Annotated in this window: 49 protein-coding genes, 1 tRNA gene and 1 riboswitch (1 of these 51 cut by a window edge); of the genes, 22 read left to right on the top strand and 28 right to left on the bottom strand. The window is 61.9% G+C overall.

The genetic code is table 11. The features are described 5' to 3' along the window. Positions 1-323, top strand: the 3' portion of a protein-coding gene (locus AC1Q6C_RS27010) for an Lrp/AsnC family transcriptional regulator (RefSeq protein WP_492666905.1). Its footprint begins 739 nt before the window's first position; the window shows 323 of its 1062 coding nt (coding positions 740-1062); the start codon falls outside the window, past its left edge; its stop codon occupies positions 321-323. A gap of 58 nt (positions 324-381) precedes the next feature. Here the strand turns inward: AC1Q6C_RS27010 and pheT are convergent, their stop codons facing one another. From pheT to infC, 6 genes are all read right to left on the bottom strand, one after another. Then, the gene (pheT, locus tag AC1Q6C_RS27005) at positions 382-2868 is read right to left on the bottom strand and encodes a phenylalanine--tRNA ligase subunit beta (protein ID WP_208690565.1); all 2487 of its coding nucleotides are present in this window, start codon (positions 2866-2868) and stop codon (positions 382-384) included. A 60-nt stretch (positions 2869-2928) separates the two neighbouring features. Continuing rightward, positions 2929-3999 (bottom strand): phenylalanine--tRNA ligase subunit alpha, encoded by a 1071-nt coding sequence (gene pheS / locus AC1Q6C_RS27000; RefSeq protein ID WP_230358712.1) that lies wholly within the window; start codon positions 3997-3999, stop codon positions 2929-2931. Positions 4000-4169: 170 nt separating this feature from the next. Then, positions 4170-5000 (bottom strand): TrmH family RNA methyltransferase, encoded by an 831-nt coding sequence (locus AC1Q6C_RS26995; protein WP_007736261.1) that lies wholly within the window; start codon positions 4998-5000, stop codon positions 4170-4172. A 23-nt stretch (positions 5001-5023) separates the two neighbouring features. Then, positions 5024-5413: a 50S ribosomal protein L20 gene (gene rplT, locus AC1Q6C_RS26990; RefSeq protein ID WP_003944011.1), complete on the bottom strand. Its 390-nt coding sequence runs from the start codon at positions 5411-5413 to the stop codon at positions 5024-5026. Between the two features lie 63 nt (positions 5414-5476). Further along, complete coding sequence (rpmI, locus tag AC1Q6C_RS26985; RefSeq protein WP_003944043.1) at positions 5477-5671, bottom strand: 50S ribosomal protein L35; 195 nt, start codon at positions 5669-5671, stop codon at positions 5477-5479. 43 nt (positions 5672-5714) lie between these two features. Further along, the gene (infC, locus tag AC1Q6C_RS26980) at positions 5715-6407 is read right to left on the bottom strand and encodes a translation initiation factor IF-3 (protein WP_003944008.1); all 693 of its coding nucleotides are present in this window, start codon (positions 6405-6407) and stop codon (positions 5715-5717) included. A 369-nt stretch (positions 6408-6776) separates the two neighbouring features. Here infC and AC1Q6C_RS26975 point away from each other — a divergent pair, with 369 nt between their 5' ends. Both AC1Q6C_RS26975 and AC1Q6C_RS26970 read left to right on the top strand, forming a co-directional pair. Further along, positions 6777-7145: a DUF1844 domain-containing protein gene (locus AC1Q6C_RS26975; protein WP_007736262.1), complete on the top strand. Its 369-nt coding sequence runs from the start codon at positions 6777-6779 to the stop codon at positions 7143-7145. A 1-nt stretch (position 7146) separates the two neighbouring features. After that, positions 7147-7563: a DUF1801 domain-containing protein gene (locus tag AC1Q6C_RS26970; protein ID WP_230358714.1), complete on the top strand. Its 417-nt coding sequence runs from the start codon at positions 7147-7149 to the stop codon at positions 7561-7563. Positions 7564-7568: 5 nt separating this feature from the next. Here the strand turns inward: AC1Q6C_RS26970 and AC1Q6C_RS26965 are convergent, their stop codons facing one another. Then, complete coding sequence (locus tag AC1Q6C_RS26965; protein WP_054827277.1) at positions 7569-8279, bottom strand: helix-turn-helix transcriptional regulator; 711 nt, start codon at positions 8277-8279, stop codon at positions 7569-7571. Positions 8280-8359: 80 nt separating this feature from the next. Between AC1Q6C_RS26965 and AC1Q6C_RS26960 the strand changes: the two genes are divergently transcribed. Then, positions 8360-9067 carry an alpha/beta fold hydrolase gene (locus AC1Q6C_RS26960; RefSeq protein WP_054187409.1) on the top strand — a complete coding sequence of 236 codons (708 nt, stop codon included), beginning with the start codon at positions 8360-8362 and terminating at the stop codon, positions 9065-9067. Between the two features lie 72 nt (positions 9068-9139). Here the strand turns inward: AC1Q6C_RS26960 and uvrA are convergent, their stop codons facing one another. Then, positions 9140-12100 carry an excinuclease ABC subunit UvrA gene (gene uvrA, locus AC1Q6C_RS26955; protein WP_024487477.1) on the bottom strand — a complete coding sequence of 987 codons (2961 nt, stop codon included), beginning with the start codon at positions 12098-12100 and terminating at the stop codon, positions 9140-9142. 174 nt (positions 12101-12274) lie between these two features. On the opposite strand from uvrA, the gene AC1Q6C_RS26950 reads away from it, so the two are divergent. Further along, complete coding sequence (locus AC1Q6C_RS26950) at positions 12275-12961, top strand: MBL fold metallo-hydrolase (protein WP_161121467.1); 687 nt, start codon at positions 12275-12277, stop codon at positions 12959-12961. Between the two features lie 372 nt (positions 12962-13333). Here the strand turns inward: AC1Q6C_RS26950 and AC1Q6C_RS26945 are convergent, their stop codons facing one another. Beyond that, on the bottom strand, positions 13334-13813 hold the full coding sequence (locus AC1Q6C_RS26945; protein ID WP_204856060.1) for a hypothetical protein: 480 nt from the start codon (positions 13811-13813) through the stop codon (positions 13334-13336). Positions 13814-14229: 416 nt separating this feature from the next. On the opposite strand from AC1Q6C_RS26945, the gene AC1Q6C_RS26940 reads away from it, so the two are divergent. The 4 genes from AC1Q6C_RS26940 (at position 14230) to AC1Q6C_RS26925 (ending at position 20231) form a co-directional block, all read left to right on the top strand. After that, positions 14230-16020 carry a GmrSD restriction endonuclease domain-containing protein gene (locus AC1Q6C_RS26940; RefSeq protein WP_204856059.1) on the top strand — a complete coding sequence of 597 codons (1791 nt, stop codon included), beginning with the start codon at positions 14230-14232 and terminating at the stop codon, positions 16018-16020. 319 nt (positions 16021-16339) lie between these two features. Then, entirely contained in the window at positions 16340-17272 is a 933-nt protein-coding gene (locus AC1Q6C_RS26935) for a DoxX family protein (protein WP_003944048.1), read from the top strand. 131 nt (positions 17273-17403) lie between these two features. Then, the gene (locus AC1Q6C_RS26930) at positions 17404-19686 is read left to right on the top strand and encodes a HelD family protein (protein ID WP_054187411.1); all 2283 of its coding nucleotides are present in this window, start codon (positions 17404-17406) and stop codon (positions 19684-19686) included. Between the two features lie 83 nt (positions 19687-19769). Further along, complete coding sequence (locus AC1Q6C_RS26925; RefSeq protein ID WP_073513273.1) at positions 19770-20231, top strand: DUF732 domain-containing protein; 462 nt, start codon at positions 19770-19772, stop codon at positions 20229-20231. A 1-nt stretch (position 20232) separates the two neighbouring features. On the opposite strand, the gene AC1Q6C_RS26920 is transcribed toward AC1Q6C_RS26925, so the two are convergent. The 3 genes from AC1Q6C_RS26920 to uvrB all read right to left on the bottom strand — a co-directional run bounded on the left by AC1Q6C_RS26920 (position 20233) and on the right by uvrB (position 23957). Next, positions 20233-20685 carry a universal stress protein gene (locus AC1Q6C_RS26920; RefSeq protein ID WP_003944055.1) on the bottom strand — a complete coding sequence of 151 codons (453 nt, stop codon included), beginning with the start codon at positions 20683-20685 and terminating at the stop codon, positions 20233-20235. A gap of 188 nt (positions 20686-20873) precedes the next feature. Continuing rightward, a complete protein-coding gene (locus AC1Q6C_RS26915; protein ID WP_007728746.1) occupies positions 20874-21749 on the bottom strand; it encodes an SCO6745 family protein in 876 nt (291 codons plus the stop codon). A 45-nt stretch (positions 21750-21794) separates the two neighbouring features. Further along, the gene (uvrB, locus tag AC1Q6C_RS26910) at positions 21795-23957 is read right to left on the bottom strand and encodes an excinuclease ABC subunit UvrB (protein ID WP_007728743.1); all 2163 of its coding nucleotides are present in this window, start codon (positions 23955-23957) and stop codon (positions 21795-21797) included. Positions 23958-24043: 86 nt separating this feature from the next. Between uvrB and AC1Q6C_RS26905 the strand changes: the two genes are divergently transcribed. Further along, entirely contained in the window at positions 24044-24562 is a 519-nt protein-coding gene (locus AC1Q6C_RS26905; protein WP_003944071.1) for a ribonuclease FAU-1 family protein, read from the top strand. Between the two features lie 4 nt (positions 24563-24566). Here the strand turns inward: AC1Q6C_RS26905 and coaE are convergent, their stop codons facing one another. Continuing rightward, positions 24567-25781 (bottom strand): dephospho-CoA kinase, encoded by a 1215-nt coding sequence (coaE, locus tag AC1Q6C_RS26900; RefSeq protein WP_047272286.1) that lies wholly within the window; start codon positions 25779-25781, stop codon positions 24567-24569. 159 nt (positions 25782-25940) lie between these two features. Between coaE and AC1Q6C_RS26895 the strand changes: the two genes are divergently transcribed. Then, positions 25941-26156 carry a hypothetical protein gene (locus AC1Q6C_RS26895; RefSeq protein ID WP_003944056.1) on the top strand — a complete coding sequence of 72 codons (216 nt, stop codon included), beginning with the start codon at positions 25941-25943 and terminating at the stop codon, positions 26154-26156. 179 nt (positions 26157-26335) lie between these two features. On the opposite strand, the gene rpsA is transcribed toward AC1Q6C_RS26895, so the two are convergent. Then, positions 26336-27823 carry a 30S ribosomal protein S1 gene (gene rpsA, locus AC1Q6C_RS26890; RefSeq protein WP_003944095.1) on the bottom strand — a complete coding sequence of 496 codons (1488 nt, stop codon included), beginning with the start codon at positions 27821-27823 and terminating at the stop codon, positions 26336-26338. Positions 27824-28160: 337 nt separating this feature from the next. Here rpsA and AC1Q6C_RS26885 point away from each other — a divergent pair, with 337 nt between their 5' ends. Continuing rightward, positions 28161-29006, top strand: coding sequence for a class I SAM-dependent methyltransferase (locus tag AC1Q6C_RS26885; RefSeq protein WP_007728737.1), 846 nt, complete (start codon positions 28161-28163; stop codon positions 29004-29006). 3 nt (positions 29007-29009) lie between these two features. Here AC1Q6C_RS26885 and AC1Q6C_RS26880 read toward each other — a convergent pair whose 3' ends face one another. The 4 genes from AC1Q6C_RS26880 to AC1Q6C_RS26865 all read right to left on the bottom strand — a co-directional run bounded on the left by AC1Q6C_RS26880 (position 29010) and on the right by AC1Q6C_RS26865 (position 32900). Next, entirely contained in the window at positions 29010-29771 is a 762-nt protein-coding gene (locus AC1Q6C_RS26880) for an amino acid ABC transporter ATP-binding protein (RefSeq protein WP_019748634.1), read from the bottom strand. Next, complete coding sequence (locus tag AC1Q6C_RS26875) at positions 29768-30724, bottom strand: amino acid ABC transporter permease (RefSeq protein ID WP_019748635.1); 957 nt, start codon at positions 30722-30724, stop codon at positions 29768-29770. Before AC1Q6C_RS26875 ends, AC1Q6C_RS26880 begins: the two co-directional genes overlap by 4 nt. Beyond that, the gene (locus tag AC1Q6C_RS26870; protein ID WP_024487476.1) at positions 30724-31596 is read right to left on the bottom strand and encodes an ABC transporter substrate-binding protein; all 873 of its coding nucleotides are present in this window, start codon (positions 31594-31596) and stop codon (positions 30724-30726) included. The genes AC1Q6C_RS26875 and AC1Q6C_RS26870 overlap by 1 nt, the downstream gene beginning before the upstream one ends. 206 nt (positions 31597-31802) lie before the next feature. Continuing rightward, a complete protein-coding gene (locus AC1Q6C_RS26865) occupies positions 31803-32900 on the bottom strand; it encodes an isocitrate/isopropylmalate dehydrogenase family protein (protein ID WP_050656520.1) in 1098 nt (365 codons plus the stop codon). Between AC1Q6C_RS26865 and AC1Q6C_RS26860 the strand changes: the two genes are divergently transcribed. After that, on the top strand, positions 32866-33441 hold the full coding sequence (locus tag AC1Q6C_RS26860) for a 2'-5' RNA ligase family protein (RefSeq protein ID WP_175280088.1): 576 nt from the start codon (positions 32866-32868) through the stop codon (positions 33439-33441). The genes AC1Q6C_RS26865 and AC1Q6C_RS26860 overlap by 35 nt on opposite strands. Here the strand turns inward: AC1Q6C_RS26860 and AC1Q6C_RS26855 are convergent. After that, complete coding sequence (locus tag AC1Q6C_RS26855; protein WP_230358715.1) at positions 33386-34315, bottom strand: DMT family transporter; 930 nt, start codon at positions 34313-34315, stop codon at positions 33386-33388. The two genes, AC1Q6C_RS26860 and AC1Q6C_RS26855, sit on opposite strands and share 56 nt — an antisense overlap. A gap of 213 nt (positions 34316-34528) precedes the next feature. Here AC1Q6C_RS26855 and AC1Q6C_RS26850 point away from each other — a divergent pair, with 213 nt between their 5' ends. Continuing rightward, a complete protein-coding gene (locus AC1Q6C_RS26850; protein ID WP_007728730.1) occupies positions 34529-35524 on the top strand; it encodes a helix-turn-helix domain-containing protein in 996 nt (331 codons plus the stop codon). A 74-nt stretch (positions 35525-35598) separates the two neighbouring features. Beyond that, on the top strand, positions 35599-35970 hold the full coding sequence (gene trxA, locus AC1Q6C_RS26845) for a thioredoxin (protein WP_003944106.1): 372 nt from the start codon (positions 35599-35601) through the stop codon (positions 35968-35970). Between the two features lie 58 nt (positions 35971-36028). Here trxA and polA read toward each other — a convergent pair whose 3' ends face one another. Continuing rightward, positions 36029-38776: a DNA polymerase I gene (gene polA, locus AC1Q6C_RS26840; RefSeq protein WP_007728727.1), complete on the bottom strand. Its 2748-nt coding sequence runs from the start codon at positions 38774-38776 to the stop codon at positions 36029-36031. A gap of 303 nt (positions 38777-39079) precedes the next feature. Here polA and AC1Q6C_RS26835 point away from each other — a divergent pair, with 303 nt between their 5' ends. From AC1Q6C_RS26835 to AC1Q6C_RS26820, 4 genes are read left to right on the top strand one after another with little or no spacing between them, the layout of a single operon-like run. Beyond that, entirely contained in the window at positions 39080-40390 is a 1311-nt protein-coding gene (locus AC1Q6C_RS26835; RefSeq protein ID WP_037120375.1) for a branched-chain amino acid ABC transporter permease, read from the top strand. Positions 40391-40395: 5 nt separating this feature from the next. Next, a complete protein-coding gene (locus AC1Q6C_RS26830; RefSeq protein WP_039973006.1) occupies positions 40396-41385 on the top strand; it encodes a branched-chain amino acid ABC transporter permease in 990 nt (329 codons plus the stop codon). Next, positions 41378-42406, top strand: a complete 1029-nt coding sequence (locus tag AC1Q6C_RS26825; protein WP_007728722.1) for an ABC transporter ATP-binding protein — start codon at positions 41378-41380, stop codon at positions 42404-42406. The genes AC1Q6C_RS26830 and AC1Q6C_RS26825 overlap by 8 nt, the downstream gene beginning before the upstream one ends. Further along, on the top strand, positions 42403-43209 hold the full coding sequence (locus tag AC1Q6C_RS26820; RefSeq protein ID WP_230358720.1) for an ABC transporter ATP-binding protein: 807 nt from the start codon (positions 42403-42405) through the stop codon (positions 43207-43209). Before AC1Q6C_RS26825 ends, AC1Q6C_RS26820 begins: the two co-directional genes overlap by 4 nt. 71 nt (positions 43210-43280) lie before the next feature. Here the strand turns inward: AC1Q6C_RS26820 and AC1Q6C_RS26815 are convergent, their stop codons facing one another. Continuing rightward, on the bottom strand, positions 43281-44612 hold the full coding sequence (locus tag AC1Q6C_RS26815; protein ID WP_003944031.1) for an ABC transporter substrate-binding protein: 1332 nt from the start codon (positions 44610-44612) through the stop codon (positions 43281-43283). A 208-nt stretch (positions 44613-44820) separates the two neighbouring features. Continuing rightward, on the bottom strand, positions 44821-45438 hold the full coding sequence (locus AC1Q6C_RS26810) for an ANTAR domain-containing response regulator (protein ID WP_003944029.1): 618 nt from the start codon (positions 45436-45438) through the stop codon (positions 44821-44823). Between the two features lie 107 nt (positions 45439-45545). Between AC1Q6C_RS26810 and AC1Q6C_RS26805 the strand changes: the two genes are divergently transcribed. Beyond that, positions 45546-45622, top strand: a tRNA-Leu gene (locus AC1Q6C_RS26805). 75 nt (positions 45623-45697) lie between these two features. Next, a complete protein-coding gene (locus AC1Q6C_RS26800) occupies positions 45698-46330 on the top strand; it encodes an AMIN-like domain-containing (lipo)protein (RefSeq protein WP_007728715.1) in 633 nt (210 codons plus the stop codon). 111 nt (positions 46331-46441) lie between these two features. Here the strand turns inward: AC1Q6C_RS26800 and AC1Q6C_RS26795 are convergent, their stop codons facing one another. Next, on the bottom strand, positions 46442-47413 hold the full coding sequence (locus AC1Q6C_RS26795) for a bifunctional methylenetetrahydrofolate dehydrogenase/methenyltetrahydrofolate cyclohydrolase (RefSeq protein ID WP_007728713.1): 972 nt from the start codon (positions 47411-47413) through the stop codon (positions 46442-46444). Positions 47414-47435: 22 nt separating this feature from the next. After that, positions 47436-47516, bottom strand: a riboswitch (ZMP/ZTP riboswitch). Between the two features lie 174 nt (positions 47517-47690). Here AC1Q6C_RS26795 and AC1Q6C_RS26790 point away from each other — a divergent pair. Next, on the top strand, positions 47691-48194 hold the full coding sequence (locus tag AC1Q6C_RS26790) for an SRPBCC domain-containing protein (RefSeq protein WP_003944006.1): 504 nt from the start codon (positions 47691-47693) through the stop codon (positions 48192-48194). Positions 48195-48227: 33 nt separating this feature from the next. On the opposite strand, the gene AC1Q6C_RS26785 is transcribed toward AC1Q6C_RS26790, so the two are convergent. The 5 genes from AC1Q6C_RS26785 to AC1Q6C_RS26765 all read right to left on the bottom strand — a co-directional run bounded on the left by AC1Q6C_RS26785 (position 48228) and on the right by AC1Q6C_RS26765 (position 57566). Continuing rightward, on the bottom strand, positions 48228-49109 hold the full coding sequence (locus AC1Q6C_RS26785; RefSeq protein ID WP_007728711.1) for an acyl-CoA thioesterase: 882 nt from the start codon (positions 49107-49109) through the stop codon (positions 48228-48230). Continuing rightward, complete coding sequence (gene pyk / locus AC1Q6C_RS26780) at positions 49110-50528, bottom strand: pyruvate kinase (protein ID WP_003944038.1); 1419 nt, start codon at positions 50526-50528, stop codon at positions 49110-49112. A gap of 82 nt (positions 50529-50610) precedes the next feature. Then, positions 50611-52113, bottom strand: a complete 1503-nt coding sequence (locus AC1Q6C_RS26775) for a glutamate synthase subunit beta (protein WP_230358729.1) — start codon at positions 52111-52113, stop codon at positions 50611-50613. Continuing rightward, entirely contained in the window at positions 52106-56605 is a 4500-nt protein-coding gene (gene gltB, locus AC1Q6C_RS26770) for a glutamate synthase large subunit (protein ID WP_218680091.1), read from the bottom strand. The genes AC1Q6C_RS26775 and gltB overlap by 8 nt, the downstream gene beginning before the upstream one ends. Positions 56606-56738: 133 nt before the next feature. Beyond that, entirely contained in the window at positions 56739-57566 is an 828-nt protein-coding gene (locus tag AC1Q6C_RS26765; RefSeq protein ID WP_007728705.1) for a TM2 domain-containing protein, read from the bottom strand. Between the last annotated feature and the right edge of the window lie 105 nt (positions 57567-57671).

Raw genomic sequence — 57671 nt, 5'->3', positions numbered from 1 at the left:
CCACACTGTGGTGCCGCGTCGAACCCGAGCTTCTCGATACGGCAGGACGAGTGCTGAGTCGGGCGTCGGAAGTCCGAAACTGCTTCGCTGTAGTCGGCCCCGACAACCTGGTGGTTCAGTTGTGGCTGCATTCTCCTGCAGAACTCGATGCATTCGAAACTCGTCTGCGCAAGGAGATTCCGGGTCTTTGCGTCACGGAACGATCCATCGTGCTGTATCTGCGCAAACTGCTTCGCCACGTGCTCGACCAGCAAGGGCGACGGACGGACACCGTTGCGCCAGATGTGTGGCTTTCCGATTCACCTCAGTCGAAAAGCCGATAACACGACAGAGCCCACGACCACCAGGGATGGACGTGGGCTCTGTGATCAGTTGAGGAAATCAGCCGCGCATCTGCGCACCGACGGCCTTGGAGGCAGCCTCGACCGCTGCATCGCGCGCGGCACTGGCCTCGTCCTCGGTCAGCGTCCGGTCGACACCACGGAATCGCAATGCGAACGCGAGCGACTTGCGGCCTTCACCGACCTGCTCGCCCTCGAAGACGTCGAAGAGGCGGATGTCTTCGAGAAGCTCACCGCCGCCGGAACGCAGAGCTTCCTGCACCTTGGCTGCCGGAATGTCGCGATCGACAACAACCGCCACGTCCTGGAGCACTGCGGGGAAGGGCGAAATGCGCGGCGCCGGCAGGTTCTCGACCAACGGCAAAGCGTCGAGGTCGATCTCCAGTGCACAAGTGCGCGCAGGCAATCCCGCACGCTCGAGAACAGCCGGATGCAGTTCGCCCGCATGACCGACTACGTTGCCGTCAACGACAACCTCGGCGCAACGGCCGGGATGCCACGGCAGGTACTGCGCCGCACGCAGTTCCACCTCGACGCCTGCTGCAGCTGCAATGACCCGCACTGCTGCAAAAGTGTCCGAAGCCTCGGCCTGACGGCCGGGGCCCCAGGGGCCGCTCGGCTCACGCAAACCACTCAACACTGCAGCGATGTGCACGGGCTGAGCCGGCAACGACGCGATCAGGTTCGCGATCTGCTCGTCCGTCGGACGACGATCCACCGGCAATGCATCCACCGGCTTGGTGTCGGGGCCCGGCAGGACGACCTGCGCGATGCCGTACAGCGACAGATCACGCTGACCGCGAGAAGCGTTGCGAGCCAGGATCTCCAGCAGACCCGGGAGCAGCGTGGTCGCCAACTCCGGACGATCGGCTTCGAGCGGATTGAGGACCTTGCTGGTGTTGCGGCGCGGATCATCCGCGTCGAGGCCCCAGACGTCGAAGACGTTCGTCGGCAGGAAGACCGGAGGAAGGACCTCGACGTAACCGGCGTGAGCCACGGCCTTCGAGACCGTGCGCTTTCGCCGCTGCGACGGAGTCAACCCACGTCCGGCCGGAGCGGCGGGAAGCACAGACGGGATCTGCTCGAGACCTTCGAGGCGAAGAACTTCCTCGACGAGGTCCGCAGGCTGCACCAGGTCCGGACGCCACGACGGCGGCGTCGCGACCAACTGGCCGTGTCCTTCTTCGCTGACGCCGACCTCGACGTTGCAGCCAACCTGGGTGAGGCGGCGAGCTGCGGTGCCGTTGGGGTACGTGACTCCGGCGACACGGTCGGGCAGGTCGATATCCATGCGAATGGCAGCGCGAGGGGCAACATCGCCCACGTCGGTCAGGACCGGGTCGATCCGTCCGCCGGCAATCTCGACCAGCAGAGCGGCTGCGCGGTCGACGGCCGCGAGCGGAATTGCCGGATCGACGACGCGCTCGAAACGCTTGCTCGCCTCACTCGGCAGCTTGTGCCGGCGCGCCGTCTTGAAGACTGCGAGCGGATCCCAAGTAGCTCCTTCGAGGAGGATGTCCGTCGTTGCCGTTCCCACCTCGGTGGTTGCGCCGCCCATGACGGCAGCCAGCGAGATGACTCCGGAATCGTCGGCGATGACAACGTCTTCGGGATCGAGCGTGCGTTCGACGTCGTCGAGCGTCGTCAGCTTCTCCCCCGCCTTGGCGCGACGGACCACCAGGTCGCCCTGCACCGAGGTCGCATCGAACGCGTGCAGAGGCTGACCGAGTTCGAGCATCACGTAGTTGGTGACGTCGACGGCCGGCGAGATCGGGCGAACACCCGAGAGCAGAAGTCGACGCTGCAGCCACCACGGGCTCACTGCCTGCGGATCGATACCCGTGATCTTCCGCATCACGAAACGCGAAGCCTTGGACTCCGGTTCGAGGCGCACCGGCCAGGCTTCACCCTCAGCCGGGTGCGCGGGAACCGAAGCGGGATCGGCATATTCGAGATCGAAGCCGCACGCGAGCTCTCGCGTGAGACCGCGGACCGAGAAGCAGTAGCCACGGTCCGGGGTGATGTTCAGTTCGATGATCGTGTCACCGAGACCGAGCAACTCGTTGCCATCTGCGCCGGGTTCGGCGGTGCCGGGCTCGAGCACCAAGATGCCCGAATGGTCTTTGCCGATACCGAGTTCCGAGACGGAGCAGATCATGCCGTCGGACACCTGGCCATACGTCTTGCGAGTGGCGATTTCGAATCCGCCGGGCAGCACCGCGCCGGGCAACGCAACGACGACGAGGTCACCCTCGTTGAAATTGCGCGCACCACAGACGATGCCACGGGGCTCGGGTTCGCCGACCTCGACCTGGCAGAAGCGGATCGGCTTCTTGAACTCGGTCAGTTCGGTGATGGAGACGACCTTGCCGACGACCAACGGGCCGTCGATCGCCTCGAGTGTGTCGAGTTCCTCGACTTCGAGTCCCACCCGGACGAACCCGGCGTCCAGCTCTTCCGGGGTCACCTCCCAGTTGGGAGTTGCCCGCTGCAGGATCTCGGTCAGCCAGGATTGCGCTACTCGCACGTCTGCTCAGCTCTCTCGTTTGTCGATAAGTCTTTGTGAAGGTTCCGCAGACCGGATCGGTCAGCCTGCGACACCGAAGGGCAGCGTGAAACGCACGTCACCTTCGACGATGTCGCGCATGTCCGGGATACCGTTGCGGAACTGCAGGGTCCGCTCGAGGCCCATGCCGAATGCGAAACCCGAGTACTCGTCGGGATCGATACCGCTGGCGCGCAGAACGTTCGGGTTGACCATGCCGCAGCCGCCCCACTCGACCCAGCCTGCGCCGCCCTTCTTGTTCGCGAACCAGACGTCGACCTCGGCCGACGGTTCCGTGAACGGGAAGTAGTTGGGGCGCATACGGGTACGCGTCTCGGGGCCGAAAAGGGAGCGAGCGAACGCGTCGAGAGTCCCGCGCAGGTTGGCCATGGTCAGGCCCTTGTCGACGGCCAGGCCCTCGACCTGCGAGAAGACAGGCGTGTGCGTCGCATCGAGTTCGTCGGTGCGGAACGTGCGGCCCGGGCACACCACGTAGATCGGCACCTCACGCGAGAGCATGGTGCGGACCTGCACCGGCGAGGTGTGGGTACGCAGCACCTGGCGAGAGTTCTCGGGTGCCAGGTGGAAGGTGTCCTGCATCGTGCGCGCAGGGTGATCCGGCAAGAAGTTGAGTGCGTCGAAGTTGAAGTGCTCGGTCTCCACCTCCGGACCCTCGGCAACTTCCCAACCCATCGCGACGAATACGTCGGCGACCTGCTCGGAAATCAGGCTGATCGGGTGACGCGCCCCGACGGGGTGACGATCGGAAGGCAGAGTGACGTCGATTGCCTCGGCAACCAACACCGCGGCGTCACGCTCGGCGAGGAGGACCTCACGACGAGCGTCGTACGCGTTGTTGATCCGAGTGCGGAAGATGTTGACGCGCTTACCGGCGTCCGCCTTATCCTTGCCCGGAAGGCTGCCGAGTCCCCGGCGAGCGAGGGCGATCGGGGACTTGTCCCCCAGGTGCTCCACCTTGACGTGCGCCAGCGCATCCAGGTCAGCGGCGTCCGCCAGCGCCTTCTCGGCGTTCTCAGCCGCAGCGGTCAACGCCTCTTCGGTGAGTACACTCGCGTCGACCTCCGGCGGTGTCGCGCCCTCATTTTTGGCCACGGCTGTGACGCTCCTGTCGCTTCTCGGTTTACTTCTCGTACTGCGTGCTTCTTGTACTGCTTACTTCTTGTACTGCGAGCGAGCATTCGAACTCGCTCGAGCATTGTCTCTGCTCTTGTATTGTCTCAGGCTTCCGCAAATGGGATTCCGTGAGGTCTTCGCGTGCGTTTTCAGCCGTGATCGGTGGCGCGATTTTGCACCCGCGCGCTTGCGTACAGGCAAATTGCCGCCGCTGTCGCGAGGTTCAAGCTTTCGGCGCGGCCATGGATCGGAATCCTGACCCGATGATCAGCCTGCGCGGCGATCGCCGGATCGAGACCGTGCGCTTCGTTACCGAACAGCCAGGCCGTCGGCTTGCTCAGCAACTCGTCGGCCTCGTCGAGATCGACCTCGCCGTCAGCTGCAGTCGCGAGAATCTGAATGCCTGCTGCGCGAATCTGCTCGATCACCGACACTGTGTCTCGATCGCGGACGACTGGCAGGTGAAACAGGCTGCCCGCCGACGAACGAACGACCTTGCCGTTGTGCGGATCGACGCTGTCGCCGGCGAGGATTGCCGCATCGGCACCCACTGCGTCGGCGATGCGAATGACGGTGCCCGCGTTACCTGGTTCGTTGACCTCGACCGGCACTGCGAGCAGGCGGGTCTCCTGATGGACGGCTGCGCTCAGCGGTACATCCAGTAGATCGCTGACGGCAACGAGTCCGGGCGGCGTGACGGTATCGCTGAGAGCTTTGATGGCTCGATCGGTCACAAGAGCAACACGAACTCCAGCGGTCAGCGCCCGATCGATGACGTGCTGATAGCGCTCGGCTGCGTCCTCGGTGTAGAAGAGGTCGTGCACCGGGCGGGCCTCGCCATTCGAGAGTGCACCGTTCAACAGTTCGGTGACCGAGTTCTCGCCCTCGACGAGGAAACGTCCTGCTTTGCGTCGTTCTGCTGTGCGCAGGAGCTTGACAGCAGAAACGACCCGCGGAGTCCGCTCGGTGAGCGGGTCCACGGGCCGTTGCTGTGATGCGTGAATCAGGCTGCTTCTCCGGCAGGAGCGTTCACGTCAGCCGGCAGAGCGGCCTTCGCGAGTGCGACCAGGCCGGCAAAGGCCTCGGCATCGGAGACAGCGAGCTCGGCCAGGATCTTGCGGTCGACGTCGACCTCTGCCAGACGCAGGCCCTGGATGAGGCGGTTGTACGTGATGTCGTTTGCACGAGCTGCAGCGTTGATACGCGTGATCCACAGCTTGCGGAACTCGCCCTTGCGCGCACGACGGTCGCGGTACGCGTAGGTGAGCGAGTGGAGCTGCTGCTCCTTGGCCTTGGTGTACAGACGCGAACGCTGTCCACGGTAGCCGCTGGATGCAGCAAGAATTGAACGACGCTTCTTCTGGGCGTTGACCGCCCTCTTTACGCGTGCCACTTGAAAAATCCTGTCAATCTAGGGGCTGAAAGTACGGCCCCGGGTGGTCAGTAAGGGGGCGACTCAGATGCCGAGCATGCGCTTGATGCGCGGAGCGTCGTCAGGGCTGACAACAGCGACACCGTCGAGACGACGGGTAACCCTGCTGGACTTGTGCTCGAGAAGGTGGCGACGGCCGGCCTTCTGGCGCATGAGCTTTCCGCTGCCGGACACCTTGAATCGCTTCGAGGCGCCGCTGTGGCTCTTCATCTTGGGCATGGAGTCCTCAGTTCTTGTTACGTGGTGGATCTTGGGAAATCGACTAGCTGGCCGGAGCCTCGGGAGCGGCATCGCCGGTCGCCGGTGCTTCCGGAGCTGCTTCACTGGAAGCCGGTGCGGCCGGAGCCGGACGCGGAGCAGCCTGAGCCACTGGCGCCTGAGCGCTCTCCTGCGCCTTGACACGAGTCTTGGCGCCCTTGTGCGGTGCCAGGACCATCGTCATGTTTCGGCCGTCCTGCTTTGCCGAGGTTTCGACGAATCCGAGATCTGCGACGTCTGCTCCCAGACGCTGCAGAAGGCGGTAGCCGAGTTCGGGGCGTGACTGCTCACGTCCGCGGAACATGATCGTGACCTTGACCTTGGAACCGGCTTCGAGGAAGCGAACGACGTTGCGCTTCTTGGTCTCGTAGTCGTGGTCGTCGATCTTGGGTCGGAGCTTCTGCTCCTTGATGACCGTCAGCTGCTGGTTCTTACGTGACTCACGTGCCTTCTGTGCAGCCTCGTACTTGAACTTGCCGTAGTCCATGATCTTGCAGACCGGTGGACGGGCGTCAGGAGCTACCTCGACCAGGTCGAGGTCGGCCTCAAGGGCCAAGCGGAGTGCATCTTCAACACGCACGATGCCTACCTGTTCGCCGCCAGGTCCGACCAAACGAACCTCGGGAACGCGGATACGATCGTTGATGCGGGTCTCAGTGCTGATGGGGCCTCCTAGGTTGAACGGTGCGGTCTTCATGACCGCACGCAGCCCGTACCGCCCGCACCCCAACAAAAAAGCCCCGCTGTGATGATTGCTCATCCGCGGGGCCCGATGTCGACCGATCACATAAGATCCAGCTCACGCCGAAACCTATCTCCTCGACTGAGCGAGGAACCTGACGAAGAATGATCTCCGATAACAGGTGACCGGAACCACTGAACTGCAGTTTCACCTGCCGCGCAGAGGTGGGAGTCGGACTCCACTTGCTGCCCCCGAACAAGTCGGAGGCGGTCGTTGCAACAAGAGTAACAGGTCGCCACAGATGAAAGAAATCGGTGCCGCTCCCAGTGCTGCCGGGAGAGGCCCGATTCAACACCGTCACGGCCTGATGGAATCCTTACATCCATGAGTGAGAACTTCGAGGCAGAACAGAACACCGACGGCGCGAACCCCGACGTCCGCGAACTCTCCGAAGTTCCCGCGGTCGAGGTCATCAGCCGCGCTGCAGTGATGCTGATGAGTTCGGCTGCCGAAAAACTCGGCCTCTCCGACGCCGATCCGTCTTCCAGCCCCTACCTGGACCTCGACGAAGCGCGTCGCGTCATCACGGCACTTGCCGGACTCGTGACTGCGTCGGTCGAATACCTCGGCCCTCATGCCGGACCCATCCGTGAAGGCCTCCAAGCCCTGCAGCGCGCCTTCCGTGAGGCGTCCTCGCACCCGGACGAGCCAGGAAAGGGACCGGGCGAGAAGTTCACCGGTCCGGTCTACTGAGTTGGCAACCGCCAACAAGACTCAACCCACGCCCGAGGACGTCGACGCATTCATTTCACGCGTCGACGACCGCAAACGCGCCGACGCCGTGGAGCTGATCTCCCTGCTGTCGGCCGCAACCGGCGAGCCTGCTGTCATGTGGGGCTCGAGCATCATCGGATTCGGGGCACGGCACTACCGATATGCGAGTGGCCACGAAGGTGACACCCCACTGATCGGATTCTCCCCCAGGGCCACCGCGCTCACGTTGTACTTGTCGCTGAACTTCGACGACTACACCGACACGCTCGCTCGCCTCGGCAAGCACAAAATCGGCAAGGGCTGCCTGTACGTCAAACGGCTGAGCGACGTCGATATGACGGCCCTGACCGAACTGATCACGGATTCCGTTGCCGCAGCCCGCAACAAGATCGACTGAGTCACTCACCTACGGGGAGAAACAGGCCGAGCGTCTTCGGGCGGTTGCCCGAAGACGGTCGAATCGCGTGGTGTGAAGTGATCGTTCGTCAGCGTGGCCCGACGCATTCGATCGAGTCGAAACCACCGCACGGCGTCGCGCTCGCGACACCAGCCGATGAGAAACCACTGACCACGGTCCTGTGCCAGAATGTGCGGCTCAACTGCCCGCACCGTCTCCGCACCGTCCCCATCCACGTAGTGCAACGACACGACGCGACTCTGCTCGAGACCCTGCTCGACGGCCTGCCGGTTCGCGCGCGAATCCGTCAGAGCCCCGCCGTCACCGCGAATCCACACGCGGCCACCGAGCTCCGCGACCTTGCGACGACTCTCCTCGTCCATCACATCGAGCAGTTTCGCCAGCGCTGCTCGCCCATCCGGCGCAAACGGAGCATCACCCATCGCCGTCAAGGCCAACGCGATCGAAACTGCTTGCGGAACAGTGAAATTCACCGGCGGTAGCGTAGCGCGACCTACGAGTCGGTAACCACCCCCGGGGCCTGAGCGCGCTTCGATCGCCGCACCCGACATCATCAGCGTCTCGATATCCCTCTTGATCGTCCGGGTGGTGACACCGAATTCCTCGGACAATCGGGAGCACGTAGTCCCTCGATCGCCCTGTCGCCGAAGTTCCTCGACGAGAGCATGCAATCTCGCAGCTCGATTCACGTTCACCAGTGTCTCAGATTCCGATACCAAACGGTGACATAATTGGTGACACTCTGTTGTCACCAACCCGGGTGCACTGTGAGTCCATGAAAACTCACATCGTTCTTGTTCCCGGATTCTGGCTCGGTTCATGGGCTTGGGATGCAGTACTCCCACACCTCGAACGTTCCGACACCCGCGTGACCAGCCTGACACTGCCCGGGCTCGACGCAGTAGACACAGATCGATCAGCGGTCACCTTCGACGCTCACGTCCGTGCAGTCGTCGACGCCGTATCGGACTCCGACGAGCGCACGGTCTTGGTCGTACACAGCGGCGCCGGCCCGGTGGGGTACGCCGTCACCGATCGCATCCCGGATCGCGTCGCTCGGATCGTCTACGTCGACTCGGGCCCCATGCCCGACGGCGCAGCGCTGCGACCGGATCTGGCCGCTGACGTCGTCGAGATACCGCTGCCGACGTGGGCAGAACTTGAAGCAGACGGCAGCAGCCTCGAAGGACTCGACGAGAAGGCTCTCGAGGCGTTTCGCGCCAACGCCGTCCCCGAACCGGCCGGGCCGGCGCGTGAGCCGATTGTCCTGACGAACGAAAAGCGCTACCAGGTGCCGTCAACCGTCGTTTGCAGCACGTTCCCGTCCGCGGTGATTGCCCAGATGGCCGACGGAGGTCATCCGATGGCCGCCGAACTGGCGAAACTTCCCGTGACGTACGTCGACCTCCCGACCGGCCATTGGCCGATGTGGTCGCGCCCCGAAGACGTCGCCCAGGTGATCCTCGAGGCCGCCGCTTCCTGATCGACAAAGCAGTGATGCCGGATCGGATTCCGACCCGGCATCACTGACCGATTTCTACTTGCTCACGTTCTACTAGCTCACGGAAGCGGCTTTCTTCCGTGGCGCGGCCTTCTTTGCGGCAACTGCCTTCGTCGCACGCTTCTTGGTGATCGGCTTGGCCTTGACCGGCGCGTGCTGTGCGGTGAGAACCTCACTGAGGAACTTGCCCGTGTAGCTCTCGGGGACCGCGGCAACGTCTTCCGGCGTACCTTGCGCCACAACGGTTCCGCCGCCGGATCCACCCTCGGGTCCCATGTCGACGACCCAGTCCGACGTCTTGATCACGTCGAGGTTGTGCTCGATCACGATCACGCTGTTGCCCTTGTCGACCAGACCGTTGATCACGATCAGGAGCTTTCGGATGTCCTCGAAATGCAGACCCGTGGTGGGCTCGTCGAGGATGTACACCGTGCGACCGGTGGACCGCTTCTGCAATTCGGCGGCGAGCTTGACGCGCTGCGCTTCACCACCGGACAGAGTCGGAGCCGGCTGACCCAGTCGGACATAGCCCAGGCCGACGTCGACCAGCGTCTTGAGGTACCGGTGAATTGAGGTGACCGGCTGAAAGAACTCGGCTGCTTCCTCGATAGGCATGTCGAGTACCTCGGCGATCGACTTGCCCTTGTAGTGGACCTCGAGCGTTTCGCGGTTGTACCGAGCGCCGTGGCATACCTCGCAGGGCACGTACACGTCCGGCAGGAAGTTCATCTCGATCTTCAGCGTTCCGTCGCCGGAGCACGCCTCGCAGCGTCCGCCCTTGACGTTGAACGAGAACCTGCCTGGCTGGTAACCGCGGACTTTCGCTTCCGTGGTGGCCGCGAACAGGGTTCGGATCTTGTCGAACACGCCGGTGTACGTCGCCGCGTTCGATCGTGGAGTCCGGCCGATCGGAGACTGATCGACCTGCACGAGCTTGTCCAGCTGATCGAGACCGTTGATTCGTGTGTGACGCCCAGGTACCTGGCGTGCACCGTTGAGTTTGTTCGCCATGACGGTCGCGAGAATGTCGTTGACCAACGTCGACTTGCCCGAACCGGAGACACCGGTGACAGCGGTGAGAACACCCAGCGGGAAACTCACGTCGATGCCGTCGAGATTGTGCTCGCGCGCTCCTACGACCGTGACCTGGCGTTTGCGGTCCACCGGTCGACGAATGGCCGGAACCTCGATGAAGCTACGACCTGACAGGTAGGCGCCGGTCAGAGATTCTTCACACGTCAGCAGTTCTTCGTATGGCCCACTGTGGACGACCTTGCCGCCGTGCTCGCCGGCGTATGGTCCGATGTCGACTACCCAGTCGGACGTGCGGATAGTGTCTTCGTCGTGCTCGACGACGATCAGCGTGTTGCCGAGGTCGCGCAAGCGCGTCAGGGTTTCGATCAGTCGTCGATTGTCACGCTGATGCAGGCCGATGGACGGCTCGTCGAGCACGTACAACACACCGACGAGTCCGGATCCGATCTGCGTTGCCAAGCGAATTCGCTGGGCTTCGCCACCGGACAACGTGCCCGCGGCTCGCGAGAGGGAAAGGTATTCCAGGCCGACGTCGAGCAGGAAGCCGAGGCGCGCCTGAACTTCCTTGAGGACCTGACCCGCGATGGCCTCTTCACGCGAACCGAGAGTGAGGCTGTTCAGGAAATCCGCGCAATCGGAGATCGACAGTTCACAGACCTCGGCGATGGACTTACTGCCGAAGTCTCCCGCCGCGATAGTTACCGACAGGATTTCGGGGCGCAGGCGAGCACCACCACACGCCGGGCACGGGGTGTCGCGCATGTACCCGTCGTAGCGTTCCTTCATCTGATCGGATTCGGTCTGTTCGAGCCGGCGGTGCAGGAACGGCATCACACCTTCGAACTCCGCGTAGTAAGAACGGGTACGGCCGTATCGATTCTTGTACCGGACGTGCACCTGCTCTTCGCTGCCTTCGAGGATTGCTTTGCGGGCCTTCGCCGGCAACTTGTTCCACGGCGTCTTCATGTCGAATCCGAGGATGTCGCCGAGGCCGGACAGCAGGCGTCCGAAGTACTCGGAACTCTGGCCCATCGACCACGGCGCGATTGCACCGTCTTCGAGACTCAGGTCAGGGTCGGGAACCACCAGATCCGGGTCGACCTCCTTGCGGATACCGAGGCCGGTGCATTCCGGGCAGGCGCCGTAGGGCGAGTTGAAGGAGAACGAGCGCGGTTCGAGATCGTCGATCGCGAGTGCGTGGCCATTCGGGCAGGCCAGCTTCTCGGAGAAACGACGCTCACGATCAGGTGCATTTTCTTCACGGTCGACGAAGTCGAGGACCACGATGCCTTCAGCCAAGCGAAGTGCGGTCTCGACCGAGTCGGTCAGGCGCTGCTTCGAACTCGCCTTGACCTGCAATCGGTCGACCACTACTTCGATGTCGTGCTTTTCCTGCTTCTTGAGCTTCGGCGGATCGGCCAGCGAATGGACGACACCGTCGACGCGCACTCGCGAGTAGCCCTGCGTGTTGAGCTGATCGAAGAGATCGACGAACTCGCCCTTACGAGTACGGACCACTGGTGCGAGGACCTGGAACTTGATGCCCTCCTCCATCTCGAGCACCTGGTCGACGATCTGCTGGGGCGTCTGACGTGCGATCTTCTCACCACACACCGGGCAGTGCGCCGAACCTGCGCGGGCATAGAGAAGTCGGAGGTAGTCGTAGACCTCGGTAATGGTGCCCACCGTCGAACGGGGGTTGCGGTTGGTCGACTTCTGGTCGATCGACACCGCAGGAGACAATCCCTCGATGAAGTCCACATCCGGCTTGTCCATCTGACCGAGGAACTGACGCGCGTATGCCGAGAGCGACTCGACGTAGCGGCGCTGACCTTCGGCGAAGATCGTGTCGAACGCGAGGCTGGACTTGCCGGAGCCGGACAACCCGGTGAAGACGATCAGGCTGTCTCGCGGGAGGTCGAGATCGACTCCTCGCAGATTGTGCTCACGCGCACCCCGCACGATCAGGCGATCCGCCACACCAATTCCCTTCATTGTCAATCGTCCGGGGCCGTCCCCCCGGAGAAGTCTCGAGTGGCCTCGCAAACGCGAGTCCTCGAGCGATCGTCATCGTAGGCCGAGCCACCGACACGTTTTTCTCACCAGGTGAGCCCATCGCTCTACCTGCCCCTATTCGAAGGTAGCCTGCGTTTCATGACGAATCAGCCCATCGTGATCGACGACTCCTACACCGGTCAGGTCTCCCCCGATTCTGCCCCTCAGCGGCGCACAGTCGAAGGCGCCGTCATCACGAAGATGTCGGTCGGCCCCATGGACAACAACACTTACCTCGTCGTCTGTTCCACGACCGGGAAATCTCTCCTGATCGACGCGGCCAACGAAGCCGAGAAGATCATCGCGCTCATCGCACAGGAAGCACCTGTTTTCGATTCCATCGTCACCACCCACCAGCACGGCGATCACTGGTTGGCCCTCGAAGACGTTCACGCCGCAACCAAGGTGCCGACCGCCGCGCACCCCCTCGACGCAGAGGTCCTTCCCGTCACCCCGGACGTGCTCCTCGAAGACGGCGACAAGATGACCGTTGGCAACTTGAGCCTCGACGTCATTCACCTGTCTGGCCACACGCCCGGCTCCATCGCGCTGGCTCTCACCGAACCGAGCGGACAGGTTCACCTCTTCACCGGCGACTCACTCTTCCCCGGCGGAGTAGGCAAGACCGCCGACCCCGAGAAGTTCACTTCTCTGCTCGACGACGTGGAAAACAAGCTGTTCGGAAGGTACGACGACGCGACCGTCGTCTACCCCGGGCATGGCAAGGACACGACGCTCGGCGCCGAGCGCCCGCACCTGGCGGAGTGGCGCGAACGCGGTTGGTAAACCCATTGCTCCCGGTCCGACACCCATACATCGCAGCTGTGAAGATGACCGCGTCGGGCAACCGCCAAACGACCTTCCCGCACCGTGTCGATCGGACACCGACGACATGAGATACATCTCCCACCGCCGCGGACTTGATCAGCTGGAGCATCGAGACCGCCGATGTGGACGGCCACATACCGCATTCGGCGTTCACGCGGTAAGCCATTTGGCATGAAGCCCAGGACTTTGACTGGAAAGGACGGGCGACAGCACGTGCAAGATGCGGCGGACCGCGCCCGTCGATCACGGCATGAACCTCACTGGCCGGATCTACACAGGAGCGCAGTGGCTGGCCGAGTTGCGACATGCATAGCCGCGTCGTGCGACCCGCTATGCAACTGCGACAGGCGTCCATCCACCCGCGGCGGGTTTGCCACGAAGGACACGTTGTGGAGCACCGCTGAGGTTCACGAGGGCTTTCATCTCGTTAGCATTCAACTCACGAAGCATGACCGGTCCTTTCACCGCGACAGACGACTCGAGTACCGTCCCGACTTTGTTGTCGTGCAAGCGAAATGGCTGCGCGAGACGGTGGATGGGTTGCAGATACAGCTTGCGGGCGCCGGTCTTCCCGGTGAGCTTGGTGACGGCGCAGAAGCCGACTACGACTCTGTCGTTCGTTTGGTACGCGACCACCACGTCCCCCACCGCAACATCTTCTGTGAGGTACTTCGATACCTCGGCCGACTGTGTCGAATAGTCACCTCCCCACTGAATCGGCCCCTTCTTGCGGAACACGTCCGGCAACCAATCTCCCCAATAGCCCGCCGGGCCACCATCAATGTTGCACTTGTAAAGCCAATACCTCATGTGCTGCTCCGAAGTCCCGCGGTCTCAAATCTCGACTCCACCCTTTCACGCACCCTGTACAGCGTGGATTGAAACACCGAGAGTCCTTACGTGAAATCGGCCCGCTCGAATATGTAGTATCCGCCGTTCGGATAGACCGAATCACGCAACTTCGCGGCGGCATGTGCCTCCGCCTTTGCAACGACACGGGGAACCTTAAACCGAAATCAAAAGAAGGTGTGGACCCTACGATCGCAGGCAGCGATCGCACACCGATGCTGGGATGAAGAACGGCGCCTAACCGATACCGGACCTCCGACGCCAACAAATTGACTGAAGAAGGTCTCTTTGTGACGTCCGGTCGCGGACCGAGATATGTACGCCCATCTCCACCTTTCGCTACGGTAGGTCGGCATCCAGCGAAGGGGAGATAGCCAGTGTCCAAGTACACCGTGAATCAACATTCTGTCCAGACCCTGTTGGGCTGGGTCCAATCCGGCCACGTCGCAATTCCTGAGTTGCAGCGACCATTCGTGTGGAGCAGCACCAAGGTGCGGGACCTACTGGATTCTCTATACAAGGGCTACCCCGTCGGTTACCTGATCACTTGGCAGTCAGTTGGTGCTGCTCTCAAGGACGGCGGCGTGGCCGCACATCAACAAATTCTCATCGACGGTCAGCAGCGGATTACTGCCCTCCGAGCCGCGATCTCTGGACTCGATGTAGTGGACAAGCACTACCGTAAACAACGCATCACGATCGCCTTTGACCCGGTCGGCGAGCAGTTCGCAACCCTAACACCCGTGATCGCCAAGAACCCGCAGTGGATACCTGACGTCGCGAAACTGTTCAACGCGACATCGACATTCAGCTTCATGAGCGAATACTTCTCAAGAAACCCCGATCTCGATCCCAAGTCCGTCGAGGCTAGTTTCGGACGTCTCGAGAGCATTCGCAACGCGCAGATCGGCATCATCGCGCTCGCCGATGAGCTCGATGTTGAGACCGTGTCCGAAATCTTCATACGAATCAACTCCAAGGGTGTTCCGCTCAGCAGTGGTGACTTCGCCATGAGCAAGATTGCGACTTACGGTGATAGAGGTCGCAATCTCCGAAAACTCATCGACTACTTCTGCCACCTGGCGGTTACTCCCCACGTGCATTCCGACATCATCGCGAACGACCCCTCGTTCGCCGCCTCGCCGTATATGAAGGCGATCAACTGGCTTCGCAATGACACCGAAGATCTCTACAACCCGGAATACGGCGACCTCATCCGCGTTGCGAACCTCGTCGGCTTTGACCGTGGCAAGGTCTCCGCCCTCGTCAGCGAACTATCAGGCCGCGATCCCGAGACCCGCAAGGTCGATGAGTCTCGGATCCCTCTGGCCTACGACCGCCTGGAAACTGCGCTGCTCCAGATCGTCAAGAAATATGAGTTCGAGAACTTCGTCATGACAATCAAATCCGCGGGATTTATCGAGCCGTCGATGATCGGCTCGATGAACGCTATGAACTTCAGTTACGCTCTCTACCTGCGGTTGCGCAAGGATTCCTCAATGTCAGAGGGAGAGCGACAACGTATAGTTCGTAAGTGGTTCGTGATGTCGATGCTGACCGGCAGGCACTCGGGGAGCTTCGAGAGCACCTGGGAGCAGGACATTCGACGAATTTCCGCCCAGGGCGCGGCCGAATACCTCAAGCTACTGGAAGAGTCGGAGCTCTCCGACGCATTCTGGGACGTTCAGTTACCCGCCAGCCTGGACACCTCCAGCCCGCGCAGCCCCTACTTCCAGGCCTTCCTCGCTGCTCAGGTTTCTGCCGGCGCGCGCGGATTCCTATCCAAAGCCATCACTGTGCAGGCGATGCAGGAGCAGTCCGGCGATATCCACCACATCATGCCCAAGGATTACCTACGCAAGAGCGGTTTCCCGGACAGGGCGGACTACAACCAGGTTGCCAACTACGTATTAACTGAGACGGCCATCAACATCCGCATTGGTAATCGCGCGCCCAATGTGTATATGACTGAAGTTCATGCGCAGATCGAGTCAGGGATGCTCAGTCTCGGCGCGATCACCAGCGGCGAGGATCTGCAGGCCAACTTCCGCGAGAACGTCGTGCCCAAGGGTCTCGCTGGCATGACGGCAACCGACTACCCGACCTTCCTTGATCAACGACGCAAACTCATGGCGGCATACATCAAGGACTTCTACAACGCGCTGTGACCCTAATTGGCCTATCGCGACTTCCCCAGGTCTAACCCAGTCGCGGATCTACTAGGTGGTTGCGAGTCTCCTGTCCTGTCATCAAAATGCTCGAAGCCCTGGTGGCACAATGATCCGAACACGCCGTAAGCGGACAAACGGTAACGGATACTTCAGAACGGTGTGTCCGGATCAGTGGAGAAGTCATCGTCGCAGTACAGCGCGCTTCGGCGACCAGGAATCCGGCGACCGGGTCAGGCGTGCCGGGATCGCCGAACCGGACCAATTCCTTGTGAGATCGCTAGGGTGGAAAACGAACCTACATCGGGAGGCTTGAAACATGCTGGTACGTCGAATTGCTCGTCCACTGCTTTCCACGATCTTCATCGCCGGGGGAATCGATGCTTTGCGCAACCCCGCTCAGCGAGCAGCCAAAGCGTCACCGCTGATCGACAAATCCGTCGAGACGCTGCCAGGAGCAGTGACGCAGAAGGTGCCTGCTGATCCGGAAACACTCGTCAAGATCAACGCCGCCGTCCAGATCGGCGGCGGTGCCCTGCTGGCCACCGGCAAGGCGCCGCGGCTCGCGTCGTTGGTGCTCGCGGGGAGCCTGGTACCGACCACGCTTGCCGGTCACGACTTCTGGAACGAAACCGATCCGTCACTGCGAGCGATGCAGCGCACAAACTTCATCAAGAACGTCAGCTTGCTCGGCGGACTGATGATCGCCTCCGTCGACACCGAGGGCAAGCCGTCGCTCGGCTGGCGTGGCCGCCGCGCCGCGAAGAAGGCCCAGGCGTCTATCGCCGCAGCACTTCCATTGGTCGCATCGCAGACCGATCACACGAGCGATCGCGTCGAACACGCTCTGTCGGTGGCGTCCGAACGCGGTTCCGAACTTGCCGAAACCGCGAAGGCACACGGCACGGATTGGCTCGAACTTGCCAAGGAGCGCAGCTCCGAGTTCGCGGAGATCGCGAGCAAGCGAGCCGCGGAATTCGGAGAGGTCGCCAAGGAACGCGGCCCGGACATCCTCGAAGTCGCGCAGAAGCGCGGCTCCGAACTGGCCGAGACCGCACGCGAGCGCAGCGCCGAACTGGCAGAGCTGGCGAGCAAGCGCAGCTCGGAGTTCGCCGAACTCGCCCTCGAGAAGAGCAACGAGTGGGCCGAAACGGCGTCGGAGCAGACCGAGGTGCTGGGTAAGCGTGCTCGCAAGCGCGCAGAGAAGGCGCTCGAAAAGGCTCGCGCCAAGAAGGACGAATTGACGCACTGAGTGCACCGAAAGACAGGTCAGGCCACCTTCGGGTGGCCTGACCTGTATCTATGCGGCAGTTCATCTGGGGGAACTAGACTGTCTTGGCGCTTTTGCAGCGCGTGAATTTCTCATCAAGCCTAGGAGATCCTTTGCCCGACGCGGACCCGTCACTGAACGAGCAAGAGCTCGAGCAGCAGTACGTGACGATGTTGTACTCCCGTCTCGACGATCTTCGAAAGTATGCCCAAACTCGCTTGAGCACGGTCCTCCTCGAGACCGGCGGAACCCCGCAAGCACGCAGCGAACGCGAATCCTTCAACGCCATGTACACCGAGGATCTCGCCAAGTACGACGCAGCCGAGAACGGAATGTGTTTCGGACGCATCGACTTCGACGACGAGCGACGCTACGTCGGCCGACTGGGAATCCTGGACACCGACAACGACTACGAAACGCTGCTCCTCGACTGGCGAGCTCCGATGGCGCGCCCGTTCTATCTGGCGACGCCCGCGGCACCTGAGGGCGTGAAGCGGCGACGCCATATTCGCAGTCGGAGCCGCACAGTCACCGGCATCAACGACGAATACCTGGACCTCGACGCGGCCCGCGCCGCAGGCGTGGTGACCGAAGCCGGCGGCGTCGCCGGTGAGAGCGCTCTCCTGGACGCTCTGAACGCAGCGCGTACGGGTCAGATGAACGACATCGTCGAGACCATTCAGAGTGAGCAGGATGCCATCATCCGCTCCGAGCACAAGAGCGTTTTGGTCGTCCAGGGCGGTCCGGGTACCGGCAAAACCGCAGTCGCCCTTCACCGTGCCGCCTTCTTGCTCTACACCTACCGCCAGCAACTGGCCAAGGCCGGTGTTCTCATCATCGGGCCGAACGCGACGTTCCTCGACTACATCAGCCAGGTCCTTCCTTCACTCGGTGAGACCGGAGTTCTACTCTCGACGATCGGGGACCTGTACCCCGGAGTGCGTGCGACTCGTACGGATTCCCTCGCCGCCGGTGAGATCAAGGGTTCCCTCGCGATCCTCGACGTGCTCAAGAACGCCGTCCGGGATCGGCAGGAAGTTCCGTCGAAGCCGATTACCCTTCGATTCGACACGTACGACTTGAAGCTGGATCGAAAGACTGTCACGAAGGCGCGCGGGCGTGCTCGGTCGTCGCGTCGCCCACACAACCTGGCGCGCCCGATCTTCGTGGCAGCAGTCATCGAGGCGTTGGCACTGCAGATGGCCGAACTCATCGGCGGAAACCTCGTCGACGGTGGGTCACTCCTCAGTCGGGACGACATCGCCGACATTCGCGACGAGATGCGTGAGGACCCGGACATCATGTCCGCCATCGGAAAGCTGTGGCCCGAATTGTCGCCGCAGCAAATCCTCGCGGAACTGTGGACGTCGCCGGCGAGGTTGGCCAAGGCAGCGCCGCAACTCGACGACGCCCAACGCGACGAGCTTCTGCAGAGCGTCGGACCGGGTTTCAGTGCGGCCGATGCTCCCCTGCTCGACGAACTGGCCGAGATTCTCGGCGTCGACGACGCCGCCGAACGCGAACGCGCACAACGTGAATGGCGCGCGCAGATCGCCGACGCCCAGGGCGCCCTCGACATCCTCACCGGGTCTGCACCACAGGATCTCGAAGACGAGATGGATCCCGAGATCTTGATGGCGTACGACTTGATCGACGCCAGCCAACTCGCCCAACGCCACGATCAGGGCCAGCGCCAGACCACGGCAGAACGCGCTGCCGGCGACCGAACCTGGACCTACGGTCACGTGATCGTCGACGAAGCCCAAGAGCTCTCCGAAATGGCGTGGCGAATGCTGATGCGGCGCATACCGAATCGCTGGATGACGTTGGTCGGCGATACAGCTCAGACCGGTGATCCCGCGGGAACTTCGTCCTGGCAGAAGATTCTCGAGCCTTACGTCGCCAAGCGCTGGAAGCTCACCGAACTGACCGTCAACTACCGAACTCCCTCGGAGATCATGGATGTCGCGCACCGTGTGCTCGAAGAGATCGACCCGGAGCAATCCGTGCCCCGGTCGGTACGCGACAGCGGATTCGCGCCGTGGGCGCTCAAGACCACGGCCGAAGAATTGGAATCGACCGTGCGCCGTTGCATCGAGTCCGAGTCGCATCCCGGTATCACCGCAGTGATCGCCGGTTCCGAGGTTGTTGCCGATCTGGCGGGCCTAGCGAGTGACACCGTAAGCGTCCTGTCCGTCAAGGACGTCAAGGGACTCGAGTTCGACACCGTGTTGATCGTCGAACCTGCCGACATTCTCGACGAGTCACCACGCGGAATGAACGACCTCTACGTCGCATTGACCCGCGCTACCCAGAGGCTCGGCATCATTCACGTCGAGTCGCTCCCCGCGGTTCTCGACGGCGTCGAAGCAGCAGAGTTGGCCTTCGATTCGTGAGCATCACGGAGTAGGTTCGTGCGTGACACCACGAATGGTGGTGTCACTCCAATTTGTGTCGACGACTGAAGGAATGACCCCTCGTGCTTGGCCTGCCCGCAAGTTCCGCCGCACCCATCCGCAAGATCGCTCGCGTGGTGATCGGCGTCGGGATGCTTGCGGCGGTGACAGCCGGTTGCTCAGAGGATGATTCGAGTTCGACGGCTGCTGCAGGCAGCGACGACATCGCTGCTGTTGCTGCCGCACCGACCGAAAAACCGGTAGACGTGGCAGAAAGGCTGCGGGCGGCGCTCGCGTCTACCGGGGTCACGCCCGCCTTTTCCGACGACATGTTGCAGGCGCTCGGTGACGGCGTCTGCCAGCAGCTCGCGGCCGGAACGGATCGAGCGATGATCATCGCGAATCTGCGGGCGGTATCGCTGAACGGAGCAAGCGAACCAATGGTCACCTCCGGAAACGGCTCGGCCGCATCGACAACACCCCCCAGCGCCGATCAGCTGGCTGAAGTGTTCGTCGATGCGGCCGAGGCCGAGTACTGCCGGTAGTTCAGCGAACGGTGTGCACGATCAGGACATCGGACGTCGCCTTGCGAGCGGCATCGGAAGGCACCGATCCGAGTAGACGCCCGGTCAACGTGTTCAATCCGCGATTTCCGACGACCAGCAAGTCGCCCTTCACCTCGTCGAGCAAAGCGAGAAGCGATTCGACGGGAGCGCCGACGACGGCGCGCTCGACAACATCCTTTGCCCCCTGGGCATGTGCGCGCTCACGAGCGGTGCGAAGGATCTCGTAGGTCGGAGCGGAACCGGTGACCTGGTAGGCCTCGTTACCCAACGCATCAGCGGCAGCGCTCACGTCCTTGGGATCAGCCGGGTAGTACGCACACGCGATGACGAGCTGAGCGTCCGAGCCACTGGCAATGGCGGCAGCTCTGTCGACTGCCTTCAGTGACGACTCGGAGCCATCGGTTCCTACGACAACGGTCCGGTAGGCACTCATTCATTCCTCCATGGTTACGGGACGGACGGTACGGCCGGCACCGGGCGCAACGCTGTTGCGCCCGCTCGACAACCGCTGCGCTGACATTAGCGGGATTGTGCCGCGGATAGTGTTATTTGCAGTACACGCCACAAGCCCACAGTGAATGTGATTCTTCGTCACAGACACATTTGTTCGGTGGTGACCACTCAGCGAAGTTTGCCAAAGCGGGGCCCGAACAGCGCCGCCGGAAATACTTCCTGCTCGACCAGGGCGGTACGCCACGGCGTCGCCAATTCCAGCAACCGCTTGGCACCCTCCTCACCCAGCGCATCCCACGGAGCCAAAGCGAGGTCGTCCGTCAGGTCTTCGACGACGTCACGCAAGTCCTGCCCGTCCTCGGTCAGCGCACCGGACGAACGATCCAGCAGTTCGCGGTCCTTCAAACTCTCGACGGCCTCGTCCCACTGTTCCTGCGACCATCCGCGACGAGTCTGCGCGAATTTGCGCTGAAACCCGATTCCCGTCGCGGTGTGCGTGATCAACGCGTCCAGGCCGTTCAATCCCGCGGTCTGAAGGGCCGCAATGTGGCCGTCACCGCGATACTCACGCAGCAGTGTCAGCGCGTGCCAGAAACGCAGGTGCGGCTCGGCCGGCCAGTCGAGCGACGCCCAACCCGCGTACAGAGGGCGGCCGTCCACTCCAGGAATGTTCTGGGCAGCGATCGACACGAGTTCGGCGGCCTCGGCCATGTCCGCCGATCCTGTCACGTCTGCACCGAACAGGCGGACGTACGCCGCGTCGATTGCCCGATACCGCGCGGCGACAACCTCTGTGGGCCTTGCCAATTCCCAGGCACGTGGGATGACACTGGCGATCAATTCAGGATTGAAGTTGAAGAAGGTGGCCGTGACGACAGTCGCGGGTGGAGCGCCGAGCGGAGCTGATCGCCCGGCAAAGTACACCATTCGGCCAGGCTCCAACCCGACGCCGACAAGTTCCTTCTCCGTCTCCGGGACGAAGTACGCCAAGGAATGGAGAAGTTCGAGAGTCCGCGCGGTCTTGCCTGCAGTCTGTGCATCCATACCTGAAACCGTAGCGGTCGAAAGCACGAACGCACGCGAGGCGACCTACTTGAGACCCGCGGCGTCCATTCCTCGAAGCTCCTTCTTCAAATCCGAGATTTCGTCTCGCAATCGCCCAGCCAACTCGAACTGAAGGTCGCGGGCAGCGTTCATCATCTGATCGGTGAGTTCCTTGACCAGATCTGCCAATTCGGCCCGAGGCATCGATTTGGTGTCGCGCCCCTCGTACACACCCGCACTGACCGCACGACCGGCCTCACCCTGCGCACGCCGACCACGCGTCGCATTGCGACCCGAACCACCGACGTCCACGGACGCCGCAGTGTCCTCTGCCTCCTCGTACACCTGATCGAGAATGTCCGCGATCTTCTTGCGTAGAGGTTGTGGGTCGACGCCCATCTTCTCGTTGTAGGCGACCTGCTTCTCGCGTCGTCGCTCGGTTTCCTCGATGGCCTGCGCCATGGAAGCGGTGATCTTGTCCGCATACATGTGCACTTGACCGGATACATTTCGAGCCGCTCGGCCGATCGTCTGAATGAGGCTGGTGGAGCTACGTAGGAAACCTTCTTTGTCGGCATCGAGAATCGCGACCAGCGACACCTCGGGAAGGTCGAGTCCCTCACGCAGGAGGTTGATGCCGACCAGCACGTCGTACTCCCCCAGGCGGAGCTGACGGAGCAACTCGACTCGCCGGAGCGTATCGATATCCGAGTGCAGGTAGCGGACGCGAATACCGAGTTCGAGCAGGTAATCGGTCAGATCTTCCGACATCTTCTTGGTCAACGTCGTGACCAGCACACGCTCGTCACGTTCCGCTCGCTCGCGGATTTCGTGAACGAGATCGTCGATCTGTCCCTTGGTGGGTTTGACGATGACCTCGGGATCGATCAATCCGGTCGGGCGGATCACCTGCTCGACGAACTCACCGCCGGACTGACCCAACTCGTACTTACCTGGTGTCGCCGACAAGTAGACGGTCTGACCGATCCGCTGACTGAATTCTTCCCAAGTCAGAGGGCGGTTGTCTGTTGCCGACGGTAGCCGGAATCCGAACTCGACCAGGTTTCGCTTGCGCGACATATCGCCCTCGTACATGGCGCCGATCTGAGGAACCGTCACGTGCGACTCGTCGATGACCAGAAGGAAATCTTCCGGGAAGTAGTCGATCAAGGTTGCGGGGGCAGTTCCAGGGCCACGGCCGTCGATGTGGCGCGAGTAGTTCTCGATGCCGGAGCAGAATCCGACCTGTTTGATCATCTCGAGGTCGTACTGCGTACGCATGCGCAGACGCTGAGCCTCGAGGAGCTTGCCCTTGCCTTCGAGCTCGGCGAGTCGCTCTTCGAGTTCCGCCTCGATGTCCTTGGCGGCACGCTCCATGCGTTCAGGGCCGGCGACGTAGTGCGTCGCCGGGAAGATACGAACCGTGTCGACCTGGCGAACGATGTCACCGGTCAGTGGATGGAGGTAGTACAGTGCCTCGATCTCGTCACCGAAGAATTCGATGCGGACCGCCAGCTCTTCGTACGACGGAATGATCTCGACCGTGTCGCCGCGCACGCGGAACGAACCTCGCGTGAACGCCATGTCGTTGCGGTTGTACTGAACGTCGACGAGCAGACGCAGGAACGCATCCCGCGGCACCTCCACACCGACGTCCAGCTGAATCGAGCGATCGAGGTACGACTGCGGTGTACCGAGGCCGTAGATGCACGACACCGAGGCCACCACGACCACGTCCCGTCGTGACAGAAGGCTGGACGTCGCCGAGTGGCGCAGCCGCTCGACATCGTCGTTGACGGACGAATCCTTCTCGATGTAGGTGTCCGTCTGGGCGATGTACGCCTCGGGTTGGTAGTAGTCGTAGTACGAGACGAAGTACTCGACCGCGTTGTTGGGTAGCATTTCCCGAAGCTCGTTCGCGAGCTGAGCCGCCAAAGTCTTGTTCGGAGCCATCACCAGAGCCGGGCGCTGCAGCTTCTCGATCAACCACGCAGTCGTGGCCGACTTGCCGGTACCGGTCGCACCGAGGAGGACTACGTCCTTCTCCCCCTCGTTGATCCGTTTCTCCAGCTCGGCGATAGCTGCCGGCTGATCGCCTGCCGGTTCGTACGGGCTGACGACCTCGAAGCGCGCGTCTGAGCGCTCGATGTCACCAACCGGCCGAAACTCGGAATGCGCGACCACGGGATGTTCGGAAGCAAACGCCATGAAACCAGGGTAAGCGCACCTACCGACACAATGCCCGCTCGTCCGCGTTCAGCCGAAAATGCAGTTCGGCGGTAGGTTCTTCGACCATGAGCGAGGAACGTCCCCACATTCACCGGCCGAAGGTCGAAACCTTCGACATCGCAGCTCGCACCAACGTCGATCCCAAGGGCTTCGTTCGCCCGGTCGAGCACTACCGCGAAGAACCGTGGGGGCTGTACATGGCGCGCCACGCCGACCATCCCCGGTTTCACTACCTGGAGTCCTGGATCATTCCCGAACTCGGAATTCGGGCGTCGATCCTGCACTTCACCCCGGAACACATCCGAGACTGGGATTTCTATGTCGACATCGGCGACTTCATCCGCGGCGACCAGGTCTGGACGTCCGAGGACCACTACCTCGACCTGATCGTGCAGACCGGACGCAGCGTCGAATTGCTCGACGTCGACGAATTGCTCGAGGCGAACACCGCCGGGATTCTCGACCCGAAGACGTCAGAGCGTGCGATGCTGAACGCGGCCCGCGCTATCGAGGGCATCGCCGCCCACGGTCACGATCTCGACGCCTGGCTCACCTCGGTGGGCATGCCGGTCACGTGGCGCTGAGTGGTTAGAGGGACCAGCCTGATTTCTCGGCCCACTCCCATGCCCGGTGGAAAGCGGCGTCGAACCACGGCGTCTTGACTCCCAGGTAGGCATCGATCGCAGCGGCGTAGTCGTCGATGCCGGCGGCACTCTCGGCTGCCTTGACCTTGAGTTCGGCATATTCGGCACGCGCCGCTGCGTCGGCGCGAAGCCAGTCACGGAAGAGGATCGCGAACTGCTGACCCGGCCAACCATCCACCCGAATGTGGATGTTCGCGCGGCGCCCTGGATCGGCGCTTCCGTGAATTCGCTTCGCCCACACCGCCGGATCGGTCTCGCCACCGAGGTACGACGGTTTCGGGTCGTCGGCGACGATGTGCTCGATCCGGGGGAACCCGGCAGCGGCCAGATCTTCCGCGAGGTCGTCGGCAACGCCGAGGTGCTCGACGGTGATCTGAATGTCGATCACGTCCTTGGCATCGAGACCAGGCACTGCGGTCGATCCGATGTGATCGATACGGCGCGCACGGTCACCGGACGCCAACGACAACCGGCCGATGATTCGTTCGGCCTGCGCCGGCCACGACGGGTCGGCTGGAGTCAGCTCGGGCAGTGCGCGCACTACCGTGCCCTCGCGGAGGTTCTTCTCGAAGGGAACAAGTCGATTCGCCCACAAGTCGCGGACCACGTCGTCGAGTGAACCCGGCTCTCCGCTGTTGTCGAGCCACACGTCGGCAACAGCACGACGCTGATCGTCATTTGCCTGCGCAGCGATGCGCGCACGAGCGTCGGATTCAGGCATGCCGCGCGAGCCCACCAAGCGCCGAACTCGTTCCTCCTCGTCGACGTAAACGATGACGACCAGATTGAATGCCGGCGCCATCGAACCCTCGACCAACAGCGGAATATCTTGAACGAGCACTGCATCCGACGGCGCAGACGAAATCTGCTCCATCGTCCGCGCACCGATCAGTGGGTGGAGGATGCCGTTGAGAGTTCCGCGTGACGTGTCGTCGGCAAACGCCAACGACGCTAGCGCGGGTCGGTTGAGGCTGCCGTCCTCGGACAGAATCCCGTCGCCGAATGCATCGACCAGAGCGGCAAGTCCCGGAGTACCGGGCTCGACCACTTCTCGGGCGATCAGGTCGGCGTCGACGATGACGGCTCCCAGTTCGCTGAGGATTTTCGACACTGTCGACTTACCGGCTCCGATGCCTCCAGTGAGGCCAACTCTCAACACACTCGACAGTCTCTCATCTCCGCGCCCGAGAGATTCAGACACGCCTACTGATCGAACACGCCGGGGCGTTCGAGGCTCAAATACCACAATTTCGGTGACCGTGCGGTTATGTTCTAGCGAACGCACCTGTACCTGCACCTTCTCGAGAAAGTGGACGCCATGCGAGCAGATCGCGACCATCACGGTCAGCACCGCCTCGGAATGCCGAACGGCGTGCACTGCATAGAGTTTCCCGAAGTTGCTTTTGCCCTGGCAGAGCACCGTCGTACGTGGTTCACGATGCTCGTGAGCCAAGGCCGACACAGCTTCGCGTCGATGCGTAAGCGCACAGCCGAAGCGACCGCCACCTACTGGGTGCCTGCTCCCGCAAACTGAGTTCTCTTCACGAAGTACAAAATGACCGGCAACCCTTCGGTGCCGGTCATTTTTGTGTTCACTCACTGAATTGATTCTTCGCTCGCAAGTGACACCTGGCAGAGAAAAGAACCCCGCCCCTGCACGTGCAGGGGCGGGGTTCTTCACAGATCTCGCCTGATCAGATCAAGCGGTAATCCTTATGCGTTGCCCGACAGCTTCTCGCGAAGTGCGGCGAGCTGTGCATCGCTGGCAAGCGATCCGCCAGCGGACTCGGCCGGAGCGGAGCCGGCAGCAGCCGGAGCCTCGGCGTCGTCTGCAGCAGCCGTCTCCGAGGAGTAGCCGGCAGCAGCGGTGGCAGCCTCAGCGGCCTCGTCTGCAGCGGTCTTCTCCATCTGAGCGGTGTGCATCTTGTGGCGACGCTCAGCCTCGGCGTAGCGGTTCTCCCACTCTTCACGCTGCTTGTCGAAGCCCTCGAGCCATTCGTTGGTCTCGGGATCGAAGCCCTCGGGGAAGATGTAGTTGCCCTGCTCGTCGTACGAGTCGGCCATGCCGTACTTGGACGGATCGAACTCGGCGTTGTAATCCTCGTTGGCCTGCTTCAGCGACAGCGAGATACGACGACGCTCGAGGTCGATGTCGATGACCTTGACGAGTGCATCGTCGCCGACGCCGACAACCTGGTCCGGAACCTCGACGTGGCGCTCAGCGAGCTCCGAGATGTGAACGAGGCCTTCGATTCCCTCTTCGACGCGCACGAATGCACCGAACGGAACCAGCTTCGTGACCTTGCCGGGCACGATCTGGCCGATGGCGTGCGTGCGTGCGAACTGACGCCACGGATCTTCCTGCGTTGCCTTGAGCGACAGGGAGACGCGCTCGCGGTCCAGGTCGACGTCGAGAACCTCGACGGTGACCTCGGTGCCGACCTCGACAACCTCGGACGGGTGATCGATGTGCTTCCAAGACAGCTCGGAAACGTGAACCAGACCGTCTACGCCGCCCAGGTCCACGAATGCACCGAAGTTGACGATGGAGGACACGACGCCCTTGCGGACCTGGCCCTTCTGGAGCTGGTGCAGGAATTCGCTGCGAACCTCGGACTGAGTCTGCTCGAGCCATGCGCGGCGCGACAGGACCACGTTGTTGCGGTTCTTGTCGAGCTCGATGATCTTGGCCTCGATCTCCTTGCCGACGTACGGCTGGAGGTCGCGGACGCGACGCATTTCGACGAGCGAAGCGGGGAGGAAGCCACGAAGACCGATGTCAAGGATGAGGCCGCCCTTGACGACCTCGATGACGGTGCCCTTGACGGCCTCGTCCTTCTCCTTGAGCTCCTCGATGGTGCCCCAGGCACGCTCGTACTGAGCGCGCTTCTTCGACAGGATCAGTCGACCTTCTTTGTCCTCCTTGGTGAGGACGAGAGCCTCGACCGCATCTCCCACGGAGACGACCTCATTGGGGTCGACGTCGTGCTTGATGGAGAGCTCACGAGAAGGGATGACGCCTTCGGTCTTGTAACCGATGTCGAGCAGAACCTCGTCGCGGTCGACCTTGACGATGGTTCCTTCGACGATGTCGCCATCGTTGAAGTACTTGATCGTGGCATCGATGGCGGCGAGGAAGTCCTCGGCGGAGCCAATGTCGTTAATGGCAACCTGCGGCGAGGTGACGGTTGTGGAGGGCATATGTTGAATTGCTCCGGACGAGTTGTGGTCGGTTGATGGATTTTGTCGGACGAGATGCGCAACTGTGGCGTACAAATGTTGGAAGTACTTTGTGAAGTACTAGATCGAAGTACCCAGCTGCATCAATAACGAACAACCGAATACCGGATCACATTCCACACCGCGGAAGCGCACCGCGAGCTCCCTCGGTCCGACCGATTCCGAGACCTTGGTAAAGATCTCGTATAGACAATCGGTCGGATGACAGACACTCGCGTGAGTAAGACTACGCGTCGGCTATCTTGCCGGGCAAACCCGGGTACCCTGCGCCCGCATCACCCGTTCTACTGTGTTGTTCATGTCTGACGAGCGCCATGCCGCTGCCAATTCCATTCTCGGTACCAGCGGCGTCGGCCGAGTCCGTGTCGATTCGAGTGCCAGCGACCGCGCCAGCCGTGCGTGGTGGGACGCCGACGCCGACGATTACCACCGAACCCACGGCGAGTTTCTGGGCGTGAACAGCGCGGAAGGTGAATTCGTCTGGTGCCCCGAAGGGCTGCACGAGGGCGATCACCACTTGCTCGGCGACATAGTCGACAAAGACATATTGGAAGTGGGTTGCGGCTCGGCGCCGTGTGCCCGATGGCTCGCCGGACATGGTGCTCGGGCCGTCGGTCTCGACATCTCGATGGGGATGCTCGCCCGCGGGCAGGACGCGATGAATGCCGGCGGACCGGCCGTCCCGTTGATTCAGGCAAGTGCGGAACTCCTGCCGTTTGCCGACGAGAGTTTCGACATCGTTTGTTCTGCGTTCGGCGCCGTCCCGTTCGTTGCCGATTCGCAGCGAGTGATGAACGAAGTCGCCCGGGTTCTGCGTCCCGGCGGATCGTGGGTCTTTGCCGTCAACCATCCGATTCGATGGATCTTCCCCGACGATCCCGGGCCGAAGGGCTTGACCGCGACCCTCCCCTACTTCGACCGCACCCCGTATGTCGAGGTCGATGACAACGGAGTCCCCACCTACGTCGAGCATCACCGCACCATCGGCGACCGGGTTCGTGAGATCGTCGCGGCCGGACTTCAGGTGCGCGACATCATCGAGCCCGAATGGCCGGAGTGGTTGGACCGCGAATGGGGACAGTGGAGTCCCCTGCGCGGCCAACTCTTTCCGGGCACTGCAATTTTCAGCGCCGTCAAACCCTGACGGCTACAGCAGCTTCGACAGGAAAGCCTTGGTCCGGTCGTGCTGAGGATTGGCCAGGAGTTCCCGCGGCTCGCCTGCCTCGACCACAACTCCGCCGTCCATGAAGACCAACTGGTCGGCGACCTCGCGGGCGAAACCCATCTCGTGGGTGACGACCACCATCGTCATGCCTTCTTTGGCCAACTGCTTCATCACGGTGAGAACTTCACCGACCAGTTCGGGGTCGAGCGCGGACGTCGGCTCGTCGAACAGCATGAGCTTCGGGTCCATCGCGAGAGCGCGGGCGATGGCAACTCTTTGCTGCTGACCACCCGACAACTGGGCCGGGTAGGCGTTGGCTTTGGCGCTCAACCCGACCTGATCGAGGAGGTCCTTCGCTCGTTCGACAGCCTTCTTCTTACTGACGCGCTTCACCTGCGTCGGCGCTTCGATGATGTTCTCGAGAGCGGTGCGGTGCGGGAACAGATTGAAGTGCTGAAACACCATCCCGATGTCGCGGCGTTGTTTGGCCGCTGCTCGCGGGTGAAGTTCGTACAGTTTTCCGTTCTTCTCCGAGTAGCCCACCAGGTCGCCGTCGACGTACAGTCGGCCGGCGTTGACCTGCTCGAGGTGATTGATGCAGCGCAAGAACGTCGACTTGCCCGACCCGGACGGCCCGACGAGACACAGGACCTGACCGGGGTCGATTTCGAGCGAAATCCCTTTCAGGACCTCCAATGCGCCGAAGTTCTTACAAACTCGGTCTGCTTTCACCATGGGGGTCATTTGCGTTCTCCTCCGGGGGTATCCGGAAGCGTTTCCACTACCGTAGCTTTTCCTTGCGCGTCGGCCAGTGCCTGAAGTTGGCGTGTGGTCAGTGCTCGGGTTGCGCCCTTCGAATAGTGACGCTCGACGTAGTACTGCCCGATCATGAGCAGACTCGTGATTGCGAGGTACCACGTCGCCGCCACCATCAACAGGGGAATCGGCTCGAAGTTGGCGCCCGAGATATCGCGCGCTCGACCGTACAACTCGAAGCTGTAAGGGACCGCCGTCACGAGCGAGGTGGTCTTGAGCATGCTGATGACCTCGTTACCGGTCGGCGGAATGATGACGCGCATCGCCTGCGGTAGAACGGTTCGTCGCATCGTCTGACTCCACGTCATACCCAATGCAACAGATGCTTCGGTCTGGCCCTCGTTGACCGAACTCACGCCGGCGCGGACGATCTCGGCCATGTAGGCGGCCTCGTTCAATGCCAAACCGATCACGGCAAACAGAAACGCTGCCTGCAAGTCCTGGAGATTGATGTGCGCAAACTGATGTACGAAGGGAATACCGAGATCGATGCTCTTGTAAATCGACGGGAACAGGCCCCAGAAGACCAACTGCACGTAGACAGGTGTTCCTCGAAAGATCCACAGATAGCCCCAAGCCGCGGCGCGAAGCACCGGGTTGGGAGAGAGTCGCATGACTGCCAGAATCACACCGAGGACGATCGCGATCACCATTGCCAGCACCGTCAGCTGGATCGTTGTCCACGCACCAGCGGAGATGCGTTTGTCGAACAGATACTGACCGTAAGTCCCCCATGCAAAGGCTTCGTTGGTCGCCGCGCCGTAAACGAACAGTCCGAAGAGGACCACGACGACGACCGCGGCAATCCAACGACCAGGTCTGCGTAGTGGAATCGCCTTGATCGGCACCGGATCGCCGGTCTCAGTTGTTGTCATGTTCATCAGCTTTCCGCGCCGTTGATCTTGGATACTTCGATGACGCCGGCCTCGACACTCCAGGTCTGCGCGATCTGTTGATAGACACCGTTGTCGATCAGGTACTGCATTGCCTGCTGCAGGGCGGGACCGAGGGCGGAGCCCTTCACGATCGGCCAGCCGTAAGGCGCCGAATCGAAGGGTTCTCCCGCAGCTTCCATCCGGCCCTTGCTCCGTTTGATCGCATAGCCGGTCACTGGTGAATCAGCGGACAGCGCGTCGACTCGACCGAGAATGAGCGCGTTGGCCGCGTCGTCCTGGCTGTCGTACTTGATCTTGTCGATCGGGGGTTTGCCCTCGGCCACGCAGGCCTCGCTCTTGGCAGGCACCTCGTCGATGTCCTCGGTGGTCGTGGTCTGCACCGCCACCCGAAGCCCGCACGCATTGTTCGGATCGACTGGCTTGTCCGGCCGCTGGGCCCACTGGATACCCGCGCTGTAGTACGTGACGAAGTCGACCGTCTTCTCGCGCTCCTTGGAGTCGGTGAACGAAGACATGCCGAGGTCGTAGCTTCCCGACTGAATAGCGGGGATGATCTTGTCAAAGTCGGCTTGGTTGAAGACAGCTTCGACCCCGAGCACGGCGGCAACGGCATTCATCAGGTCGACGTCGAAACCGACGATGTTGCCGTCCGCGTCCTTGAATTCGTTTGGCGCGTAAGGAATGTTGACCCCGACCTGCAGTTTGCCCGAATCCGTGACCTTGGACGGCAGAAGTGCGGCGATCTCGGGCACCTTCTGGACATCAAGTGGCGGCCCTTCCGGAACGAGACCCTCGTTGTTGGTGACACACCCGCCGCACAGTGCGACGATCAAGCCCACCAACAAGACTCGCACCACGTTGATGCGGATACGCCCGCCACTGCTCGAGCCATAACTCACGCCACGTGGCCTTGGTGCCCGTGCGTTTTCATCGACCACGACTCTGCTCTCCACTCGTCGATCGCCGCACTTGCAACGTCCATCCGAAATTCAGTCGAACGGTAGGTTACGGCAGGAGTTCCACCGTCGCCGACTTCGCAAGATTCCGGCCTGTCGTACAAGAATCAGCGACGCAGAGTGTGTGCGTACACGACTTCGGAAAATTCGCTGGTCGATGCCAAACCGCCGAGGTCGGCGGTCGCGATGCCCGACGCGATGGTCGTGCGAACCGCGTCTGAAATGCGGCGTGCTGCCGCAGACAACAACCGATCGCCACGCGCATCACCGAGCCAGTCGAGCATCATTGCACTCGAGAGGAACAGTGCCGTCGGGTTCGCCCGATTCTTCCCGGCGATGTCGGGTGCTGCACCGTGCGCAGCCTGAGCCATGACCTGCGTCTCGGAAGCGTTGATCGACGGCGCGGTTCCGAGTGAACCGGACAGCTCGCCCGCCAGATCCGACAAAATGTCGCCGAACATGTTTTCGGTCACCACGACATCGAAGTCGCCGCCGCGTCGAACCAGGTGCGCCGCCATCGCGTCGACGTGCTCGTCGTCGACGACTACGTGTGGGTACTCCGCAGCGACGGTTCGGCAGGCGTCGCGGAACAGGCCGGTGGTCAGTGTGAGGACGTTGGCTTTGTGGACGATCGTGACGTGATTGCGCCGTCGCGACGCCAACGCGAAGGCAGTGCGTGCGATCCGTTCACACGCAGCGCGGGTGAACACACCGACGGCCAGCGCGATGTCGGGCGTCGGCATGAACTCGCCGCTGCCGACTGCCATGTTCCGATCCGCGTACAACCCCTCGGTGTTCTCGCGGACGATCACCAGATCCATGTCGGGGACCATTGCCTTGACACCGGGGAACGCCGCTGCCGGCCGAATGTTCGCGAACAGCTCGAACTTCTTCCGGATGACGCCGCCGGGTGTGAGTTGTCCGCGAAACCTCTCCGGATAGGACGCACTGTCGTGGGGTCCGAGAATCCAACCCTGCAGCTGCCCCAACGCATCGATGGTTTCGTCGGGAATCGGCGTGCCGTGAGTGTCGATGGCCGTACTCCCGAGCGGAAGCTCGACCCACTCGACGGGCGGAGCATGAACCGCTGACAACGCCGCATCCACGATCTGCCGTGTCGCCGGGACGATTTCGTGGCCGATTCCGTCGCCGTGCATGAGTCCCAGCCGCATGGCCGAAGTACCGATTGCGCTCGCACCTGTCATCAGGCAATCATTGCTCACCATGGTCCAGTCGGTGGAATTGCTCCTCGATCCGGTGAGTGAGTCGGCAGTCCGAGCACAGTGGCAGCTTCTCGCCGACGCCGGTTTACCCAGTCAGGCCTCTCATCACAGCCCGTCCAACCGTCCGCACATCACACTGTTCGTCGCCCGTGAGATCCCCGCGGAGGTCGACGGACTGTTGAAGCGGCGCTTCTCGGCCCCGGACTTCGAGGTCCGACTCGGTGGCTACATCGTGTTCGGCGGCAAGCAGATGGTCTTGGCGCGCTCGGTCATTCCTTCGCGCGCACTCCTTCACCTGCACCGAGAAATAGCCGAGGCAACCGTTGGTTCGACGGCGCTTCCCGCCCACGTCGAGCCCGGCGCGTGGACGCCTCATGTAACGCTCGCCCGACGCGTCGAACCTGCACGTCTGGGTGAAGCCATCGCCCTGCTGGGCACCGACGTGATTCAAGGGCGCTGCGGCGCGATCAGGCGCTGGGACGGCGAACAGAAGACGGAATGGTTACTGACGCCGCCGCTGTGACAGAGCGGGTTGCACGTCGGGTCACCAGGATTCCCGCGATCACCGCGAGTGCACCAACCGGCTGATTCCAGCCAACGCTTTCGTTCAAGACTATTGCGCCGAGAGCGACGCCCACCACTGGACTGAGATAAGTGACGGTGGACGCCGCAGTCGGCCCCCACCCCTGAACGACATTGGTGTTCCAGATGAATGCGAGCCCGGTCCCCAGTGCGCCCAGAGCGATCATCGACAGGACAATTGCCGGCGTCAGGTGCATCGGTGTATTCGCGATGACCGGTGAGGCCAGAACCATCACGAAAGCTCCGATACTGATCTGTAATAGCGCGACTGTGCGGGTGTCGACGCCGAGAGGAAGCACGAAACGTCTGAGGTAGACAAACGAAATCCCGTACGACGCAGTCGCTCCCAGGCAAGCGACCTGAGAACTGACACTTCCGCCGACGCCGAGATTCCACGGCGCCAATACGATCAGCACCCCACCGAATCCGAGAAGCAACCCCAGCGATTTGTATCGCGTCAGCGTCTCCCCCGGCAGAAAGGCAAGGGAGACAGCCATAGTCATCAGTGGCGTGGTGGCGTTGTAGATGCTCGCGAGTCCCGAGGACATGTTTTGCTCCGCCCAACTGAACAGCAGCCACGGCACGATGCATTGTGTCGCTGCGAGAAAAGCCATGTGTTTCCAGACGCGAAAGTCCCTCGGTAGGCCGATCCGGCTGACCGATGTCACGAGAACCAGCGCGAGCGCACCGAAGACCAAGCGCCACAGAACTACCTGCGTGAAGGACAGACCTTCGAGCCCGATCTTCATGAAGAGGAAACTAGCTCCCCACACCACCGCAGCTGCGGTGTATTGAAAGGCCAGACTTGCCCTCAAAGGGTGAAGTCTCCGTGCGGACTGACGTCGTGACGAGTGTCGGGCGTTCGGCCGGCAAGAGCTAGTACGTTCAGGACCAGTAGGACCAAGACGCTGACGACGATGATTGCCATGTGTCCAGCCTGACGGAATGTCCCACGTGGCAGTAGTGGCAGAAAAGCCAGACTTGGACGATTTTCTGCCACTTTCCTGTTTTTCTGTCACACTCGAAAGATGCTCGCGAAAGTGGTGGTCCCACTGATGCCGATGACCGAGGCGTTCGAACTCGGCGTGGCATGTGAAGTCTTCGGCTTCGACCGATCCGACGACGGCCTCCCCACGTACGACTTCTCTCTGATCGCCGCGGTTCCGGGTCCGATCCGAACGCGGTTCGGGTACAACATCGATGTTCCGTACAACCTCGATTCTCTCGACGACGCCGATCTCATCGTCGTGTCCGCCGGCGGAACCTACGACGCCGGCGACGCGTACATGTGCTCACCGAGTCCCGACTCGAGTGTCGATCCCCTGTTGGTCAAACTCAACGAGGCCGTAGCCCGGGGCGCCAAGGTGGCGAGTCTGTGCACCGGAGCGTTTGTCCTCGGGGCGGCTGGACTACTGGACGGAAGGCGATGCACGACGCATTGGCGGCATGCAGAGAGGCTTGCCCAGACATATCCGGAAGCCAAGGTCGATCCGGACGTGCTGTACGTGGACGAAGATCCGGTGTTCACCAGCGCAGGCACCGCGGCAGGAATCGACCTGTGCCTGCACATCGTCCGAAAAGAACAGGGTTCTCGCGTTGCCAATGGCATCGCGAGAAGGATGGTGGTGCCGCCCCATCGTGACGGTGGGCAAGCCCAGTACGTTGCCACTCCCCTCGCCTCGACGCCGAGTGCAACCCTTGCCCCGCTCCTCGACTGGATGACGGAGAACCTCGCCCTCGACCTCACTGTGGGCATGGTCGCGGCCCGCGCGAACATGTCCGCGCGCACGTTCGCGCGCCGTTTCCAAGCGGAAACGGGAACAACCCCCGCCCGCTGGCTCAGCGATCAGCGAGTACTGGCCGCCCAACACCTCCTCGAGAATTCCGACCTCTCCGTCGACGTCATCGCAGAACGCGTCGGATTCGGCGGCGGTGCCGTGCTTCGCCAGCACTTCATTCGTCTGCGTTGCACCACGCCGCAGGCCTACCGCCGGACGTTTCGGGCGACCGACAACGCAAGCTGAAATCGGCTCAGGGAAGAATCAGCGGTTCCGGGGCGTTGCACACACCAACAGCCCGCACAATGGAAAGGACCCCTGTGGCCACCCAGACACTCACCCAGCAGAACTTCGACGAAACGATCAACGGCAGCGACGTCGTCCTCGTGGACTTCTGGGCCTCCTGGTGCGGCCCGTGCCGCCAGTTCGCACCGACGTTCGAAGCCTCTTCGGAGAAGCATGCCGACGTCGTTCACGCCAAGGTCGACACCGAGGCCGAGCAGGGAATCGCAGCGGCCGCCAACATCCGCTCCATCCCCACGATCATGGCCTTCCGCGAAGGCGTACTCGTGTTCAACCAGGCCGGCGCGCTTCCCGCCGCTCAGCTCGAAGAGCTCGTCACTCAGGTCAAGGCACTCGACATGGACGAGGTCCGCAAGCAGATCGCAGAGCAGACCGCATCTGCTGAATAGCGTGAAAAGCCTGGGCCGGAATCGAAGTCGATTCCGGCCCAGCCTTTTTCGTTGCTGCCTAGTGAGCCGCGCTGTCCCAGCTTCGACCGGTTCCCACCGAAACATCCAGAGGTACTGACAGCTCGATGGCTGTGGCCATCTTGTCCTTGACCAGCGCGGTGACCTCCTCCAACTCGGAGGCAACCACTTCGAGCACCAATTCGTCGTGCACCTGCAACAGCATGCGCGACTTCAATCCGGCGTCGGCGAGAGCCTTCTGCACGTTGATCATCGCCACCTTGATGATGTCGGCCGCGGTGCCCTGGATCGGCGCATTGAGGGCAGCACGTTCGGCAACCTCACGACGTTGACGGTTATCGCTGTTGAGGTCCGGCAGGTAGCGACGACGACCGTAGAGCGTCGAGGTGTAGCCGTCCTTACGTGCCTGCTCGACCACCGCGTGGAGGTAATCCCGCACGCCGCCGAAACGAGCGAAGTACGCATCCATCTGCTGCTTCGCTTCTTCGGTCGAAATCTTCAGCTGCGACGCCAATCCGTAGGCACTGAGCCCGTAGGCCAGACCGTACGACATCGCCTTGACCCGGCGACGCAGTTCAGGAGTCACCTCTTCGATCGGTACACCGAATGCACGCGAGCCGACAAAGCTGTGCAGGTCCTCACCGGTGTTGAATGCCTCGATCAGCCCCTCGTCGCCTGACACGTGCGCCATGATGCGCATTTCGATCTGGCTGTAGTCGGCAGTGAGCAGAACGTCGAACCCCTGCCCGACTACGAATCCGTCGCGAATCTCGCGCCCCGCGTCGTTTCGCACCGGGATGTTCTGCAAGTTCGGATCGGTCGACGACAGGCGTCCGGTCGCGGCAACCGTCTGATTGAACGTCGTGTGAATGCGTCCGTCTTCGGCTACGGCCTTGAGAAGACCGTCGACGGTCACCTTCATACGCGTCGCATCACGGTGCGCGAGAAGGTGTTCGAGGAACGGGTGTCCTGTCTTGTCGAACAGACCCTGCAACGCCTCGGCGTCGGTGGTGTAGCCCGTCTTCGTCTTCTTCGTCTTGGGCATGTCGAGTTCTTCGAACAAGACCACCTGCAGCTGCTTCGGCGAACCCAGGTTGATCTGCTTGTCGATCACCTCGTAGGCCGAGTTTGCGGCGTCGGCGACCTGGGAGGCGAAACGGCTCTGAAGATCGTGCAGATGCGCGCTGTCGACGGCGATGCCGGTGGCCTCGATCTGAGCGAGCTCGATCGTCAACGGCAGTTCCATGTCGGAGAGGAGCGACTTGGATTCGATCGACTCCAACTCGGTGTCCAGTGCAGCCGCCAAGTCGAGAACGGCCTGAGCGCTGAGCATCGCGGTCTCGGCCGCTTCGGCATCGAGCTGTTCGGTGTCGTCGAGCAGTGAAAGCTGTTCCTGGCCGGATGTTTCGGCGCGCAGTTCACGCTTGAGGTAGCGGAGCGAGAGGTCGTCGAGATTGAAGCTGCGCTGGCCCGGCCGGACGAGGTACGCGGCCAGCGCAGTGTCGCTGGTCAGTCCACCGAGCGTCCAACCACGCCCACGCAGAGCATGGATCGCCCACTTGGCTTCGTGCAGCGCCTTCGGCTGCGATGCGTCGGCGAGCCAATCACCCAGAGCTGCTTCGTCTTCCGGTGTTGCCGTCGACGCCGCGATGTATGCACATTCACCGTCGGAGGCCGCGATCGCGAGTGCAGTGACGTCGCCGGCAAACGGAGTTCTGGTTCCGAGCACCGTCACGCCGTGACGCTCACCGGTTCGTGCGTGGGCGTCGAGCCACGCGGCAACCGCACCCGGGGCGAGTGCGTCGCCGCTGACCTCGAACCCTTCCTCTGCTTCGGGCTCGGACGACGACAGGGTCGCGAACAGTCGATCGCGGAGAACCTTGAACTCGAGATCGTCGAACAACGCATGAATCTTCTCGCGGTCCCACGGGGCCAACACCAACTGCTCGGGCGTGTACGGCAAGGGAACGTCGCGAACCATTTCGGTGAGCTGACGATTGAGCAGGACGTTCGCGAGGTTCTCCCGCAGTGAGTCGCCCACCTTGCCGCGGACCTTGTCCACGTTGTCGACCAGTCCCTGCAGGTCGCCGTACTCACGGATCCACTTGGTGGCGGTCTTCTCGCCGACGCCGGGGATGCCGGGGAGGTTGTCACTCGGGTCGCCGCGCAGTGCAGCAAAATCGGGATACTGCGCCGGGCTGAGGCTGTACTTCTCCTCTACGGCCGTCGGCGTGAATCGGGTGAGCTCCGAGACACCCTTCTTCGGGTAGAGCACAGTGACGTTGTCGGTCACCAGTTGCAGCGAGTCACGGTCACCGGTCACGACGAGAACCCGGTATCCGAGGGCCTCCGCCTGCGTGGTCAAGGTGGCGATCACGTCGTCGGCTTCGAAACCTTCCTCGGCCATGACCGGGATGCCCAGCGCGCCGAGAACGTCCTTGGTGATGTCGATCTGGCCCTTGAATTCGTCCGGAGCCTTCGCGCGCTGCGCCTTGTATTCGGGGAACAGGTCGGCGCGAAACGTCTGACGCGACACGTCGAAGGCCGCGGCCAGGTGGGTGGGCTGCTCGTCACGAAGAAGGTTGATCAACATCGACGTGAAGCCGTACACCGCGTTGGTGGCCTGCCCACTGTGTGTCTTGAAGTTCTCTGCAGGCAGCGCGTAGAAGGCGCGAAACGCCAACGAATGCCCGTCGAGAAGCATCAAGAGAGGGCGATCGTCCGCCTTGCCGGTGGTGCCGGCTGGAGCGGTGGACGTGCTGGACCGAGTTGTGGTTGCGGGGCTCACGGTTCATCAGTCTAGGGATCGCGACCGACATCGACGCCTTCGCCGTTGTTTACGCAGGAACAGACACAAGAATCGGACAATTGATGCAGCCTTCGGCCTTCGATACGGAACCGAAACATCCCGGAAATCTCAGAACCCCATCTGAAGCGAACGGAGCCGTTAGAGTCCGGAAATCGCAGCAGCGAAACAATCCCTCTGCTGCGCGGCACCTTTGTCCAGACGCGCTATTCCCGACCCGCTCGGAGGACGTACGTGGCCCCACCCGTAGTGAAACGGCAGACCCTCGCGACACTCAGCCGACTACTGGCCTTTGCATTACTGACGTTCTTCGCATTACTTAGCCTGGCCGGAACTGCTTCGGCTCAGGAACCGACCACTTCCCCTACACCGCCGACCCCGACAGCATCCGCAACACCGACAGCACCGGTTCCCGACAACGCTGTCCCCGTCAGCGGAAATCTCAACAACGGTGGCACACGCCTCGAGGGCGTCACCGTCCGTGCGCTCGATTCTTCCGGCACGGAAGTCGCCACCGGAGAATCGGCATCGAACGGCCGTTGGGAACTGGCCGTGGCACCGGGCACCTACACCTTCGAGATCGTTGCCGACACACTTCCCGACGGGGTCAGTGTGCAAGCCGCTGTCGAACGCGAGGTGGTGGCCGGCCGCGCGAACACCGTGATCTTCTCGTTCGGCGAGGTACGTACCGCCTCGAATGTCAGCTTCGGCGAGAAACTGATCCGCACGACGGTCGACGGTCTGCGGTTCGGCCTCGTGATCGCGATCGCCGGTGTGGGTTTGAGCCTGATCTACGGCACCACTGGCCTGACCAACTTCGCTCACGGCGAGATGGTGACCTTGGGAGCCGTTGCTGCCTGGGTGATCAACACGTCCTTCGGCGTTCCGCTGATTCCCGCCACGATCCTCGCGATCTTCGTCGGCATCGGCATCGGCCTGCTGACCAACGGAATCGTCTGGAAACCACTGCGTAAGCGCAAGACCGGGTTGATCGCGCAATTGGTGGTCTCGATCGGTCTCGCGATTTCATTGCGCTACTTGATCCTGATCTTCTTCTCCGACCGCGCCGAACCGTTCGACGACTACCAGGGCCAGGTCGAGAAGAACTGGGGCCCGATCGCACTGACCGACGCCAACGCGATAGTCATGATCGTCAGTCTGGTCGTCCTGGTCGGCGTCGCACTGCTTCTGCAGAAGACTCGCATCGGAAAGGCCATGCGTGCCGTCTCCGACAATCGTGACCTCGCCGCTTCGTCCGGCATCAACGTCGAGCGCGTGATCATGTTCGTCTGGGGTCTCGGCGGCGGATTGGCCGCCCTCGGCGGTGTGCTGTTCGGCATCTCCGAACTCGGCGGACGCGTCCAGTGGGAAATGGGATTCAAACTGTTGCTGCTCATGTTCGCCGGAATCACCCTCGGTGGTCTGGGAACCGCGTACGGGGCGCTACTCGGCTGCGTCATCGTCGGACTTCTGGTCCAACTCTCGACGCTCATCATCAACCCAGACCTCAAATACATCGGCGGACTTCTCGTCTTGATCGTGATCCTCGTGGTTCGCCCCCAGGGCATCCTCGGATCCAGACAAAGGATCGGGTGACGAACATGGACATCATGGGAGCTTTCCAGGTTTCCTTCGCCCAGCTGATCGGGCCGTCGGCAATCTTCTACGCACTGTTGGCAATCGGGTTGAACCTGCACTTCGGCTACGCCGGACTGCTCAATTTCGGTCAGATCGGTTTTGCCCTTCTCGGCGGCTACGGCGTCGGCATCATGACCGTGACCTACGACCAGCCGCTCTGGCTCGGCATCCTCGTCGGACTCACCGCAGCCGGCCTTCTCGCGCTCGTGCTCGGTATTCCGACGCTGCGTCTGCGCGCCGACTATCTCGCCATCGTCACCATCGCGGCCTCGGAGATCTTGCGTCTGATCTTCCGCTCGACCGCGTCGGATTCGGTGACCGGTTCCACCAATGGCCTGTTCGGTTTCGCAGACACGTTCACCGCACTGAGCCCCTTCGACTCGGCCAAGCAGTACTCATTTCTCGGCGTGAAGTTCTACGGAGACGACCTCTGGTCGATGGTCGTGGGGTGGACGCTGGTCTTGATCTTGTGCGGATTTGTCTACCTGTTGACGCACAGTCCGTGGGGGCGCGTCCTCAAGGCGGTTCGCGAAGACGAGGACGCAGCGCGATCGTTGGGCAAGAACGTCTTCGTGTACAAGATGCAGGCGCTGGTTCTCGGCGGCGTGATCGGTGGTCTGGCCGGGGTGTTCAACGCTTTGCAGACCAAGTCCATCAACCCGGACTTCTACTCGACCGCGCAGACGTTCTTCGCGTTCGGCGCACTGATTCTGGGCGGGGCGGCAACGGTGTTCGGCCCGGTGGTCGGCGCAATGTTGTTCTGGTTCCTCCTCGCCATCCCTGATGCCTTGCTGCGTCAGGCGATCTCCGGCGAGAATCCGCTGCTCTCGCTGACCGAACAACAGGTCGGGGCCACCAGGTATGTCCTGCTCGGATTGATGATTGCTCTCCTGATGGTCTTCAGACCGCAGGGAATACTGGGTAACAAGCGGGAGGTGCAACTCAATGCTTGACGCCGATACCAGAGCACAGATCTTTGCCGACGTTCCTCACCTTCCCGGATCGGCGAAACCCGACCCGGTGTTGGTCGCTGACAACGTCTCGCGGACGTTCGGCGGTCTCAAGGCCGTCGACGTCGATCACCTCGAAATTCAACGAGGGTGCATCACGGGTCTCATCGGTCCAAACGGTGCCGGAAAAACGACGCTCTTCAACCTCCTTACCGGATTCGACCGGCCGGACACCGGTACGTGGTCGATGGACGGTCAATCGCTGGGCCGCATGTATCCCCACCAGGTAGCCAGGAAAGGAGTGGTACGGACGTTCCAGTTGACCAAGGCGCTCTCCAAACTCACCGTGCTGGACAACGTACGTCTCGGTGCCACCGGCCAACGTGGTGAACGCATTTTTGCATCTCTAGTCCCGTGGATCTGGAAAGGCCAGGAACGCGAGATCACCGATCGCGCCAACGAACTCCTCGCACGATTCAAACTCGACACCAAGGCAGACGACCTCGCCGGTTCACTCTCCGGTGGGCAGCGCAAACTGCTCGAAATGGCTCGCGCACTCATGACCTCGCCCTCGGTGGTGATGCTCGACGAACCGATGGCGGGGGTCAATCCTGCTCTGACGCAAAGCCTGCTCGGACACATCAAGTCATTGCGCGACGACGGAATGACCGTCGTGTTCGTCGAGCACGACATGGACGTGATCCGAGATATCAGCGATTGGGTGGTGGTCATGGCGCAGGGCAGCGTCATCGCCGAATCCACCCCGGACGAGCTCTCGTCCAATACAGCCGTCGTCGACGCATATCTGGGCAGCCACCATGACCAGGCCCTCGAGTTCGACGACAACGGAAATCCGGTGGGCGAGACGGCCGTTCTGGCCGCCGCCCTGGCTGAAGCCGAGGTCGAAACCCTCGAGTCGGGCGGGGACCTGTCGGAACCCGACGTCGACAACCTTCCGGCCGATCTCGCCGCGACGCTGGAATCGAGTCCCGAGGAACCGCGCGGAAGGCACGAGAAGCCATGAGCGAGAACCACGCACGTTCACTCACGCCTGCAGAGTTCGCCGCGACGGCCGAGGAGCATCAGCGACTGTCGGCAGGTGCCCTGCTCCGCGCCGACAGCCTCGTCGCGGGCTACATTCCCGGCGTCAACATCCTGCGTGAATGCAACTTCTTCCTGAAGGAAGGGGAAATCGTCGGGATCATCGGACCGAACGGCGCAGGCAAATCGACACTCCTGAAATCACTGTTCGGACTGATACCGGTACGCGAAGGGTCGGTCACCCTACGCGAGGACAACATCACGTCTGCGCCCGCTCACGTCCTCGTTCAGAAGGGAGTCGGGTACGTCCCTCAAACGCAGAACGTCTTTCAGACTCTGACCATCGAAGAAAACCTCGAAATGGGCATTTATCTGCGTCCCAAGGCATTCGCGGAACGATTCGCCTTCGTGAGTGAACTGTTCCCTCTTCTGAGTGAACGACGAAAGGTGAAGGCCGGCGCACTCTCCGGCGGCGAACGCCAGATGGTCGCGATGGGCCGGGCCCTGATGATGGATCCGTCGGTGCTGCTGCTCGACGAACCGTCCGCGGGCCTGTCCCCCATATTCCAGGACGAGGTGTTCATCCGCTGCAAGAAGATCAATGCTGCGGGTGTCTCGGTCATCATGGTCGAGCAGAACGCGCGCCGCTGCCTTCAGATCTGCGACCGCGGTTACGTACTCGATCAGGGTAAGAACGCGTACACCGACACCGGCGCCAATCTGATGAACGACCCCAAGGTGATCGAGTTGTACTTGGGAACGCTCGCTGGAAGCAAAGAGAAGTAGTACAGACACGAGAATGGGCCAGGGTCGCGAGACCCTGGCCCATTCTCGTTGGCTGCTTACCTGCCCACGACTTACTTGCCCACCACCACGAATCCTTCTGTGGTCAGGGTGTTCTCAGGGCCGAACTTGAGCTTTCCGTACGAACCGATGGACGGCTCCCCCGAATCGTTGAAGTCCAACTCACCGGTGATGCCGTCGTAGTCGATGTCGGTTCCCGCCTTCACCAACGGCAGGCACTCGACGTAGGACGTGCACTTGGTGCCGCCTTCGGTGACGCTGTTGATGTTGGCCGCGATGTCGGTACCGGCCGTCGACTTCGCCTGCTCGGCAGCGAGCGCTGAGATCACCACCGCGTCGTATGACTCTCCGGCGTAGTTGAAGTCGATCAGAGAGGGGTTCACAGCCTTCAGACGATCCTGGAAGGCAGCTCCGACGTCCGTCAGGGGCGTCGTTCCCTGCATGGTGTCGAGCAACGGCTTCGCCACGGATTCGCCGAGAGCGTTGCCCATGTTGCCGTCGACGCCGTACATCGCCATTCCGTCCGACGGGCCGATGCCCACTTCGTGCATGCGCGTGATGATCTTCGCCGACTCTTCGAAGCCCACCAGTGCCACTGCATCCGGATTGAAGTTCTTGACTTGATCGACTTCGGAGTTGAACGACTGCGCGTTCGGGTCGTAGATGATCTTCTCGATCTGATCGGAGGGGACACCCGAATCGATCAGATTCTTTTCGATGTTGTCCGCCAGACCCGTCCCGTACGGGTCGTTGAGGGCCATGATCGCTACGCGCTGACCACCGTCGTCCGAAATGAGCTGTGCGACGGCCTGAGCCTGCAGTACGTCCGTCGGAGCGGTGCGGAAGTACATGCCCTTGTCTGGGTAGCAGACGAATTGGTCCGAGGTGTTGGCAGGCGAGAACATCACGACGCCTGCGCTGGCGATCTTGTCGATCACCTTGAGCGAGACCGAAGACGACGCGGCGCCGACGATGACCTGAGTGCCTGCAGCCAATTCGCGGTCGACGGTGGTATTGGCGGTGTCCGTTGTGGTGTCACCCGAATCGCCGGGAATCAGCTGGACCGGTTGGCCGAGAACGCCTCCGGCTGCATTGACGTCGTTGACTCCCAGCTGGGTGCCCGCGACCATCGGCGGCCCGAGGAACGACAAGCTGCCTGTATCGGGAAGAAGCGTGCCGATGCGCAGCGCTTCCGTGGACGGGGTGGCGCCGGCCTTGGCCTGCTCCGGGGTGCAATCAGTCGTGACGGATGTCGTCGCGGCAGAAGCGCCGGACGTAGAGCCACTCGAAGACGAGTCATCCGACTTGTCCGAGCTACAGCCTGCAAGTGCCAGTGATGCCGCGCCGAGAACTGCAGCAGTACGCACAAGTGTTCGTCTAGCCATCCCACGCTCCTAAGATCAGCCGGTGCTCGCGCCACCCGAACTGGCGCTCGCTGTGGGATCAGACGCTAGACCTTGGAACCGTTTCGCGATCCTTCAAGAAAGCCCTGTGACCTGACTGTTATCTGAAGGTGCACAGTGTTTACACGGCTGTAGCGCTGCGCGACGTTTCGACGGTCGACGCAGCAACCGGGTAACCCGGACACTTTGCTCAAGCGTCCGGTTCACCGCCCAGAGTTTCCAGTACGACCTGTGCGACCGCCTTCATCGTGGAGCGCCGATCCATCGCGGCGCGCTGAATCCACTTGAACGCCTCAGGTTCGGTGAGCGCTTGGCGAACCATCAGAACACTCTTGGCTCGCTCGATCAGCTTGCGTGCTTCGAGCCGGTCCGAAAGATCAGCGACCTCACGCTCGAGCGCCGTCACCTCGCGGAAACGACTGACCGCCAATTCGACAGCGGGAACGAGGTCACTGATCGAGAACGGCTTGACCAAGTAAGCCATGGCGCCGGCATCGCGTGCGCGCTCGACCAACTCGCGCTGACTGAACGCTGTGAGAATGACAACAGGAGCGATGCGTTTGGCGGCAATCTCCGAAGCGGCGTCGATGCCGTCTCTCCTGGGCATTTTCACGTCCATGATGACCAGATCAGGCTTGAGCGACTCGGCCAACTCCACCGCGACCTGCCCGTCACCCGCCTCACCGACGACGTCGTAGCCCTCTTCGCGGAGCATCTCGACCAGATCCATGCGGATCAACGCCTCGTCTTCAGCGACGACAACACGACGGGGTGCGAGCTGATTGCCTTGCGGCTGCGGCGAATTCATGGCCACCATCCTCCTCCATCGAACCGCCCCGACACGAGACGCGAACGATTAGAGGGTACCGGTGTTTGACATTGAAATCGCATCTTCTAATGTAGTCATCGCAACAAGCCCTCGTATCCCAATTGGCAGAGGAAACGGATTCAAAACCCGTCCAGTGTGAGTTCGAGTCTCACCGAGGGCACCACCTGCCGCAGCTGGCCGCACCGCAAGGTTTCGGCATTCGGCTGTACCCCAGATCGACCGCCGTTAGATTCGATCCATGAACGGTCACCGGCTGATTGCTCTGCTCGGAGCCATATCGATTCTCGCGCTGCTCACCGGGTGTCAAACAGACGGCCAATCCAATACTGCCGGCGAATCCAGCACTGCCGGCGAATCTTCCACCCAGGCCGCGCTCGATGCTGCAACACAGACCGGCACCCTTCAGGTCGGCTCTCCCCCTGTCGATGCCCCATCCACCGAGATCTCCATGCCTCCCCCGTTCCCGAACGACACGGAGGTCCCTTCACCGACTCCGCGCGTCGACGTGACCGAGATCGACGTGATCGATCACGATGGTTTCACCCGCATCACCTATCGCTTCGACGGAAGCGGATCTGTGTTCTGGAAAACCGAATACGTCAGTGAAGCAATCCGAGCGGGTGACAGCACAGTCGTGGACGTCGGAAGTCGATCGATACTTCAAGTCGACCTGATGGGAGTCCAATCGGATTCGTCGCTCAACTCCGTATCTCACGAGGGCGAAAACATCACGCGCATAGACAGTGCAGCCAGGAACAGTGCGATCCTGCAGTCGTTTGTCGGCACGGTCGACATCCGTCCGGCATACACCGTATCGACATCCGATTCACCGTCCCAGTTGACGATCGACATCCCCAAGGCAGACAGCTGACTGTCGAATACCCAATTGCGCGCTCAGCTCAGCCATTCCAGCGCAGCGGTGCTCGACGCGGCAATTCGGTTATCGCGGGGCGGATGAATACTCCGTCTCGAAACCGAGGTCTCACAATCGATCCGAGGCGATTGCGGGGTCCGGTTCAACACGACTGTCATGATTCTCACTGCATGCCCGAACGTCCGCTGCTCGAACTGCTGCTGCCAGTGTTTGTTCCAGCAGGACTGCCACCGTCATGGGGCCGACGCCACCCGGCACTGGTGTGATCGCACCGGCATGTGGGAGCGCAGCGGCGTACTCCACATCTCCGACGTTGCCCTCGTTGTACCCCGCATCGATCACCACTGCACCAGGCTTGATCCACGTCCCTTTGATCAGTTCCGGAACACCGACGGCCGCGATGACGACGTCTGCCGAGGCGACGTGGGCGGCCAGGTCGACGGTGCGCGAATGGCAGTATGTCACCGTTGCGCCTCGACGCAGGAGGAGCATTCCCATCGGCAATCCGAGTATCGGGCTTCGGCCGACCACGACAGCATGCTTTCCGGAGAGTTCGACGCCTGTGGCGTCGAGCAGGCGCAGGATGCCACTCGGCGTACACGATTCGAATCCCCCACCGGTCAACGCCATTGCCGCGAACGCTGCCGAGGTAACGCCGTCAACGTCTTTGTCGGCCGAGATGGCATCGAACGCGGCCCGTTCGTCGATGTGGCCTGGCACCGGGTGTTGCAGCAGTATGCCGTCGATCGAAGGGTCCGCCGACAACGCTCTCAGCACGTCGACCAGTTCTTCGGTGGTTGTACTCACCGGGAGTTCGACCGTCCGCGACGTCATTCCGACGGCGACAGATCGTTTGGCCTTCATCTGTACATACGCCTTCGAGGCCGGGTCCGCTCCCACGATGACGGCGGCCAGGCAAGGAACGTGCCCCGCCTCATCACGAAACTGCCTGGTGCGCACTGACAGGTCCGCGAGCGTAGCATCGGCAATTGCGCGTCCGTCGATTATTCGAGCGGCCACGTTCTGGCTGGGCAGATTTTCGGTAGACAGATTTTCGGTGGGCCGATTCTCGATAGACATGGATCCCCTTCACACAAGATGTGTGAAGCACCCAGGCGGTCGATGCCTCGCGATGTGCACTCCCCGGTGGTAATTCCCACCCGCGCCAGTCGTGCGTGGTCAGCGTACCGCGCGTTTGTCTCACTGCCACGAAACGCATCCAGAACGCCGCTCTCAAAACGAGACAAATCGACATAACCTATCAATAGGTAACGATCTGACCTGCAGTTATTCCATCCTAAGCAATTAGATGGCACGATGGGGGCAACCGCACGGGCACCAAGCATTGGAGGCACCGATGGACAACGGCAAGATAAACCTGACCTATGACGGTCGGGTGTCACTGAGCTTCCAACTGGCAATTCCGCACGCACCGGACAAGGTCTGGAAAGTGATAACGGAACGCGAGTACCTCGACGCCTGGTTCCCGGCGGACGTCGATTTCAACCTCACTCCCGGCGCGGATCTGCTGTTCAAGGTGACCCCGGAACAAGTCGAGCGATTCGGACTGCCAGCAGATCACGTGACGCGCGGGACGGTCATCAGCGTCCACCCGCACCGAATTCTCGAATTCCTCTGGGACGCAGATACTCTGCATTGGGAACTGGCACCGGACGGCACCGGCGGTTGCTGGCTGACCCTCACCCACACGATGGAAGACGAAGAGTCCGCGTACGCCCACGCTGCCGGCTGGCACGCGGGCTTGGAAGTTGTTGCGGCCCAACTCGATGGACGCGAAGTCGACTGGTCTCCGTGGGACCGCGCCGACGAACTCTCACCGCAATATCGCAAGTCTGCTTGATTCTGGGCCCGAGTTCAGTCTCGGGCCCGCATCTCATTCCCCTTTGCGCGGGAAATGCCTGATCAGTCCTTCTTGGACCACCGTCGCCAACAGCAGTCCTTCCACCGAGAAGTACCGTCCGGTTGCCAGACCGCGCGAACCTGCGGCGACCGGCGATTCGGTGGCGTACAGAACCCAGTCGGTGAACCGGAACGGGCGATGGAACCAGATCGAATGATTGACCGTCGCCGCGACGATACGATCATGACCCCAGGACAAACCATGAGTGGTCAGAATCGAATCGAGCACGGTGGTGTCGGACGAATATGCCAGCGTCGCAGCGTGAATGAGCGAATCGTCCGGCAGATCACCGTCGGGGCGCATCCATACCCGATTGTGGTTGAGTTTCTCGCCGGTGCCCTTGAGGATCCACGCCGGATCGTTGGCGTACCGCATGTCGATCGGCTTGAGCGCCGCACTGAAATGCGGCAGTTTTTCCTCGTACCCCACCAGATGATCGCCGATGGGAGGCAACGACTCCGGAAGTGGAACATCCGGGATCTCGACAGCATGGTCGAGCCCCTTGCCGGAGTCCTGGAACGCCGCGAGCATCACGAACAATTCGTTCTCACCCTGATAGGCAGTCACCTGACGGTTGGCGAACGCCCGCCCGTCGCGATGACGATCCACCCGATACTCGATGGGCGCCTTGACATCTCCGCCGCGAATGAAATGGGCATTCACCGCATGGATGGGGCGATCACCGTCGACGGTCCGCCCGGCGGCCATCAGTGCCTGAGACACCAACTGACCGCCGAACGTCCGCGAACCTACCTGTTTCGGGTGGTATCCACGGAACGCGTCTTCACCGATCTGCTCCAGATCCAACAGACCGAGGAGAGTACCGAGGTCGGTGGACGCGTTCGCGTGGGTCACTCAGTGGTCCTCTTCGCCGATACGGTGGACGTGAATGAGGTTGGTGGAACCGACAGTTCCCGGAGGGGATCCGGCAACGATGACCACGAGGTCGCCCTTGACGTACCGCCCGAGGGAGAGCAACGCACTGTCCACCTGACGCACCATCTCGTCGGTGGTGGCCACCGCATCGACCAGGAACGTCTCGGTTCCCCACGTCAGCGTCAGCTGACTGCGCACCGCGGGCAGCGGTGTGAAGGCGAGCAACGGCAGCGGCGTGTGCAGACGAGCCAGTCGACGCACCGTGTCACCGGACTGAGTGAACGCAACCAAGGCCTTGGCGTCGAGACGTTCGCCGATGTCGCGTGCTGCGTACGAGATGACACCGCGCTTGGTGCGCGGGACGTGGGTCAACGGTGGGACACGGGTCGATTCGTTCTCGACGGCCTCGACGATGCGGGCCATGGTGCGAACGGTTTCCATGACGTACTTGCCCACCGAAGTCTCGCCCGAGAGCATGACTGCGTCGGCGCCGTCGAGAACGGCGTTGGCGACATCGGATGCCTCTGCGCGAGTGGGACGTGAGTTCTCGATCATCGACTCGAGCATCTGCGTCGCGACGATGACCGGCTTCGCGTTCTCACGAGCAATCTGGATTGCGCGCTTCTGAACGAGCGGGACCTGCTCGAGCGGCAACTCGACACCGAGGTCACCGCGGGCGACCATGACGGCGTCGAACGCGAGCACGATGGCTTCGAGATTGTCGATGGCCTCGGGCTTCTCGAGCTTCGCGATGACGGGAACGCGGCGCCCGACTCGATCCATGATGGCGTGAACCAATTCGACGTCCGCCGGTGAGCGAACGAAGGAGAGTGCAATGAAGTCGACACCCAGCTTGAGAGCGAACTCGAGGTCGGCGATGTCCTTGCCCGACAGGGCTGGAACGGAGACGTTCATACCGGGCAGTGAGAGGCCCTTGTTGTTGCTGACCGGACCGCCTTCGGTGACCCGACAGACGACGTCGTTGCCGTCGATGGACGTGACGACCAGGCCGACCTTTCCGTCGTCGACCAGCAGTCGATCGCCGGCCTTGGCGTCGCGCGCCAATTCCTTGTACGTGGTCCCGACGCGATCGTGCGTTCCCTCGACGTCGTCGACGGTGATACGAACCTCTTCACCGTTGGCCCAGGTGGTCCGCTCGTCCTTGAATCGGCCGAGGCGAATCTTGGGCCCCTGAAGGTCGGCGAGAACACCGACGGCCTTTCCGGTGGCGTCCGACGCGGCGCGGACGCGAATGTAGTTTTCTTCGTGATCGGCATGCTCGCCGTGGCTGAAGTTGAGGCGCGCCACGTCCATGCCGCTCTCCACGAGCTCACGGATGCGGTCGCCAGAAGCTGTCGCAGGTCCAAGTGTGCATACAATTTTTGTCCGTCGGTTCACGGCTCGAGCCTAGTCGCTACCCCACCGCACTTCTATCCGGCATTTGCGACCTGCACTTTCTGTACTTACTCGATTCAGTTGGTCAGCTCACGAACAGCGGAAATGCCTTTGGATGAACCGGAGCCGGAAGCGCCGACTCGCCTGTGAGAAACATGTCGACGGCACGTGCGGCCGACCGTCCCTCGGCAATCGCCCACACGACCAGCGACGCCCCGCGATGCGCGTCGCCGCAGACGAATACGCCGGGTGTCCGGGTCTGCCACCCGACATCACACTCGATTCTGCCGAGTGGATCGGTGCCGACATCAAGGTCGGTGAGCAGCGGGGCGGTTTCGACGCCGTCGAAACCCAGAGCGAGCAGGACCATCTCACACACCAGATCCGTCGTGTCGCCGGTCTCCACCAGGGTCCGTTGTCCGTCCTTCGCTCGTGACACGGCTACCGGAACCATCCGGATTGCGCGGACCGCACCCCCACCGTCGTCGAGAAATTCCTGCGCCGCCCATCGGAATCGTTTGTCACTGCCCTCCTCGTCCGCCCGCGAGGTGCGTAGGAGCCGCGGCCACAGCGGCCATGGGTCGCGATCTCGATCGCGGTGTGCCGGAGGTGGGACGTGGTAATCCAATTCCGTCACCGAGAGGGCGCCTTGGCGATGCACCGTGCCGAGGCAGTCGGCGGCCGTGTCGCCGCCACCGATGATCACGACGTTCTTACCTCGCGCCGAGATGCTCGACGCACCATCACCCTCGCATTCGTGGTTGGCCGCCCGCAGGTACGTCATCGCACGATGGATTCCGCGAAGACTACGACCCGGTACGTCGGTGTCTCTGGCACGATCAGCCCCGACCGCCAGGACTACCGCCTCGAAATCCGTCGAGAGGTCGTGCGCGCTCACGTTCACTCCGACGGCGCAGTCGGTGACGAATCTGGTCCCCTCGGCGGTCAGTTGGTCCAGCCGCCGGTTGATGAGGGCCTTGGGCAACTTGAATTCCGGAATTCCGTAGCGAAGCAGTCCCCCGATCCGATCGCTCCGCTCGAACACCGTGACACTGTGTCCGGCTCGTGTCAGTTGTTGAGCCGCGGCCAGTCCCGCCGGTCCCGAACCGACAACCGCAACACGGTTTCCGCTGTGAACTACCGCAGCCTGCGGCCCCAACCAACCCGACTCCCAGGCGTTGTCGACAATCGCCTGTTCGATGCGCTTGATGGTGACACCCCCCGACGTGTGCTCGTCGTCGAGTGCGAGAACGCACGCCGTTTCGCACGGTGCGGGGCACAGATGTCCGGTGAACTCGGGAAAATTGTTGGTGGAATGCAGATTCTCCGAGGCTTCGGACCACCGTCCACGCCGAACCAGGTCGTTCCATTCCGGAATGAGATTGCCGAGCGGACACCCTACGTCGGCCGAATGGCAGTACGGCACAGCGCAGTCCATGCAACGCGAGGCCTGTGCAGATACGTCTCGATTCCGCACGACGAGATCCAGCGACTCGTATACCGACGCCCAGTCGCCGACGCGCACGTCGGTCGGTCTGGTCGGTGCGTCGGATCGTTTCACGTTGAGGAACCCGCGTGCGTCAGGCATGAGCCGGCTCCACCAGTTCGTTCTCTTCCACGACCTTCCGGTAGTCGACAGGCAAGACTTTGGTGAATCTCGGACTCTGGCCAACCCAGTCGTCGAGAAGTTTTGCCGCCACCGGCGAGCCGGTCGCAACCAAATGCTCGCCGAGAATGTCGACCAGCTGACGACAGTCTTCCGCCGAGGGCTGCTCCAGAACGACCATGTCGCGGTTGACCTTTTCTGCCTTCACGTCGAGTACGAAGACAAGTCCGCCGGACATTCCCGCAGCAAGGTTCCTACCGGTTGGGCCGATGATGACGATGCGACCCCCGGTCATGTACTCGCACGCATGGTCGCCGACGCCTTCCACCACAGCGACCGCACCCGAGTTGCGCACCGCGAATCGTTCCCCAACACGCCCCCGGGCATAGAGCGCACCGCTCGTAGCGCCGTACAGCAGCGTATTGCCGGCAATCACCTGCTCCTCGGCCACGAAGGGTGCGTCCTCACTCGGCCGAAGCACAATTCGTCCACCCGAGAGCCCCTTTCCCACGTAATCGTTAGCATCGCCGACAACGACCAGCGAGATGCCCGGTGGCAGGAACGCACCGAGTGACTGGCCTGCCGTTCCACTGAGCACGACGTCGATGGTGCCTTGAGGTAGCCCGACGGCGCCGTAGCGTCTGGTCACCTCAGCGCCCAGCCTCGTTCCCACCGCTCGATCCGTATTGTGTACTGGCAGTTCGATATGCACGGGTCGAGCGTCCTCGAGCGAGTTCGCAGCCAACTCGATCAGGGTGCGTTCGAGTTCGCTCGAAACAGGTACATACGGTTGGTAGGCCGCGCCGGCCGGCGTGGCCGGAACGTCGAAGAGTGGTGAGAGATCCAACGTCCGACTCTTCCAATGCGCCACCGCCGGAGACATTTCCAATACGTCTGCGTGCCCCAGCGCATCGTCGATACTTCGAAACCCCAGTTCTGCCAACAACCGTCGTACGTCGGCGGCGATGAAGCGAAAGAAGTTCTCGACGTACTCGGGCCGGCCGGTGAATCGCTCGCGCAGTTCGGGATTCTGCGTCGCTACTCCGACGGGGCAGGTGTCGAGATGACATACCCGCATCATGACGCACCCGGCCGCGATGAGTGGCGCCGTGGAAAACCCGTACTCCTGCGCTCCCAGCAACGCGGCGACGACGACGTCCCGCGCCGTGCGCAAACCCCCGTCACACTGGACGACGATCCGATCGCGTAACCCGTTGAGCACCAAGGTCTGCTGAGTTTCGGCCAGCCCGATCTCCCACGGCGTACCCGCGTGGTGGATGGACGAGAGTGCCGCAGCACCCGTCCCGCCGTCGTGACCGGAGATCAGCACCACGTCGGCGTGCGCTTTGGCCACACCTGCCGCAACAGTCCCGACTCCGACTGCGCTGACCAACTTCACGTGTATCCGCGCACGATCGTTTGCGCATCTGAGGTCGTAGATCAATTGGGCGAGATCCTCGATCGAATAGATGTCGTGGTGCGGGGGCGGAGAAATGAGCCCGACCCCAGGCGTCGAGTACCGGGTTTCCGCGATCCACGGGTACACCTTGGACCCCGGAAGCTGCCCTCCTTCACCGGGCTTGGCACCTTGGGCCATCTTGATCTGAATGTCGGTGGCATTGACCAGGTAATCGCTGGTCACCCCGAAGCGCCCACTCGCGACCTGCTTGACTGCGCTTCGACGCTTGTCGTCACGCAACCGCTCCGGCGACTCTCCGCCCTCACCGGTGTTGGAACGCCCGCCGAGAGCATTCATCGCAACCGCCATCGTCTCGTGCGCCTCCGCAGAGAGGGAGCCGTAGCTCATCGCACCGGTGTTGAATCGAGCGAGAATCATCTCGACGGGTTCGACCTGATCGAGCGGAATCGGCGGACGAACCTCACACCGAAATCGAAACAATCCCCGCGGTGTTCCGCCCTGCGCGCTCAGTCGATCGACTTCATCGCTGTAGCGGCGAAAGATTTCACTTCGCCCCGTCCGGGTCGCGTGCTGAAGGAAGAACACGGATTCGGGTGTGAACACATGCAATTCACCATCGCGGCGATACCGGTACTGTCCGCTGTCGGTCAACTGACGATTGTCGAACTGACGATGCTGCACTGCGGACGACGAGAACGCAGCCGTGTGGCGCATCAGAACTTCGCGCGCGACTTCGGTGATACCGATCCCGCCGATCCGGCTCCGTGTGTTGCAGAAGTATTCGTCGACCAACTCTCGACCCAAGCCCACGGCCTCGAATACCTGTGCGCCCGTGTAGGAGTGAACCGTAGCGATTCCCATCTTCGACATCACTTTGAGCACGCCGAAATTTGTTGCTCTCAGGTAGTTGTCCGACGCAGTCTTCGGATCTATCCCGGGAAGTTCGTCCTGCTCGCTGAGGGCTTGGACAGATTCGAGAGCAAGATACGGGTGGACAGCCGCCGCACCGTAGCCGATCAGCAGCGCGATGTGATGAACTTCGCGCGCGTCACCCGAGTCGACGACAAGGGAAACCTTGGTCCGCAGGCCATGACGAACCAGATCGTGGTGCACGGCTGATACTGCGAGCAATGACGGAATGGGAGCCTGCTCAGGGCCTGATCCACGGTCGGAGATCACCAGAATCTCGATTCCGGCTGCGGCGGCTGTTCGGGCGGACTCACGAAGCCTCTCGACGCCTTCGGTGAGACTGCCCCTCGGATCGAAACCTGCGCGAAGGACAGCGCTTCTCGGAGTTCTTGCGCCGTATAGTTCGGCGACCTTCGCCATCTTCCCCGGTCCGATCACCGGTTTGTCGAGAACAATCCTTCGGCACGACAGCGCCGACGCTTCGAACAAGTTCTGCTCAGCGCCGAGGGTGACACCAAGCGTAGTGACGACTTCCTCGCGAATCGCGTCCAATGGCGGGTTGGTCACCTGAGCAAAGAGCTGAATAAAGTAGTCGTACAACAGCTTCGGCCGATCCGAAAGAACGGCGAGAGGCGTGTCGACACCCATCGATCCCAACGGCTCCGATCCTGAGCTTGCCATCGGGACAAGAATGTCCCGCAGGTCCTCGGCGTGGTATCCGAAGAGCAACTGCCGTTGCAACAGCGGAGCCGGATCGCCTCGGGCAGGCGCAGTCTCGGGGATGTCCTCGAGGTCGACCAATCCCCCGTCGACCCAGTCCCGGTAGGGGGCTGTGCTCGCGAGTTCGGACTTGATCTCCGCATCGGAAACGATCCGATGGCGAGCGGTGTCCACGAGAAACATGCGTCCCGGTTCGAGGCGCCCCTTCTCCAACACCTCGGACGTGGGAGCGTCGAACACGCCGCTCTCACTGGCCAACACGATACGGTCGTTCTTCATCCGCCACCATCGCCCTGGGCGAAGACCGTTGCGATCCAACACGGCCCCGACAACAATGCCGTCGCTGAACGTCACGGACGCCGGACCGTCCCACGGTTCCATCAGACAACCGTGAAATTGGTAGAAGGCCTTTATCTCGTCGGGCATCGAAGAATCGTTCTCCCAGGCTCCGGGAATCATCATCGCGATGGCGTGTTGCACACTGCGGCCCCCGAGCGTCAAAAACTCCAGTACTTCGTCGAACGACGAAGAGTCGGATCCTCCCGGGGTGCAGATCGGAAACAGGCGATAGATGTCCCCACCTAAAAGTGTGCTCCGCAGCATCGGCTCGCGAGCGCGCATCCAATTCCTGTTTCCCACAATCGTATTGATCTCGCCGTTGTGGGCGATGCAGCGATACGGCTGAGCGAGTGGCCACGACGGAAATGTGTTCGTGGAGTATCGACTGTGCACGACTGCCAACGCAGTTCGCATTCGGTCGTCGCGTAGGTCGGTGAAGTAACCGGATAACTGCGTCGGCGTCAGCATGCCCTTGTACACGATGGTTCGGGCGGACAACGAGGGAAAATACACTGCAGTGTCGGCCGAGTGAATCCGCTCGGCTTGTCTCCTGAGGGCAAAGACTCGTCGGTCCAAGGCAATTCCGCCCACACTACGATCCCGTGACTCGGCGCACGTCACAAAACACTGACTGATGTACGGAGCGCACTGCGCGGCAACGGTTCCGACGCAGTCGCGGTCGACCGGCACCTCTCGCCACCCGATAATCCGCAGTCCTTCTGCCGCTGCGTACCGGTGTATCCGAACTACCGCGCGCCAACGTGCTTCCTGATCCACCGGGAGAAAGCAGTTTCCGGCCGCGTAGGTGTTCTCACCCATCGCGTTGGGTGGTGGAAGCTCGAACTCGGTCACCGCGTCGAAGAACTCCGTCGGCAGCTGAATCAGAATGCCCGCGCCGTCTCCGCTGTTGGATTCGCGCCCAACTGCGCCGCGATGGGAGAGATTGCCCAGGACCGCGAGCGCATCGTCGACAATGGAATGCAGGTGGCGTCCAGAGGTGTCTGCTACCACGGCTACACCACACGAATCGGTTTCCTGATCGGGGTCGTACAGGCCCCGAGGTTCAGGTATTCGAGAAAACAGCACTCGGCGACCTCCACGCGGACATGCAGCCGACGTGCGCTAGTTTATCAGCCCATAACCGCAGGTCGCGAGAGCAAAACGGTGACCCCCTGATACGGAGGCATCAGGGGGTCACACTTGCCGAGGGTCGTTTCGATCAGCTACGCAAAGGGCGGTTGTACTGATCGCGCACACTGCCGGTCAACATCATGATTCCGTCGATGAGCGGCCAGATGCCACCGATTCCACACGTCAACCAAGTGACCGCGATCTGTGCGACAGCCATGCCGGGCTGGTTGAGATAAAAACGTCCTGCACCGAATCCGCCGAGCAGAATGCCCAGCAATCCGGCAGTCGTCTTCGACTTGTCCGAGTACGGTTCACCGGTCATCGGGTCACGTCCGTATGGTGCGGACGGGTCGACCAGGCCGTAGCCAGGCTGAGGATAACCCTGAGCTTGTGGGTACCCCTGAGGCTGACCGTAACCCGGCTGTGAGTATCCCGGCTGGGGGTAGCCCTGCGGCGGAGCCGCGTAGGGATTCGGAGTCTGATCTGCCGGTGCACCGTAGACGGGACCGTCCGTCGGGGTTTGGGTCGGCCTCGAGTAGTCCGGCGCCGGATAGTCGGTCGCCGGATAGTTCTGAGCGGCGTAGCTTTCCTGCGACGTGTACGGCGCTGTCGGCTGATTCGGGGTGGAATCAGAATCGGCAGCGGGAAACGCTGTGGTCGATTCGGTTCCGGTCGGCGGCGGGTAGATGGGGTGGTTTCCCCACCCCGGACCGTTTCCGACTCCCGAATACGTGTCCCAGCCTGGACCGGTGCCGGTGGTCTCCGTCGACGGCGTCTTTTCGGTGGGTGCCGAGGTTTCCGTCAACGACGCATCCGCCGTCGCGTCGTAGTCGAACGGCGACCCGAACTGCGGTGGAACCGGCGGCTGTGATCCAGACGAGTCCCCCGACTCGGAAGGTTCCGGATTCTTGTTCAAGTTAGGCAACGTACTTTCCTTCGATTCGACGACGGTACGTAATAGCTTTTGTTATCGGACTTCGAGAAGGTTCGACCTTCTCGAGGCCAGTCCCCCACACATGTT

This window comes from Rhodococcus sp. MT28, from assembly GCF_058792695.1.
The sequence above is the reverse complement of the archived record's forward strand: the minus strand, read 5'-3'. Positions and strand labels throughout refer to the sequence as shown.

Excerpts from the sequence above, each read along its gene's own strand:
- rpmI (WP_003944043.1), bottom strand. The coding sequence starts at position 5,671 with ATGCCCAAGATGAAGAGCCACAGCGGCGCCTCGAAGCGATTCAAGGTG.
- infC (WP_003944008.1), bottom strand. The coding sequence starts at position 6,407 with ATGAAGACCGCACCGTTCAACCTAGGAGGCCCCATCAGCACTGAGACC.
- AC1Q6C_RS26975 (WP_007736262.1), top strand. The coding sequence starts at position 6,777 with ATGAGTGAGAACTTCGAGGCAGAACAGAACACCGACGGCGCGAACCCC.
- AC1Q6C_RS26960 (WP_054187409.1), top strand. The coding sequence starts at position 8,360 with ATGAAAACTCACATCGTTCTTGTTCCCGGATTCTGGCTCGGTTCATGG.
- AC1Q6C_RS26950 (WP_161121467.1), top strand. The coding sequence starts at position 12,275 with ATGACGAATCAGCCCATCGTGATCGACGACTCCTACACCGGTCAGGTC.
- AC1Q6C_RS26945 (WP_204856060.1), bottom strand. The coding sequence starts at position 13,813 with ATGAGGTATTGGCTTTACAAGTGCAACATTGATGGTGGCCCGGCGGGC.
- AC1Q6C_RS26935 (WP_003944048.1), top strand. The coding sequence starts at position 16,340 with ATGCTGGTACGTCGAATTGCTCGTCCACTGCTTTCCACGATCTTCATC.
- AC1Q6C_RS26920 (WP_003944055.1), bottom strand. The coding sequence starts at position 20,685 with ATGAGTGCCTACCGGACCGTTGTCGTAGGAACCGATGGCTCCGAGTCG.
- AC1Q6C_RS26915 (WP_007728746.1), bottom strand. The coding sequence starts at position 21,749 with ATGGATGCACAGACTGCAGGCAAGACCGCGCGGACTCTCGAACTTCTC.
- uvrB (WP_007728743.1), bottom strand. The coding sequence starts at position 23,957 with ATGGCGTTTGCTTCCGAACATCCCGTGGTCGCGCATTCCGAGTTTCGG.
- AC1Q6C_RS26905 (WP_003944071.1), top strand. The coding sequence starts at position 24,044 with ATGAGCGAGGAACGTCCCCACATTCACCGGCCGAAGGTCGAAACCTTC.
- AC1Q6C_RS26895 (WP_003944056.1), top strand. The coding sequence starts at position 25,941 with ATGCGAGCAGATCGCGACCATCACGGTCAGCACCGCCTCGGAATGCCG.
- rpsA (WP_003944095.1), bottom strand. The coding sequence starts at position 27,823 with ATGCCCTCCACAACCGTCACCTCGCCGCAGGTTGCCATTAACGACATT.
- AC1Q6C_RS26885 (WP_007728737.1), top strand. The coding sequence starts at position 28,161 with ATGTCTGACGAGCGCCATGCCGCTGCCAATTCCATTCTCGGTACCAGC.
- AC1Q6C_RS26880 (WP_019748634.1), bottom strand. The coding sequence starts at position 29,771 with ATGACCCCCATGGTGAAAGCAGACCGAGTTTGTAAGAACTTCGGCGCA.
- AC1Q6C_RS26875 (WP_019748635.1), bottom strand. The coding sequence starts at position 30,724 with ATGAACATGACAACAACTGAGACCGGCGATCCGGTGCCGATCAAGGCG.
- AC1Q6C_RS26860 (WP_175280088.1), top strand. The coding sequence starts at position 32,866 with ATGGCCGAAGTACCGATTGCGCTCGCACCTGTCATCAGGCAATCATTG.
- AC1Q6C_RS26865 (WP_050656520.1), bottom strand. The coding sequence starts at position 32,900 with ATGACAGGTGCGAGCGCAATCGGTACTTCGGCCATGCGGCTGGGACTC.
- AC1Q6C_RS26850 (WP_007728730.1), top strand. The coding sequence starts at position 34,529 with ATGCTCGCGAAAGTGGTGGTCCCACTGATGCCGATGACCGAGGCGTTC.
- AC1Q6C_RS26830 (WP_039973006.1), top strand. The coding sequence starts at position 40,396 with ATGGACATCATGGGAGCTTTCCAGGTTTCCTTCGCCCAGCTGATCGGG.
- AC1Q6C_RS26825 (WP_007728722.1), top strand. The coding sequence starts at position 41,378 with ATGCTTGACGCCGATACCAGAGCACAGATCTTTGCCGACGTTCCTCAC.
- AC1Q6C_RS26820 (WP_230358720.1), top strand. The coding sequence starts at position 42,403 with ATGAGCGAGAACCACGCACGTTCACTCACGCCTGCAGAGTTCGCCGCG.
- AC1Q6C_RS26815 (WP_003944031.1), bottom strand. The coding sequence starts at position 44,612 with ATGGCTAGACGAACACTTGTGCGTACTGCTGCAGTTCTCGGCGCGGCA.
- AC1Q6C_RS26810 (WP_003944029.1), bottom strand. The coding sequence starts at position 45,438 with ATGAATTCGCCGCAGCCGCAAGGCAATCAGCTCGCACCCCGTCGTGTT.
- AC1Q6C_RS26800 (WP_007728715.1), top strand. The coding sequence starts at position 45,698 with ATGAACGGTCACCGGCTGATTGCTCTGCTCGGAGCCATATCGATTCTC.
- AC1Q6C_RS26795 (WP_007728713.1), bottom strand. The coding sequence starts at position 47,413 with ATGTCTATCGAGAATCGGCCCACCGAAAATCTGTCTACCGAAAATCTG.
- AC1Q6C_RS26790 (WP_003944006.1), top strand. The coding sequence starts at position 47,691 with ATGGACAACGGCAAGATAAACCTGACCTATGACGGTCGGGTGTCACTG.
- AC1Q6C_RS26775 (WP_230358729.1), bottom strand. The coding sequence starts at position 52,113 with ATGCCTGACGCACGCGGGTTCCTCAACGTGAAACGATCCGACGCACCG.